This window comes from Brachybacterium sp. SYSU DS0246 (assembly GCF_059391765.1).
Genome location: NZ_JBZXYT010000008.1, coordinates 1 through 56782, shown reverse-complemented (window position 1 = coordinate 56782; position 56782 = coordinate 1). Strand labels below are relative to the sequence as shown.

Annotated in this window: 48 protein-coding genes and 1 tRNA gene (1 of these 49 cut by a window edge); 25 read left to right on the top strand and 24 right to left on the bottom strand. The window is 71.3% G+C overall.

The features are described from left to right. Nucleotides 1-1211 carry the 5' portion of a variant leucine-rich repeat-containing protein gene (locus AC5020_RS05580; protein ID WP_464987527.1) on the bottom strand. 64 nt of this gene lie to the left of the window's left edge, so the window shows 1211 of its 1275 coding nt (coding positions 1-1211); it begins with the start codon at nt 1209-1211; its stop codon lies off the left edge, out of view. Between the two features lie 262 nt (nt 1212-1473). Next, nucleotides 1474-3273 (bottom strand): maltose alpha-D-glucosyltransferase, encoded by a 1800-nt coding sequence (gene treS, locus AC5020_RS05575; protein ID WP_377016125.1) that lies wholly within the window; start codon nt 3271-3273, stop codon nt 1474-1476. Between the two features lie 126 nt (nt 3274-3399). Between treS and AC5020_RS05570 the strand changes: the two genes are divergently transcribed. Next, entirely contained in the window at nt 3400-4086 is a 687-nt protein-coding gene (locus tag AC5020_RS05570; protein WP_464987526.1) for a hypothetical protein, read from the top strand. An 81-nt stretch (nt 4087-4167) separates the two neighbouring features. On the opposite strand, the gene AC5020_RS05565 is transcribed toward AC5020_RS05570, so the two are convergent. Further along, complete coding sequence (locus AC5020_RS05565; RefSeq protein ID WP_464987525.1) at nt 4168-4851, bottom strand: uracil-DNA glycosylase; 684 nt, start codon at nt 4849-4851, stop codon at nt 4168-4170. Nucleotides 4852-4928: 77 nt separating this feature from the next. Between AC5020_RS05565 and AC5020_RS05560 the strand changes: the two genes are divergently transcribed. From AC5020_RS05560 to AC5020_RS05535, 6 genes are all read left to right on the top strand, one after another. Continuing rightward, nucleotides 4929-5258, top strand: coding sequence for a DUF3263 domain-containing protein (locus AC5020_RS05560; RefSeq protein ID WP_464987524.1), 330 nt, complete (start codon nt 4929-4931; stop codon nt 5256-5258). 96 nt (nt 5259-5354) lie between these two features. Further along, entirely contained in the window at nt 5355-5975 is a 621-nt protein-coding gene (locus tag AC5020_RS05555) for a LytR C-terminal domain-containing protein (protein ID WP_377016133.1), read from the top strand. A gap of 382 nt (nt 5976-6357) precedes the next feature. Next, complete coding sequence (gene groL / locus AC5020_RS05550) at nt 6358-8007, top strand: chaperonin GroEL (protein ID WP_377016135.1); 1650 nt, start codon at nt 6358-6360, stop codon at nt 8005-8007. 372 nt (nt 8008-8379) lie between these two features. Further along, complete coding sequence (locus AC5020_RS05545; protein ID WP_464987523.1) at nt 8380-9369, top strand: TRAP transporter substrate-binding protein; 990 nt, start codon at nt 8380-8382, stop codon at nt 9367-9369. Beyond that, the gene (locus AC5020_RS05540) at nt 9369-9950 is read left to right on the top strand and encodes a TRAP transporter small permease (protein ID WP_464987522.1); all 582 of its coding nucleotides are present in this window, start codon (nt 9369-9371) and stop codon (nt 9948-9950) included. The genes AC5020_RS05545 and AC5020_RS05540 overlap by 1 nt, the downstream gene beginning before the upstream one ends. Nucleotides 9951-9952: 2 nt before the next feature. Continuing rightward, nucleotides 9953-11281, top strand: coding sequence for a TRAP transporter large permease (locus AC5020_RS05535; protein WP_464987521.1), 1329 nt, complete (start codon nt 9953-9955; stop codon nt 11279-11281). A gap of 60 nt (nt 11282-11341) precedes the next feature. On the opposite strand, the gene AC5020_RS05530 is transcribed toward AC5020_RS05535, so the two are convergent. The 4 genes from AC5020_RS05530 to AC5020_RS05515 all read right to left on the bottom strand — a co-directional run bounded on the left by AC5020_RS05530 (nt 11342) and on the right by AC5020_RS05515 (nt 15496). Then, nucleotides 11342-12172: an energy-coupling factor transporter transmembrane component T family protein gene (locus AC5020_RS05530; RefSeq protein WP_464987520.1), complete on the bottom strand. Its 831-nt coding sequence runs from the start codon at nt 12170-12172 to the stop codon at nt 11342-11344. Between the two features lie 31 nt (nt 12173-12203). After that, nucleotides 12204-14024 (bottom strand): ABC transporter ATP-binding protein, encoded by a 1821-nt coding sequence (locus AC5020_RS05525; protein WP_464987519.1) that lies wholly within the window; start codon nt 14022-14024, stop codon nt 12204-12206. Then, entirely contained in the window at nt 14021-14575 is a 555-nt protein-coding gene (locus AC5020_RS05520) for an ECF-type riboflavin transporter substrate-binding protein (protein ID WP_464987518.1), read from the bottom strand. Before AC5020_RS05520 ends, AC5020_RS05525 begins: the two co-directional genes overlap by 4 nt. A gap of 81 nt (nt 14576-14656) precedes the next feature. Further along, entirely contained in the window at nt 14657-15496 is an 840-nt protein-coding gene (locus tag AC5020_RS05515; RefSeq protein WP_377016149.1) for an SAM hydrolase/SAM-dependent halogenase family protein, read from the bottom strand. A 93-nt stretch (nt 15497-15589) separates the two neighbouring features. On the opposite strand from AC5020_RS05515, the gene AC5020_RS05510 reads away from it, so the two are divergent. Next, complete coding sequence (locus AC5020_RS05510; RefSeq protein ID WP_377016151.1) at nt 15590-16408, top strand: endonuclease/exonuclease/phosphatase family protein; 819 nt, start codon at nt 15590-15592, stop codon at nt 16406-16408. A 131-nt stretch (nt 16409-16539) separates the two neighbouring features. Here the strand turns inward: AC5020_RS05510 and AC5020_RS05505 are convergent, their stop codons facing one another. Continuing rightward, entirely contained in the window at nt 16540-17565 is a 1026-nt protein-coding gene (locus tag AC5020_RS05505; RefSeq protein ID WP_377016153.1) for an LLM class flavin-dependent oxidoreductase, read from the bottom strand. A 105-nt stretch (nt 17566-17670) separates the two neighbouring features. Between AC5020_RS05505 and AC5020_RS05500 the strand changes: the two genes are divergently transcribed. Further along, nucleotides 17671-18645: an MsnO8 family LLM class oxidoreductase gene (locus AC5020_RS05500; RefSeq protein WP_464987517.1), complete on the top strand. Its 975-nt coding sequence runs from the start codon at nt 17671-17673 to the stop codon at nt 18643-18645. A 4-nt stretch (nt 18646-18649) separates the two neighbouring features. Here the strand turns inward: AC5020_RS05500 and AC5020_RS05495 are convergent, their stop codons facing one another. The 6 genes from AC5020_RS05495 to AC5020_RS05470 all read right to left on the bottom strand — a co-directional run bounded on the left by AC5020_RS05495 (nt 18650) and on the right by AC5020_RS05470 (nt 24910). Continuing rightward, on the bottom strand, nt 18650-20044 hold the full coding sequence (locus tag AC5020_RS05495) for an FAD-binding oxidoreductase (protein ID WP_464987516.1): 1395 nt from the start codon (nt 20042-20044) through the stop codon (nt 18650-18652). Nucleotides 20045-20322: 278 nt separating this feature from the next. Then, entirely contained in the window at nt 20323-21219 is an 897-nt protein-coding gene (gene thpD, locus AC5020_RS05490) for an ectoine hydroxylase (protein WP_464987515.1), read from the bottom strand. Nucleotides 21220-21459: 240 nt separating this feature from the next. Continuing rightward, complete coding sequence (locus AC5020_RS05485) at nt 21460-22476, bottom strand: cation diffusion facilitator family transporter (protein ID WP_494564397.1); 1017 nt, start codon at nt 22474-22476, stop codon at nt 21460-21462. Further along, complete coding sequence (locus tag AC5020_RS05480) at nt 22473-22850, bottom strand: ArsR/SmtB family transcription factor (RefSeq protein WP_377793465.1); 378 nt, start codon at nt 22848-22850, stop codon at nt 22473-22475. The genes AC5020_RS05485 and AC5020_RS05480 overlap by 4 nt, the downstream gene beginning before the upstream one ends. A gap of 141 nt (nt 22851-22991) precedes the next feature. Further along, nucleotides 22992-23435: a rhodanese-like domain-containing protein gene (locus AC5020_RS05475; RefSeq protein ID WP_464987513.1), complete on the bottom strand. Its 444-nt coding sequence runs from the start codon at nt 23433-23435 to the stop codon at nt 22992-22994. After that, nucleotides 23432-24910, bottom strand: a complete 1479-nt coding sequence (locus tag AC5020_RS05470; RefSeq protein ID WP_464987512.1) for a DEAD/DEAH box helicase — start codon at nt 24908-24910, stop codon at nt 23432-23434. Before AC5020_RS05470 ends, AC5020_RS05475 begins: the two co-directional genes overlap by 4 nt. A 271-nt stretch (nt 24911-25181) precedes the next feature. On the opposite strand from AC5020_RS05470, the gene AC5020_RS05465 reads away from it, so the two are divergent. The 4 genes from AC5020_RS05465 (at nt 25182) to AC5020_RS05450 (ending at nt 30292) form a co-directional block, all read left to right on the top strand. After that, on the top strand, nt 25182-26198 hold the full coding sequence (locus tag AC5020_RS05465; RefSeq protein ID WP_464987511.1) for a LacI family DNA-binding transcriptional regulator: 1017 nt from the start codon (nt 25182-25184) through the stop codon (nt 26196-26198). A gap of 116 nt (nt 26199-26314) precedes the next feature. Next, nucleotides 26315-28381, top strand: a complete 2067-nt coding sequence (locus tag AC5020_RS05460; protein ID WP_464987510.1) for a glycoside hydrolase family 2 protein — start codon at nt 26315-26317, stop codon at nt 28379-28381. Nucleotides 28382-28455: 74 nt separating this feature from the next. Continuing rightward, complete coding sequence (locus tag AC5020_RS05455) at nt 28456-29211, top strand: class I SAM-dependent methyltransferase (RefSeq protein ID WP_377793403.1); 756 nt, start codon at nt 28456-28458, stop codon at nt 29209-29211. A 46-nt stretch (nt 29212-29257) separates the two neighbouring features. Further along, the gene (locus AC5020_RS05450; protein WP_464987509.1) at nt 29258-30292 is read left to right on the top strand and encodes a GNAT family N-acetyltransferase; all 1035 of its coding nucleotides are present in this window, start codon (nt 29258-29260) and stop codon (nt 30290-30292) included. 10 nt (nt 30293-30302) lie between these two features. On the opposite strand, the gene AC5020_RS05445 is transcribed toward AC5020_RS05450, so the two are convergent. Further along, complete coding sequence (locus tag AC5020_RS05445) at nt 30303-31313, bottom strand: alpha/beta fold hydrolase (RefSeq protein WP_464987508.1); 1011 nt, start codon at nt 31311-31313, stop codon at nt 30303-30305. A gap of 133 nt (nt 31314-31446) precedes the next feature. Between AC5020_RS05445 and AC5020_RS05440 the strand changes: the two genes are divergently transcribed. The 5 genes from AC5020_RS05440 to AC5020_RS05420 all read left to right on the top strand — a co-directional run bounded on the left by AC5020_RS05440 (nt 31447) and on the right by AC5020_RS05420 (nt 38344). Continuing rightward, nucleotides 31447-32481 carry a zinc-dependent alcohol dehydrogenase family protein gene (locus AC5020_RS05440; RefSeq protein ID WP_464987507.1) on the top strand — a complete coding sequence of 345 codons (1035 nt, stop codon included), beginning with the start codon at nt 31447-31449 and terminating at the stop codon, nt 32479-32481. 77 nt (nt 32482-32558) lie between these two features. Next, nucleotides 32559-33578 carry an RNase H family protein gene (locus AC5020_RS05435; protein ID WP_464987506.1) on the top strand — a complete coding sequence of 340 codons (1020 nt, stop codon included), beginning with the start codon at nt 32559-32561 and terminating at the stop codon, nt 33576-33578. Continuing rightward, nucleotides 33578-34807, top strand: coding sequence for a DUF418 domain-containing protein (locus tag AC5020_RS05430; RefSeq protein ID WP_464987505.1), 1230 nt, complete (start codon nt 33578-33580; stop codon nt 34805-34807). The genes AC5020_RS05435 and AC5020_RS05430 overlap by 1 nt, the downstream gene beginning before the upstream one ends. Next, a complete protein-coding gene (locus AC5020_RS05425; protein ID WP_464987504.1) occupies nt 34804-35385 on the top strand; it encodes a DUF4031 domain-containing protein in 582 nt (193 codons plus the stop codon). The genes AC5020_RS05430 and AC5020_RS05425 overlap by 4 nt, the downstream gene beginning before the upstream one ends. 94 nt (nt 35386-35479) lie before the next feature. Continuing rightward, the gene (locus AC5020_RS05420; RefSeq protein ID WP_464987503.1) at nt 35480-38344 is read left to right on the top strand and encodes a DUF4132 domain-containing protein; all 2865 of its coding nucleotides are present in this window, start codon (nt 35480-35482) and stop codon (nt 38342-38344) included. Nucleotides 38345-38423: 79 nt separating this feature from the next. On the opposite strand, the gene AC5020_RS05415 is transcribed toward AC5020_RS05420, so the two are convergent. The 5 genes from AC5020_RS05415 to AC5020_RS05395 all read right to left on the bottom strand — a co-directional run bounded on the left by AC5020_RS05415 (nt 38424) and on the right by AC5020_RS05395 (nt 44242). Then, a complete protein-coding gene (locus AC5020_RS05415; RefSeq protein WP_464987502.1) occupies nt 38424-40034 on the bottom strand; it encodes a sensor histidine kinase in 1611 nt (536 codons plus the stop codon). Nucleotides 40035-40037: 3 nt separating this feature from the next. Beyond that, nucleotides 40038-40757, bottom strand: coding sequence for a response regulator transcription factor (locus tag AC5020_RS05410; protein ID WP_377016189.1), 720 nt, complete (start codon nt 40755-40757; stop codon nt 40038-40040). Between the two features lie 54 nt (nt 40758-40811). Further along, nucleotides 40812-41363, bottom strand: coding sequence for a LapA family protein (locus tag AC5020_RS05405; RefSeq protein WP_377016191.1), 552 nt, complete (start codon nt 41361-41363; stop codon nt 40812-40814). A 213-nt stretch (nt 41364-41576) separates the two neighbouring features. Then, on the bottom strand, nt 41577-43232 hold the full coding sequence (locus tag AC5020_RS05400) for a DNA repair helicase XPB (protein WP_377803454.1): 1656 nt from the start codon (nt 43230-43232) through the stop codon (nt 41577-41579). A 134-nt stretch (nt 43233-43366) separates the two neighbouring features. After that, a complete protein-coding gene (locus tag AC5020_RS05395) occupies nt 43367-44242 on the bottom strand; it encodes a hypothetical protein (protein WP_377803453.1) in 876 nt (291 codons plus the stop codon). Nucleotides 44243-44547: 305 nt separating this feature from the next. Between AC5020_RS05395 and gnd the strand changes: the two genes are divergently transcribed. Continuing rightward, entirely contained in the window at nt 44548-46011 is a 1464-nt protein-coding gene (gene gnd, locus AC5020_RS05390; RefSeq protein WP_377016197.1) for an NADP-dependent phosphogluconate dehydrogenase, read from the top strand. A gap of 195 nt (nt 46012-46206) precedes the next feature. Here the strand turns inward: gnd and AC5020_RS05385 are convergent, their stop codons facing one another. The 3 genes from AC5020_RS05385 to AC5020_RS05375 form a co-directional block, all read right to left on the bottom strand. Beyond that, entirely contained in the window at nt 46207-46479 is a 273-nt protein-coding gene (locus tag AC5020_RS05385) for a hypothetical protein (protein WP_464987501.1), read from the bottom strand. A gap of 176 nt (nt 46480-46655) precedes the next feature. Then, the gene (locus tag AC5020_RS05380) at nt 46656-46946 is read right to left on the bottom strand and encodes a hypothetical protein (RefSeq protein WP_464987500.1); all 291 of its coding nucleotides are present in this window, start codon (nt 46944-46946) and stop codon (nt 46656-46658) included. Between the two features lie 208 nt (nt 46947-47154). Beyond that, the gene (locus AC5020_RS05375; RefSeq protein ID WP_464987499.1) at nt 47155-49317 is read right to left on the bottom strand and encodes a helicase-associated domain-containing protein; all 2163 of its coding nucleotides are present in this window, start codon (nt 49315-49317) and stop codon (nt 47155-47157) included. 56 nt (nt 49318-49373) lie between these two features. On the opposite strand from AC5020_RS05375, the gene AC5020_RS05370 reads away from it, so the two are divergent. Then, a tRNA-Leu gene (locus tag AC5020_RS05370) sits at nt 49374-49447 on the top strand. 57 nt (nt 49448-49504) lie between these two features. Then, nucleotides 49505-50269 (top strand): YggS family pyridoxal phosphate-dependent enzyme, encoded by a 765-nt coding sequence (locus AC5020_RS05365; RefSeq protein ID WP_464987498.1) that lies wholly within the window; start codon nt 49505-49507, stop codon nt 50267-50269. Nucleotides 50270-50408: 139 nt separating this feature from the next. Here the strand turns inward: AC5020_RS05365 and AC5020_RS05360 are convergent, their stop codons facing one another. After that, nucleotides 50409-51500 (bottom strand): ROK family transcriptional regulator, encoded by a 1092-nt coding sequence (locus AC5020_RS05360; RefSeq protein WP_464987497.1) that lies wholly within the window; start codon nt 51498-51500, stop codon nt 50409-50411. Nucleotides 51501-51656: 156 nt separating this feature from the next. Here AC5020_RS05360 and AC5020_RS05355 point away from each other — a divergent pair, with 156 nt between their 5' ends. The 4 genes from AC5020_RS05355 to AC5020_RS05340 all read left to right on the top strand — a co-directional run. Continuing rightward, nucleotides 51657-52964 carry an MFS transporter gene (locus AC5020_RS05355; RefSeq protein ID WP_377016209.1) on the top strand — a complete coding sequence of 436 codons (1308 nt, stop codon included), beginning with the start codon at nt 51657-51659 and terminating at the stop codon, nt 52962-52964. A gap of 432 nt (nt 52965-53396) precedes the next feature. Then, the gene (locus tag AC5020_RS05350) at nt 53397-54530 is read left to right on the top strand and encodes a trans-sulfuration enzyme family protein (protein ID WP_377016211.1); all 1134 of its coding nucleotides are present in this window, start codon (nt 53397-53399) and stop codon (nt 54528-54530) included. A gap of 203 nt (nt 54531-54733) precedes the next feature. Continuing rightward, nucleotides 54734-55627 (top strand): Bax inhibitor-1/YccA family protein, encoded by an 894-nt coding sequence (locus AC5020_RS05345; RefSeq protein ID WP_377793388.1) that lies wholly within the window; start codon nt 54734-54736, stop codon nt 55625-55627. A 127-nt stretch (nt 55628-55754) separates the two neighbouring features. Next, a partial coding sequence (locus tag AC5020_RS05340; protein WP_464987496.1) for a phospholipase D-like domain-containing protein occupies nt 55755-56782 on the top strand: 1028 nt, incomplete at its 3' end.

The window sequence follows — 56782 nt, the reverse complement described above, 5'->3', positions numbered from 1 at the left end:
GTCATCCCGTCGGATCTGCTGGTGCACGCGACATCGCCGTTCACGGCGCTCTGACCGTATTCGAGGGTCTGGGGCGAGCTGCCGCCGTAGGTCTGCCCGCAGTTGCGGACCGGGGAACCAGCGGCCACCGCTATGGCGAAGGATTCGTCGCCGCAGTCCTCGAGTCCTGCGTCGGAGTAGTGCTCCTCGCCGAGGGAGCAGCCGACGCTGTCCTCGCCGAGCCGGCACGAGATGTTCCCGGTGGGCGAGCTGATCGTCTCCAGCTCCTGGGCATCCTCGGGAGCGGGGGAGACCGGTTCCTCCTCCGTCGTCTCCTCCTCGGTGGGTTCCGCCGTCTCCGAGGGCTCCTCGGAGGTTGTCGGGCTCGCCGTGCTGCGGTCGTAGTCCCCGGAGTCCTCGGTCAGCCAGGCCCGGCCGACGAGGCCTGCCACCACGAGCAGGATGAGAGCCAGCACCAGGCAACCACCGCAGGCGAACCAGGCGCGGCGTCGATCCGGGGGATCCTCGTCGGGCGGGGCGGTGCCGCCGCCGGTGCCGACCTCGAGCGGCCCCGGGCCGTTCGCCGCGCCGCCGGCGACACCAGCTGCGGCGGCAGGCCCCCACGGGTTCTGGGGTTGCGGCTGGCTCTGCGGCGGCGGGGGCTGTGGCCCCGGTTGGGCCTGCTGCGCCGGCACGGGGGCGGGGGTCACCGGGCTGGTCTGGCCCAGCGGTACTGCGGAGCTGCCGGCGGCGAGACGCACGGTGGGGCTCTCGCCGGTGCGGCCGGCCGCCGGGCCGGGCTGTGCCGGCGACGATGCCCCTCCCTCTGGTCCTCTCGCGTCGGCGAAATCGCCCCACACCGAGGTGGCGTAGGGATCGTCCTCGGTGGGACTGGCTGCCGCCGGTGTGGCTGCGGTAGGTGCCGCATCGGCCAGCGGGGGCAGGGCTGCGGTGCTCGCCCCCGTCGCCGCCTCGCGGGTCGCTGCCTCGTCGTCGGACTCCGTGCTGTCGGCGGGCACCGTACGGGTCGGAGCGGTATCGGACTCGGCGTCGAACGAGTCCTTCGCCCAGGGGTTGGTCGCGAGGATCCACTGACGTGCCACCTCGGGGCACGACGGGTTGCGCACGACGAGGCCGTGGAGCTGGGGGTGGCGCTGCGTGATCTCCAGCAGCCGCTCCGGCGACGTGTTCGGATCCTGGGCCTCCTCGGCCCTCGATCGTGGTGTCGTCACCGTCGCCTCCCGTTCACTCGTACCGCGGCCCGGATCGGACCCTTACCGACCGCGCACGATACCGCCGCCGGCTCCGGGACGCTCGAACGGAGCGTTCTCGATGGTCGCGACGTGGGCAGCGGCACGTCGGCGACAGTTCCTGATCCGAGGGCTGCGGGCGTGCACGCCAGCGCGCGAACAGGGTCGGGGCGTGTGGCGTGTGGCGTGCGGCGTGCGCCGTGTGGCCTGTGGCGCGCGCGTACGGAGCGCGTGCCCGCGAGCATCAGATGCTCGAGGAGGCGTCCTCCTCCTCGGGCACGACGGGCAGTGCCGTGGTGACCGTCATCGGCTCCCCGTCGGGATGGAGCGGGCGCACCTTCAGCCAGTAGTAGCCCTGGGAGCCGAGCATGACCATGAGCTTCCCGTCGTCGCTGATCGGCGGGAACTCGTGGCCGCCGAACAGGTCGCGCACCGTGCGTCGTCCCAGCCCGCCCAGCTCGAGCGTGGTGGTCACGGGGTGCGGGGCCAGGTTGAACACGCACAGCAGCGTCTCGGCGTGCTCCTCGGCGTCCTCGCCGTACTCGGCGCCGTCGTAGGTGCGGGTGAAGGCCAGCACCCGGTCCGAGTCGGCGGGGATGTTGCGATAGCTGCCCATGCCGAACGCGTCGTGCTCACGTCGCACCGCCAGCATCCACCGCACGAAGTGCAGCATCGACCCGGAGTGGGCCATCTCCGCCTCCACGTTGGTGGTGGCGTAGTGGTACACCAGCGACTGGATCACCGGGAGGTAGAGCTTGCCGGGGTCGGTGATTTCGCTGAACCCGGCGTTGCGGTCCGGGGTCCACTGCATCGGCGTGCGCACCGCGTCGCGATCATCGAGCCAGATGTTGTCGCCCATGGCGATCTCATCGCCGTAGTAGAGGAACGGTGAACCGGGGAGCGACAGCAGCATCGCGTGGATCAGTTCCAGCTCGGAGCGGGAGTTGTCCAGCAGCGGAGCCAGCCGCCGGCGGATGCCGACGTTCGCGCGCATCCGTGAGTCGGGGGCGTACCAGCCGAGCATCGCCGAGCGCTCCTCACCGGAGACCATCTCCAGCGTCAGCTCGTCGTGGTTGCGCAGGAACGTGCCCCACTGGGCACCCGAGGGGATGTCCGGGGTGTCGGCCATGATCTCCACGATCTGACGGGCGTTGCCCTCGCGCAGGGCGTAGAACAGTCGTGGCATCACGGGGAAGTGGAAGCACATGTGGCACTCGGGCCGCTCCTCGGTCCCGAAGTAGGCGACCACGTCGCGCGGCCACTGGTTCGCCTCGGCGATGATCACCTTGCCGGGCCAGCGGGCATCGACGAAGGCCCGCAGCTCGGCGAGGAACTCATGGGTGGCGGGGAGGTTCTCGCCGTCGGTGCCCTCCTCCTCGTAGAGATAGGGCACGGCGTCGGCCCGGAACCCGTCCACGCCCTTGTCCAGCCAGAACTTCACCACGTCGAACATGGCCTCGCGGACCTTGGGGTTCTCGAAGTTCAGGTCGGGCTGGTGGGAGAAGAAGCGGTGCCAGTAGAACTGGCGGCGCACCGGGTCGAACGCCCAGTTGGACTCCTCGGTGTCCACGAAGATGATGCGGGCCTCGGAGTACTTCTCGTCGGTGTCGGACCACACGTAGAAGTCGCCGTAGGGCCCCTCGGGATCCGACCGGGACTCGAGGAACCATGGATGCTTGTCCGAGGTGTGGTTCATCGGCAGATCGATGATCACGCGGATCCCGCGCTGGTGGGCCTCGGAGACCAGGCGTTCGAAGTCGGTGATCGAGCCGAACTCGGGCAGGACGGCCTCGTAGTCGGAGATGTCGTAGCCGCCGTCGCGCAGCGGGGAGGCGAAGAAGGGCGGCAGCCACAGGCAGTCGATGCCCAGCCACTGCAGATAGTCGAGCCTCTCGATGAGGCCGGTGAAGTCACCGCTGCCGTCACCGTTGCCGTCGGCGAAGCCGCGCACGAGCACCTCGTAGAACACGGCCTTGCGGTACCAGTGGGGGTCGTAGTCGACCCCGGGTCCCTGAGGGGAGAACTGGGCGGCATTGAGGGGCATCGTTCCTCCGCGGCGGTAGGGCGGGCTGTCGCTCGACGTGCCACCACACTAGTGCGCTCCGTACCATGGTCCCGAACCCGCGGGCGGTGCCGTCGGCGGGTGTCGATCTCGGGGGCAGGAGGGACCATGGGGCAGCCACCCCACACAGGGCACGGGGGAGTGCCGACGGGCGGGCAGATGCCGCCGCCGGAGGTCGCGGGGCCGCAGCAGGGCCGGCGGACGGGGATGTGGGTCATGCTCGGCTGCGCCGGGCTGGTGATCGTACTGCTGCTGCTCGCCGTGACCGGCGGAGTCATCTATCTCGCCACGCAGAGACGCGACCACGGATCGGGCGCGGAGACCACTGCGGCCCAGGCCCAGCGCCTCGAGGAGGAGACCTTCAGCCTCGAGTTCCCGGCGGGGTGGGTCGCGGGCGGGGTCACCTCGGAGGAGGCGGAGACCGGGCTGCTCATCCAGCTGCGCGACGAGGAGATCGACGAGGAGGACTACGAGGCCTACGCCGGCAACTCTCTGGACGTCTACCTCTTCTCGAGCGACCTCCACGCCCAGGCGGAGTGCCAGCAGCAGTCCGCGTTCCTCGGTTTCAGCTGGGACGAGACCGGCGACGCCACTGAGATCGATCCCGTCGAGCTCGATGGTCAGGAGCTCGTGGCCTATCGCGCCACCGGGACGCATGAGGACCAGGACGTGGTCTCGGAGACCTACTGCGCCGATGTCGGCGACCAGGTGATGCAGATCGTCGTGGAGACCTACGGCAGCACGGAGATCTCCCCGGAGCTCCGGCAGATCCTGGAGAGCTGGACCTGGGCGTAGGGACACCGTCCGCAGGCCGCCCCGGCCCGGTCCACGTCTCGGGACGCACTGCGCCGACCCCGGGATGCGACAGACCCGGGGTCAGTCCGGCTGCTCCACGCGCCAGTCGATCGGTGCGGCGCCCTGCTGCTCCAGCAGCGCGTTCGCCCGCGAGAACGGCCGGGACCCGAAGAAGCCGCGGGAGGCCGACAGCGGGCTGGGATGGGCGCTGGCGATGTGCGGCACGCCCCCGAGCATCGGGATCAGCGACTGGGCGTCGCGGCCCCAGAGGATCGCCACCAGCGGACCGCCGCGTGCCACCAGGGCGCGGATCGCGAGCTCGGTGACCTCCTCCCACCCGCGCCGACGGTGGGAGGCGGGGTTGCCCGGTGCCACTGTCAGCACCCGGTTCAGCAGGAGCACCCCCTGGTCCTGCCAGGCGGTCAGGTCCCCGTGCACGGCGCGGGGAATCCCCAGGTCGTCCTCGAGCTCGGCGTAGATGTTGGCGAGCGACCGGGGCAGCGGACGCACATCGCGCTCGACGGCGAAGGACAGGCCGATCGGATGTCCCGGCGTCGGATAGGGATCCTGGCCGACGATCAGCACCCGCACGTCGGCCATCGGGCGGGTGAAGGCGCGCAGCACCCGGTCGCCGGAGGGAAGGTATCCCCGGCCGGCGTCCACCTCGGCGCGCAGGAACTCGCCCAGGGCATGGATCCGGTCCTCCACCGGGGACAGTTCGCGGGCCCAATCGGCACTGATGATCTCGGTGAGCGGCTGCGGCATGTGACCAGTCTTCCATCCTCGCCAGGGGTGCGGCGCGCCGCCGATGACCGGCGCCTCGGGAGCCGTACTGTCGGTCCATGCCTTCCGACCACGACGCCTCTGCGGAGCCCGACGAAGCCCGTCAGGGCTCGCAGGACGCCCCGCCGACCGCCTCCTCGGAGCTGTCGGACCTGGATCAGCGCATCCTCGCCCTGGAATCGCGGACCTTCCGTTACGTCGGCTCCAAGGAGCGCGCGATCCGCGAGGAGATCGGGATCTCCAAGGTCGGCTACTACGTGAGGCTGAACACGCTGCTCGACGAGCCGGCGGCGCTGAGGGCGGCCCCGGCACTGGTGAACCGGCTGCGCTCGCAGCGCACCTCCGAGCACGGCGCCGCCCCTGCGCGCGGCGCCGATCGCGTGGCCTGAGCGAGGACCGACCCGGGCCGAGGCGGGTCCGTGCTGACCCGACGTGCGGGGCGTGTGCTCCGACAACCTGCCGCCCGGAGCAGGTTTAATGGGGCCGTGGCTGATTCCCAGTATCCCTACCCGCCGGACCGTTTCGACGAGGAGGCGGACAGCGCCTCCTTCCACGGCGCCCACCGCGCCGAGGAGCCGTTCTGGCGCCAGAACCTGCTCTACATCATCATCATCGGCGCTGCCGTGGTGATGCTGGTCGTGCTGCTCTTCCTCATCGGCGGCATGGGCGGCAACGGGGACGAGCGGGCCGAGGACCCCACCACACCCGCCGCGAGCGAGTCCAGCGAGGAGGCCCCTGCCGACGGCGAGGAGGCGACCACCGAGGAGGAGCCGGCCCCGGAGCCGGATCTGTCCACTCCCGTGCTGGTCGTCAATGCCGGCGGCATCAACGGGCTGGCCGGAACCTGGGAGGAGACCCTCGAGGGCGAGGGATGGACGGAGGTCGGCGTCGCCACCGCGGACAACACGCAGGAGGAGCCCGTCGTGTTCTACCGCGACGAGGCCGACGCCGAGAGCGCGCAGGCGCTCGCCCAGCAGGTCGGTGCCGGGGAGGCCCGTCAGAGCGATGAGTACGACGCACGCATCACCTTCGTGGCTGTCGACGAACCCGGCGCGGACGCCGAGGGCGAGGACGGCGGCGGCGAGGACGGCGGCGGCGAGGGCTGAATCCCGCAGGCCGAAGGCCTCTCACGCATGCAGGGCGCGCGTCGACCCCCGATCCGGGAGGGCGGCGCGCGTTCTGCATCGTCGGGCGAATGGACTCCCCGGAGGTTCCGCTGCCAGAAGAAGCCGCCCAGGGTTAGCACTCTCCGGGTCGGAGTGCTTATGATGATCTGGCACTCGATGATCGAGAGTGACAGCGCCGATCGGCGAGGCCGCCCTCGAGAGTCGTGAGCCTGTCCGGGGAGCAGTCCGCTGCTTCGCCGGCCACCAACATTCCGGCCCCGTGAGGGATCCGGCGCCGTGGGACATGAACACGGCGTGGGGTGCCGTCCGTCGCGGGCACGAGGGTCGGGTGGACACCACACCACACGGGAGAGATTCCACAATGGCCAAGCTCATCTCTTACGACGAGGAGGCCCGGCGCGGCCTCGAGCGGGGTATGAACCAGCTCGCCGACGCCGTCCGAGTCACCCTCGGCCCCAAGGGCCGCAACGTCGTGCTCGAGAAGTCCTGGGGCGCCCCCACCATCACCAACGACGGCGTGTCGATCGCCAAGGAGATCGAACTCGACGATCCCTACGAGAAGATCGGCGCCGAGCTCGTCAAGGAAGTCGCCAAGAAGACCGACGACATCGCCGGTGACGGCACCACGACCGCCACCGTCCTCGCCCAGGCCCTGGTCAAGGAGGGCCTGCGCAACGTCGCCGCCGGCGCCAGCCCGATGGCGCTCAAGCGCGGCATCGAGAAGGCCGTCGCCGCGGTCTCCGAGACCCTCCTGTCCCAGGCCCACGAGGTCGAGACCAAGGAGCAGATCGCCAACACCGCCGCCATCTCGGCGGCCGACCCGGCCATCGGCGAGCTCATCGCCGAAGCCCTCGACAAGGTCGGCAAGGAAGGCGTGATCACGGTCGAGGAGTCCAACACCATGGGCCTCGAGCTGGAGCTCACCGAGGGCATGCGGTTCGACAAGGGCTTCATCTCGCCCTACTTCGTCACCGACTCCGATCGCCAGGAGACGGTCCTGGAGGATCCCTACATCCTGCTGCTCAGCTCGAAGGTCTCCTCGGTCAAGGACCTGCTGCCGCTGCTGGAGAAGGTCATCCAGTCCAACAAGCCGCTGGCGATCATCTCCGAGGATGTCGAGGGCGAGGCCCTCGCGGTGCTCGTGGTCAACAAGCTGCGCGGCTCCTTCAAGTCCGTGGCCGTCAAGGCTCCCGGCTTCGGTGACCGCCGCAAGGCGATGCTCGAGGACATGGCGATCCTCACCGGCGGCACGGTCATCTCCGAGGAGGTCGGCCTCAAGCTGGAGACCGCCGAGCTGGACCTGCTGGGCCAGGCTCGCAAGATCGTCGTGACCAAGGACGAGACCACGATCGTCGAGGGCTCCGGCGACGCCGAGCGCATCGCCGGCCGCGTCTCCCAGATCCGCACCGAGATCGAGAACTCGGATTCGGACTACGACCGCGAGAAGCTCCAGGAGCGCCTGGCGAAGCTGGCCGGCGGCGTGGCCGTCATCCGGGCCGGCGCGGCCACCGAGGTCGAGCTCAAGGAGCGCAAGCACCGCATCGAGGATGCCGTGCGCAACGCGAAGGCCGCTGTCGACGAGGGCATCGTCGCCGGTGGTGGCGTGGCGCTGCTGCAGGCCGGCAAGGACACCTTCGACAAGCTGGAGCTCACCGGCGAGGAGGCGACCGGCGCGAACATCGTCAAGGTCGCCGTCGAGGCCCCGCTCAAGCAGATCGCCGTCAACGGCGGTCTCGAGGGCGGCGTCGTGGCCGAGAAGGTCAAGAACCTGCCCGTCGGCCACGGCCTCAACGCCGCCACCGGCGAGTACGAGGACCTGGTCGCGGCCGGCATCATCGACCCGGTCAAGGTCACCCGCTCCGCGCTGCAGAACGCCGCGTCCATCGCGGGCCTGTTCCTGACCACCGAGGCCGTCGTGGCCGACAAGCCGGAGCCCAAGGCGCCGGCCGGCGGCGGCGGCGACGACATGGGTGGCATGGGCGGTATGGGAGGCATGGGCGGCATGATGTGATCTCCTGATCACCCGCCGCACGGCTCATCCCGTGTCGCTCGTCCCGTGCGAGTGCAGGGCCCCGATCCTCCTGAGGGAGGGTCGGGGCCCTTCGCATGCTCCGGTCCCGGGCATGTCCGCGCCCCTGCCGGCCCCGGCCCCGGCAACGCGTGGCAAGGGTTGATGCCGAATTCTGCGCGCCTGGCACGCTGATCCGGCTTCACGGCCCTCGGGGGTGCGCACATCGCGCCCCGAGCGCCGCGGCATGTCCATTCGAGGAGGAATGCAGTGCGAACAACGATGTCTCGTCGACGAGACGTCCCCCGCGCCACCGCGGGAGAGCGGCCACCCGGGAAAGGCTTCGGGCGTCGTGGATTCCTGACGGCGCTGCCCATGGCCGGTGCCGGAACAGCGCTCCTGGGAGGCTGCGTCTCCCGCGCCGGAGCAGTCACCGACGTCGACCGGATCCTGTCCGTCTCGCTCGGCCAGGCCGAGGACCATCCCAGCTACGGGGCCCTGCTCGACTTCGGGGAGCGCCTGGCCGCCGCGACGGACAACCGGTGGGGCGTGCGCGTCTATGCGAACAACTCGCTCGGCGATCAGCAGGAGACCGTCCAGCTCGTCTCGGACGGCGCGATCGACATGGCGGTCATCTCCGGGACCCAGATCGAGAACTCCTCGCCCCGGTTCCTGCCGATGAACGTCCCCGGCGTCTTCGACGACATGGACCACCAGAACCGGGTGATGCTCGACGACTCGATCGTGGGGGAGCTGTTCACCTCCCTCGAACCCGACATGCGGCTGACGGTGCTCGGAGGCTTCACCCAGGGCAGCCGCCACCTCTACACCGCCCCGGGCCCGATCGAATCCCCCGACGACCTCTCGGGGCTGAAGATCCGGGTGCAGGAGTCGAAGATCTTCCTCGACCTGATCAACGCCATGGGCGGGGTCCCCACCCCGATGGCCTACAGCGAGGTCTACACCGGCCTGCAGGCCGGTGTGCTCGACGGCGCCGAGAACAACGAGATCAGCTACGTCACCCAGCGCCACTACGAGGTCGCCACGCACTACACGCTGACCAATCACCTCATCGGCTTCGACTTCTTCCTGGCCAATACCGACCTGCTCGAGGAGATGGGCCCCGAGGACTCGCGCGCGCTGCGAGAGACGTTCACCGACACCCAGAACGCGTTCGTGGAGATCTGGCGGCAGGAGACGGAGAAGGCCACCGAGCAGATGCGCGAGCGCGGGGTGGAGATCCACGAGCCAGATCCCGCAGCGTTCGCGCCGATCATCGAGGAGACCGGCTACGCGATCCTCCAGGACGAGGCGGACATCGCGATGTACGAGGCGATCCGCGCCGCATCCGAGGAGGCGCCGTGATGGCACGAGCACGATCCGGACTCCTCGCCGCCCTCAAGGTCCTGTGCATCGCGCTGTTCGCGGTGCTCGTGCTCGTGGTGGTCTGGCAGGTCTTCACCCGCCAGGTCCTCCAGAGCCCCAGCGCCTGGACGACGACCACCGCGCAGTACATGTTCGTCTGGCTGGGCCTGTTCGCCATGACGCTGGTCTTCGGCGAACGCGGCCACGTCGCGGTCGACATCATCGCCGAACGAGCACCGCAGCGCCTCCAGCACCTCTTCCGCATCCTGGTCCAGCTGGCCACCATGCTGTTCAGCCTGCTGGCGATGGTCTGGGGCGGGCTGCGCGGCACGGCGATCTCCTGGGAGCAGACCATCCCCGGCTTCCCCTTCTCCGTCGGCCAGATGTACCTGGCGCTGCCCATCGCAGGCCTCATGATCGCGGCCCTGGCAACCGAGGATCTCGTCCGTGTGGTCCGCGGGGAGCGGCTCGCGCCCGCCGCGGAGGCCGGCGACGAGCCGCCTGCGGGGCCGGAGGACGCGGCGCTCCCGACGGGCGCCGCCCGAGCGGCCGACACCGACGACGACACGAAGGGGCGGTGACCATGGATCCGGCACTCCTGGCCAGCATCATCCTCATCATCGGCGTCGTCATCCTGATCGCGGTCGGCGCGCCGATCGCGATCGCGATCGGCCTGCCCTCCGTCATCGCGCTGCTGGCCGTCGTCGGCCCCGAGCCGGCCGTGTTCGTCTCCGCCCAGCGGATGTTCACCGGCGCGAACTCCTTCACCCTGCTCGCGATCCCGTTCTTCGTGCTCGCCGGTCAGCTGATGAACACCGGCGGCGTCGCCGCCCGCCTGATCGACGCCGCCAAAGTCCTGGTGGGACGCATGCCGGGCTCCTTGGCGCAGACCAACGCGGTCGCCAATGCGCTGTTCGGATCGGTCTCCGGCGCCGGCGTCGCCTCCGCGGCCGCAGTGGGAGGGATCCTCGGTCCACGCCAGCGCAAGGACGGGTACGACCCGGCCTTCGCCGCCGCGGTCAACGTGGCCTCCGCACCCTCGGGGATGCTCATCCCGCCCTCGAACACGCTGATCGTGTACTCGCTGGTCTCCTCGACATCGGTGGCCACCCTGTTCGCCGCCGGCTACGGTCCGGGCCTGGTGTGGGTCCTGGCGTGCGTGGCCACGGTGCTGCTGGTGGCGCTGCGGCGGCGGTCCCTGGTGGGCCACGACGGCGGCGGTGCGACCGGCGGCGTGGGCCTGCGGCTCGGCGTGCTGACCCTGCTGCGCGCCATCCCCGCCGTGTTCATGATCGTGATCGTCATCGGCGGTCTTCTCGCCGGTGTCTTCACCGCGACCGAGTCCGCGGTGATCGCCGTGGTGTACTCGCTGATCCTCGGGTTCATCTACCGTCAGCTCACCGTGAGGAAGCTGCCGGAGGTGTTCCTCGCGGCCACCCGGACGACCGCCGTGGTGCTGTTCCTGATCGCGGTCTCCTCGGTGCTCAGCTGGGTCCTCGCCTACGCGACGATCCCGCAGTCCATCGCCGAGGCGCTGCTGGGCGTCTCGACCTCACCGACGGTGATCCTGCTGCTGATGATGCTGGCGCTGCTGCTGGTGGGGATGTTCATGGATCCCACCCCGGCGATCCTGATCTTCACACCGATCTTCCTGCCCGTGGCCCAGGAGCTCGGGATCGACCCGATCCACTTCGGCATGATGATCACCTTCAACCTGTGCCTGGGGACGATCAGCCCGCCGGTCGGCGTGATCCTGTTCGTCGGCGCCCGGGTCGGGCGGGTCAAGGTCGAGCCGGTCATCCGCCGCCTGCTGCCGTTCTACGTGCCCCTGGTGGCCGGGCTGCTGCTGGTCGTGTTCGTTCCGCAGATCTCCCTGTTCCTGCCCGACCTGCTGGGAATGTCCAGCGAGTGAGGGTGCCCGCCGCGGTAGCGGGGCTCGAGGGTCCCGGTACCGCGGCGTCGCCGGTTCGGCTCAGGCGAACGGGTTCCAGAACCGCCCGCCGTTGATCACCAGCAGCACGACCGGGACCACCACCAGCGCCAGCGCGGTGAGCATCACCGCCACGTCGCGGCCGCGCAGCGGGGTGCGCACCGACCAGGTGCGCCCGCGCTCCCGACCGAACCCGCGCAGCTCCATGGCGGCAGAGACCGACTCGATCCGGTCGAAGGTGCCCAGCAGCAGGGGCATCAGCACGGCGCTGAGATTGCGCACCCGCGCACTCAGAGGAGCATTGCGGGAGGTGTCGATGCCTCGCGCCTGCTGCGCCTGGGAGATGGTGCGGAACTCGCGCTGGACGTCGGGGATGTACCGCAGCGCGAGGGAGACGGCGTAGGCGATCCGCGCGGGCACCCCGATGCGCGCGAGCGAGGAGGCGAACTCCGGTGGCCTCGTGGTGGCCACGAACAGCAGCACAGCGGGCAGCACCGCGACGTACTTCAGGGTGACGGCCAGCTGGTAGAACAGCTGCTCGGTCGTCAGATCCCAGCGCCAGGGCCCCTCCAGCAGGACATGGCGGGTGCCGAAGAGATCCGTGCCGTAACCGGGGGCGAACAGGAAGATCCCGATGTTGTTCAGGGTCATGAAGACGAGGATCAGCCACAGCACCACCGCGAAGTCCCGCAGCCGGACCCGGGAGACGGCCCAGAGCACGACGGAGGCCAGAGCCACGACGGCCAGGTAGCGCACATCGAATCCCAGCATCGCACCGATCACGACGCCGAGGACGAGGACGAGCTTGGAGACCCCCGAGAGCCTGTGCAGCGGTCCGGGGCGGTCCACGTAGCCCAGCAGCGGGGCGCTCAAATCGCGGCTCCGTCCGTGAGGGCCCCCAGGATCATGCTGCACTCCGGGTGGCGCGATCGACCTCGACGAAACGGCGCACCAGGGCGTGCGCGTCGGCGAGACCGCTCTGCTGCGCCAGCGCGTGCAGGCCCGTGGTCACGAGGTCGGCCCGCCGGGTCAGCTCGGGGTCGGTCAGCACGGCGGCCGGATCGTCATCGGCGAGCAGGACGCCGTCGGACATCACCAGCACGCGGTCGGTGTACTCCAACGCCAGGTGCATGTCGTGGGTGATCAGCACGACGGTGGTGCCGGTCGTATTCACCTGCCGCAGGAACTCCATGAACTCGGTGTAGTGGGCGAAGTCCTGCCCGGCGGTGGGCTCGTCGAGGATCAGCACCTCGGGCTCGAGCGCCAGCACGGAGGCGATGGTGACGCGCTTCTTCTGACCATGGCTGAGGGCGGAGACGGGCCAGGAGCGGAACGGGCGCAGCCCGCACACCTCGAGCACGGCGGCGGTGCGGCGGGTGATCTCGTCCTCCGCCATGCCGCGGGCGCGCATGCCCAGGGCGATCTCCTCGGCCACCAGCGGCTTGGAGATCATCTGGCCCGGTTCCTGCAGCACGAAGCCGACGTGCTCCCCGCGCTGGGCGAGGGTCCAGCCCGTGGCGTCGAGCGCCCCGATGCGCACGGTGCCGCCGGTGGCGCGCTCGAATCCGCAGATGACGCGTGCCAGGGTGGACTTGCCGGCTCCGTTCGAGCCCAGCACGCCCAGCATCTCCCCGCGGCGCACCCGGGCGGTCACGCCCTCGAGCACGGCGGTGGTGCTCTCGGGGCCAAGGGGTATCTCGCAGCGCACATCCTCGAGGGCCAGGGCCGTCGTACCGGAGCGGGGGAGATCCGTCCCCGTGCTCGTCCCTCGGCTCCCAGTGGGGATCGTGCCCGACGGGCCGGGACCCGATCCCATCGCGCTGTCGTCGCCGCTGCGGCCGACCCAGTTGCGCACCGCGCCGATCTGCTCCTCGCTGAGCGCGATCGTCTCCACTCGAGCGGGTCGCTGCTGAGCCGTGACCGGCGTCCCGGCGTAGCGCAGCGCGGCCACGTGCAGCGGCGACCGGATGCCGTGCTCCTCGAGCAGCCCGGAGGCGACGACCTCGTCGGGCGAGGCATCGAGCACGATCCGACCGCCGGCCATCAGCACGATCCGGTCGACCTCCCGGTGCAGGACATCCTCGAGACGATGCTCGACGAGGACGATCGTGCGGCCGTGATCGCGGTGGAGCGTATCGATCAGCTCCACCGCGGAGCGGCCGGTGGCGGGGTCCAGGTTCGCCAGGGGCTCGTCGAATAGCAGCACCTCGACGTCGTCGACCAGCACGCCCGCGATCGCGACCCTCTGCTTCTGGCCGCCGGAGAGGTTCTGCGGGGCATCCTCCAGGCGATCACCGATGCCGGCCAGGGCCGCGGCGCGGGCCACGCGGGCAGGCATCTCGGCGTGGGGCACCTGCTGGTTCTCGAGGCTGAAGGCGATGTCCTCGCCGACGGTGAGGCCGACGAACTGGCTGTTGCTGTCCTGGAGCACGGTGCCGACCCCGGCCGCGGTCTCCACCAGCGGCACCGCGGCCGGATCCTTGCCGAGCACCCGGATGCTCCCACCGGCCTCGCCGCGGTGGCGGTGCGGGATCAGGCCATTGATCGCGCCGATCAGCGTGGACTTCCCCGAACCGGAGGCACCGACCACGGCGATCTTTTCCCCGCGCCGGATCCGCAGGTCGATGTCGTGCAGCGTCGGCTCGGACTGCGCGCGGTACTGGAAGGAGTACCCGCGCAGCTCGATGAGCACGTCGCCGGCGCTGGATGGGGACGGCGCCGTCACTGGTCGTGGCTCAGCGACCCGGTCCTGGTGCGGGTGCGGGCGTAGATCGAGAGGATGATCGTGCCGATGATGCAGGCGGTCAGTGAGTTCGAGACGAAGGCCAGGGCGCCCTGCGCCCACACCTTGCCGGCTGGCTCGGCGTAGATCAGTACGTCGCCCAGCGGTGCGATGAGGAGCCAGGAGAGGGCGTTGGCGAGGATGATCGCGAGGTTCGCGCGGATCGCGGTGCTCCTGCCGAATTCGCCGTCCCCGATCGCATGGCGCAGCACGAGCAGGCCGACCACCAGGCCGAACACGCCCGAGGCCAGCTCCCAGCTGATCCAGATGCCGAACCCGGTGGCATCGATCAAGAGGTGACCGAGGAATCCGGCGAGCGCCCCCACCAGCGGCCCGTAGAGCACGGCGAAGACGGCGAGGATCGCGTACTGGATGCTGATGGAGGTGTTCGGGACGAACGAGGGGATCGCGACGAAGCGACCGAGCACGAAGAACAGGGCGGCACCGATGCCGATCGCGACCACCTGGGTCACCGGCGAGTACGTACGGTTCATGAGGGTTCCTTCGGGAGTGGCGGGCAGGAGGATGAGGCGAGTCGGGGTGCCGGGGATGCACGTCGGATGAGCATCGCTATGTCAGCGCACCGGCACCAGGGTCACGCGCCAGGAGGCGCCGGTGCCGAGCGCGAAGGCGCGCGCGTAGTGGCCGCGATTGATGGCGATCGCCATCCGGTCCAGGGAGTTCACGTACAGCAGCGACTCTCCCACCTCGACCGCCGCGAAGGATCGGGCGTAGGTGACCTGGGCGGCGTGGACGACGGTGTCGTGATGGTGGACGCGGACGGTGACCCGATCGCCGGGCTCGACACCGAGCTCGCGGAACAGCGGCCGCGGGATCGAGGTCCACAGCGAGCCGTAGCGCACGTCCAGGGTGTCGATGGTGCCGACGACGGCCCCCTCGGTGAGCTCCGGCTCGATCACCGGCAGACGGACCAGGGTCGAGAGATCCAGGCTCGGGCCCACCTCCTCGTAGGTGGTGGTGCCGGAGGCCAGCCGTGCCCCCGTGAACGCATAGATGTCGCGGCCGTGGAAGGTGTAGGACTCCTCGGAGCCCGGCCGCCGGTTCCTGGTCTCGTCGATCTCCCTCAGCTCGGTGATCCCGAAGAGCTGGTCGAGGTGGGTGAGCGTGCCGTTGTCGGGCGTGACCACGTAGTGGCCCGTCGCGGTCCGCGCGACCACGGACAGCCGGTCCGAACCGACACCCGGGTCCACCACCGAGACGAACACCGTGCCCGCCGGCCAGTAGGTGAGCACCTGGGCGAGACGGTAGGAGCCCTCCCAGATGTCGTACGGCGGGATGTTGTGGGTGACGTCGTGGATCCGCAGCGTGGGATCGACGCCCACGGCGACGCCGTACATGGCGCTGACCGCGCCGTCGTCGAGTCCGAAATCCGATTGCAGCACCAGAGCGTTCATAGGCGAATTATGCGGGTTCGCCGCTTCGGCGTGCGGGGCGTCCCACGGACGGCCCCTCGTCACGAGCGTGTGGCGTGAGACATGATGGGGAGCATGATCCTCCCGTCCGCGCAGCCGCCCGCCCTGAGCGTCCTGACCCAGAACATCCGCCTGCACCGCCCCGGCACCGTGGCCGGCCAGGCGGATCACTGGGATGACCGCGCCCCGGTGCTGGTCGATCTGCTGCGCTCGGCCGACGCCGACGTGGTCGGCACCCAGGAGGTGCTGGCCTCGCAGATCCCGGTTCTCGACGAGGCCCTCGCGGCGAGCCACCTGCGGCTGGGGTACGGCCGTGAGGGCGGTGGCCGCGGCGAGCACAACCTGCTGTTCGTCCGTCGTGAGCGGTTCGAGCTGTTGGACTGGGATCAGTTCTGGGTCTCCGAGGAGCCGGAGCTGATCGGCTCGGTGGGCTGGGATGCGCACTGCCCGCGGATCGCCGTGTGGGCGCGCGTGCGCGACCGCGCCGGCGGTGGTGACCTGGTGCTGGCGGTGACGCACCTCGACCACGCCGGGCACGTGGCCCGCGAGAAGGGCGCCGGGGTGATCGCCCAGCGGCTGCGCGAGGTGGCCGACGGGATCCCCGCCGTGCTGATGGGCGATTTCAACGCCGCCGCCGGGGAGAGCACCCCCTGGCGCGTGCTGCGCGATGCCGGCTTCGAGGACGCCCACGACGAGACGGGCGCTCTCGAGGGCGAGGACATCGGCACGTTCCCGGACTACCGGCGACCCGAGGCGGGGGCCGCGCGCATCGACTGGATCATGACCCGCGGGCTGACGGTCGAGGCCTACGCCGCCCACGTCCACGACATCCAGGGCGTGGCCGCGAGCGACCACGCCGCCGTCACCGCCGTGGTCCGTCCCGACCAGGCCTGAGCACCGCTCTCCCCGCCTCCGCCGCGGGGTCGTCGATCGCTCCGGATCGGGTGTCCCGTCGGCGCCTGCACGTCCTGCGGGGCGCGACCATTGCCGTCAGGCGTCAGGCGTCAGCCGTCAGCCGTCAGCCGTCAGCCGTTGGCCTCCGTGCCGAGCCCCCAGGCCTCGGCCAGCAGCTCAAGTCCCTTGAGCCGGTCGGCGGGGTCGTAATAGTAGGCGGTGAGGATCAGCTCGTCGGCCCCGGTCGTCGCCACGATCTCCTCCAGCTGGCGCACGACGGTGGCGGGGGAGCCGACGGCCCGGATCGAGAGTGTCTGGTCGACCTGCTGGAGGAGATGATCGGCGGCGACCTCCTCGATCGGCCGCGGCGGCTGGATCTTCTGCCGCTGGCCGGTGACCACGCCGAGGAACATCTGCTGCAGCGTGGAGAAGTGCCGCTGCGCCTCCTCGTCGGTCTCGGCGACGACCAGGTTGACCCCGACCATGGTGTGCGGGCGCTCGATCTGAGCGGACTTCGCGGACGGATCGAACTCCGAGCGGTAGGTCTCCAGCGCCTGCAGGTACTGGAACGGCGCGAAGTGCGAGGCCACCGAGAAGGGCATGCCCAGCTGTCCGGCCAGGCGCGCCCCGTTGGCTGTCGAGCCCAGGATCCACATGGGCACCTCGGTGCCCTGGGCGACCGACGCACTGATCGGCAGGCCCCCGGCCGAGGGCTCCTCCCGTGACCAGTCGCGCATCTGCTCGACCGCCGCGATGAAGGCCTGCGGTTCGGCCGACGTGCGGGCCAGCAGCTGCGCGGTGAGCTGGTCGGTGCCGGGTGCCCGCCCGAGCCCGAGATCGATGCGGTCGCCGTGGAACTGGGCGAGGGTGCCGAACTGCTCGATCACCGCCAGCGGGGAGTGGTTGGGCAGCATGATCCCGCCGGAGCCCACTCGGATCCGCTGTGTCATCGAGGCGGCGCGATCGATCAGCAGCGATGTCGCCGAGGAGGCGAGGGACTCGGTGTTGTGGTGCTCGGCGAACCAGTAGCGCTCGTAGCCGAGCCGGTCGGCGGTCCGGGCGCCCTCCATGGACGCGGAGATCGCCTCCCGCACCGTCATGCCTTCCGAGATGGAGACGAGGTCGAGGATCGAGAGCGGAACGTGAGGCGCAGTCATACCTCGAGCGTATCGACGTGCATCGGGCCGGACCCCGCTGATAGTTGAGATTTTTCAGACCTCCGGATCGGGAAGCTCAGCGGCGTGGCCCGCGTTGATCACGGCATGAGGCTCTCCCTGCTCGACCGCTCCCGCACGCGCAGCGACGAGGAGGAGGGCACCGCTCTCGTCCACACGGTGGAGCGGGCGCAGCAGGTCGAGGCGGCCGGCTACCACCGCTTCTGGGTCGCCGAGCACCATGCGGTGCCGGGCATCGCGAGCGGCTCCCCGGCAGTGCTGCTGGGCGCTGTCGGCGCTCAGACCTCCACGATCCGTCTCGGCTCCGGCGGTGTCATGCTGCCCAACCACCGCCCGCTCGTGGTCGCCGAGCAGTTCCAGATGCTCGAGGGTCTCTATCCCGGTCGTGTCGACCTGGGCCTGGGTCGTTCGCTCGGCTTCACCGAACCGGTGCGCCGCGCGCTGGGGCGCCTGGAGTCCGACACGGAGAGCTTCGCCGCGGAGATCGCGGAGGTGCGCGCCCACCTCGCCGGGGAGGCCGACGTCACCGCGCATCCTCGCCCCACTGCGGAGATCCCCCTGTTCGTCCTGGCGACCGGCGCGGGCCTGGAAGTCGCCGCGCAGCTCGGCCTGCCCGTCGTGATCGGCGGGCCCATCCTGGATGCACCGGAGCTGCCCGAGCGCCTGGCCGCCTACCGCCGCGCGTTCCGGTCCCATCACGGCAGCTCGCCGATGGTGATCGCCTCGGCCGACGCCCTGATCGCCGACACCGACGCTGAGGCCCGCGAGCTGGCCCTGCCCGAGGTGTGGGCCATGGCCCGCTCGCGCACCACGGGGATGTTCGAGGCGCTCGAGCCGGTCGCGCAGATCCGTCGGACCACCTGGAGCAGCAAGGAGCGCCAGCGCGTGGAGAAGGGCCTGGACGCGACCATCGCCGGCACGGCGGAGACCGTGAGCCGCCGCCTCCAGCAGATCATCGAACGCACCGGGGCTCAGGAGATCCTCTCGAGCGCCTCGACCTATGACCGCGCAGCGCTCGCTGACTCCGACGTGCGCCTCGCCGAGCTGTTGCGGGGCTGGTGACCGGTCACAGCCCCTTGCCGGGATTGAGGATCCCGGTGGGATCGAAGACGTCCTTGAGGCGGCGCTGGAGATCGCGGGAGACGTCGGAGAGCTCGAGGTCGAGCCAGCCCTGTTTGGCGGTGCCGATGCCGTGCTCGCCGCTGATCGTCCCGCCCAGGGCGAGGGCGGCCCGCACCATGTCGTCCGCCGCAGCGAGGATCGGGGCCGGCAGCTCCGCGGCCGCGTCATGCTCCCCGCGCGGCAGCGACAGCGCCGGATGCAGGTTCCCGTCGCCCGCGTGGGCGACGGCAGAGGCGCGGATCCCGTGGGCGCGACCGATCGCCTCGAGCTCGGCGTAGGCCTCGGCGAGGCGGGACTTCGGCACCGCCACGTCCTCCCCGAGGCGGAACCGGCCCGCCCCGGAGCCGCGGGCGGAGCGGCGCAGCTCCCAGAGCCGCTCCGCCTCGGTCCCGTCCTCGATCACCGTCATCTCGGCTCCGGCGGCGGTGAGGGCGGCCACCAGATCCCGGGTCTGGTCCTCGATCCCGTAGCCGTCGAGCTCGATCAGCAGCACGGCCGTGGCGCCCTGGCTGATCCCGGCGCCGGTGCGCTCGTCGATGTCCTGCAGCGTCCCGGCGTCCATCAGCTCGGTCGCGGCCGGTCGCACCGGGCTCCGCGAGATCGCCCCGACCGCGGCGGCGGCCGCCGTGGTGGAGGGGAACCGTGCGAGCACGGTCCGGCGTGCGACCGGCACCGGATGGATGCGCAGGGTCGCGGCGACCACCACGGCCAAGGTCCCTTCCGAGCCGATCAGCAGCTGCGTGAGGTCCAACCCCGTCACGCCCTTGATCGAGCGGTGGCCGGTGCGCAGGAAGGTGCCGTCGGCCAGCACCACGTCCAGTGCCAGCACGGATTCCCGGGTCACGCCGTACTTGGCGCAGTGCAGACCGCCGGCATTGGTGGCGATGTTGCCGCCGATGCTGGAGAGCGTGGCACTGGCGGGATCGGGAGCGTAGAAGAAGCCGTGGGGCGCCAGCGCTGCCGAGAGGTCCGCGGTGATCACGCCCGGGTCGACCACGGCGACCTCGTCGATCGGATCGATCTCGCGGATCGCGGTCAGTCGTTCCAGGCCCAGGACGATGCAGCCCTCACCCGCGCTCGCTCCGCCGGAGAGTCCCGAGCCCGCTCCGCGGGGCACGACGGCGGTGCCGGTGGCGTGGGCCAGCCGCAAGGTCGCCTGCACGCCCTCGACGTCGTGGGGGAGGGCCAGGATGAAGCCGAGGCCCGGCACGCCGGGGACCGCATAGTCACCGCCGTACTTGGTCTCGGGGTCCTCGAACACGGCGTCCGCGCCCAGGTCGGTGCGCAGGCGTGCGGCGAGATCGTCGAGATCGGTGCCGGATGCCGGGGGACCGGTCATTCGAAGCTCCTCGTCAGGGCTGGAAGGTCGTCGCCCATGGTGGGCTCTTCCTGCCACGGTGGTGTGTGCTCCCCATGGTGGGACACCGAGCGCGGAGGCGCGAACGGTGCTCATCCCACGCCCGGATCCAGGTCGGTGCCCGGGAAGCCGGGCCCTACCTCGTGCGCACCGCGAGCACGGTCTCCATCGCCTGAGCAGGGCGGGCGCATCCCGTGGACGGCAGGAGCGGGGCACCCGGTCGTCGCCGGGTGCCCCGCTCCTGCCCTTCGCCGGTGTGGTCAGCGCAGCGGCTGAGCGTCCCGGTGGGCGATGTGGTCCGGGCGCGGCGCGGAGGCCGCGAACGGTTCCTGGAGCTCGTTCTCGACGCTGTTGAACACCATGAAGATGTTCGAGCGCGGGAACGGGGTGATGTTGTTGCCGGAGCCGTGCATGATGTTCGAGTCGAACCACAGCGCGGAGCCGGCGGGGCCGGTGAACTGGTCGATCCCGTGCCGGTGGGCCATGTCGGTGATGACCTCCTGGGAGGGCACGCCGACCGTCTGCTCCTTCAGCGAGGACTTGTGGTTGTTCTCCGGGGTCTCACCCAGGCTCGGCACGAAGGTGCGGTGGGAGCCGGGCATCACCATCAGCCCGCCGTTGTAGGGGAAGTTCGGCGTCAGCGCGATCGAGCAGCTGACGGCGCGGGGCAGCGGCATGCCGTCCTCGGCGTGCCAGGTCTCGAAATCCGAGTGCCAGTAGAACCCGCTGCCCTTGAACCCGGGCATGTAGTTGATCCGGGTCTGGTGCAGGTACACCTCGGAGCCCAGCAGCTGACGCGCGCGATCCAGCACCCGCGGGTCGCGGGCGAGCTGGTCGATCAGGTCGCTGAGCTGCTGGACCGCGAAGATCGAGCGGACCTCGCCGGAGGCGCGCTCGGTGATCACCCGCTCGTCCTCGCGCAGCGACTCATCGCCGGTCAGCCGGTTCAGCTCCTGCCGATAGGTCATCACCTCATCGGGGGCGATGAAGTCCTGCAGGATGGTGAAACCCCGCTGCTCGTGCGCCGTCAGCTCCTCGGCGTCGAAGGGGCCGTCGTCCGGGGTTCCCCAGACGGTGGGGTGCTCACGGGCGTAGGGCTCCATCACCTCCGTGAGTCGGGTGCGGTAGTGATCGTCGGTCATGGTCGCCGTGGACATGGTTTCCTTTCCTCGATCGTGCTCGCATCGGCGGCATGCCCCACGCCGATGGCACGACCCGGGACATGCCGATGCCGGGCGAGAAGCCCGGCAGTGTCGGGAGGCTACATTGCAAGGCGCGAGTGTTCTACCTGGTCGTCGCTTCGCCGGCTCAGTTGATGGGGTGGAGATGCCGGCTCGCAGCGGGGGTGGGGACCCTGCGGCGGCATCTGCTGCGCCTGGTGCCGGACGGATGGACGCCTATGCAGTCCCGTGGCCGGTGCCGTTGCTGCCGTGCTGCGGCGGGCGGGTCGGATCGTGCTCGTCGTCGTGGATCTGGACGTGGGCCGTGGGGATGTCCTCGTAGGAGGCCGGATCGGAGATCGGCTCGAGGTGGGTGAGCACGGTGAGGTCGGGCAAGCTCTCGCGCAGCTCGTCCTCGAGGCCCTCGATGTAGTCGTGCCCCACTTTGACGGTCCACTCGTCGGGCACCAGCACGTGGACGTTCATGTACTTCTGCTGGCCGGCCTCGCGGGTCTGGAGCCCGTGGAAGGTGACGTTCCCGTCGGTGCGGCGACGCAGGACGTCGGTGATGACGTCGTGGTCCTCCTCGGGCAGGGCCTTGTCCAGCAGCCCGGAGACCGATTCGTTGATCAGGCCGATGCCGGTGACGATGATGTTCACGCCCACGGCGAAGGCGATGATCGGATCCAGACGCTCCCAGCCGGTCAGCGCCACCAGACCGACCCCGATCAGCACGCCGGCGCTGGTGACCACGTCGGTCATGAGGTGCTTGCCGTCGGCCCGCAGGGTGATCGAGCGGTGCGCCTTCCCGGCGCGCAGCAGGACCAGGGCGACGCCGCCGTTGATCAGGGAGGCGAGCACCACGATGATCAGGCCGATGCCGAGGTTCTCCAGCGGGCGCGGGTTCACGAAGCGCTCGACGGCGGTGACCAGGATGACCGCAGCCGCCACGAAGATCATCACGCCCTCGACCGCGGCGGAGAAGTACTCGGCCTTCGCCCGGCCGTAGAGATAGCGCTCGGTGGCGGGGCGCGCCGCGACCGTCAGCGCGATCAGGGCCACCACGGCCGCGACCAGGTTCACCGTGGATTCGGCGGCGTCGGAGAGCAGGCCGACGGAGTCCGTCAGCGCCCACGCCCCCGTCTTCAGCGCGATCGTGAGGATCGCGGCGATGATCGAGAGCCACGCGTACCGGCGCAGGTCGACCTTCGTGGGCTCGGCCGCAGCAGGGCTCTGCGGGGGTGGGGCCGTCATGCGGGGGAGTCCTTCGGCGGGGGGTCGGGGGCGAGCGTCCCGTCGGGCGCGATGTGCTCGAAGATCTGCTCGACCAGGGAGAGCACGTGCGGATCGTCGACGGTGTAGTAGCTGTGGCGGCCCTCGCGGCGGGCAGAGACGATGCCGGCCAGGCGCAGCTTGCTCAGATGCTGACTGGTGGTGGGCAGGCTCAGCCCGACCCGCGCAGCCAGGGTGCCGACGTCCAGGTGGCCCGAGCTCATGAGCTGGACGAGGTGGAGACGGGCCGGGCTGGCGAGCATCGCGAAGGTGTCGGCAGCCGCGGCGAGCTGCGGCTCGGTGGGTTCCGCGTGCTGGCGGTGGCCGGCCGCCTCGGCGGCCGGACCGGACGTCATCGGGGTGTGCACGTCGGCGAGTCTGCCGTGGATTGCATGGTTGCGCAAGGAACGAAGTGTCGGCTGTGATCCCGGTGATAGTTCCGGACATGCAGGAGGGGCGGCGCCGTCTCGGCACCGCCCCTCCTGGGTGGTCGATCCTCAGTCCACGTAGCGCGCGGGCTCACCCGCGACGGGCAGCCCCGCCGCCCGGTAGGCGCGGAAGCCGCCGGCCAGGTCCGTGGCGCGGTGGAATCCGAGATCACGCAGGTCGCGGGCGGCGAGCGAGGAGTAGTAGCCCTCGTTGCAGACCACGACGATCTGGTCGTCGTAGCCGGGCCCCTCGTCCATGCGGTCGGCGCTCTGGGGGTCCAGTCGCCACTCGAGGACGAGTCGCTCGATCACCGTGGCACCGGGGATGTGCCCCTCAGGCTCGCGCGTGACCGCGGAGCGGATGTCGATCACGTGGACGCCCTGATCCAGCAGCGTCGACAGCTCGACCGGCTCGACCTGCTCGTGGCCCTGGCGGGCGGCGGCGAGGATCTCGTCGATGCTGTGCCTGGTGGGGGCCTCGGCCCTGCGCCGTCCGGCGCTCGCCTCGGTCATCGGTTCCGACCGGAGGAGTAGGCCGCGAGGCCGGAGCCGCTCGAGCCGCCCTGGCGTCGTGCGCCCGAGCCCGCGGGAGCCGCCTGGCCGCCGCGGCGTCCGCCGCCCTCGCCGCCGCTGCGGCCCTGGCCGCCGGAACGACCACGTCCGCCGCCCTGACCGCGGCCGCCCTGGCCACCGCGTCCGCCGCCGCGGCCGCCCTGGCCGCCACGTCCGCCGCCCTGGCCACGGCCCTGACCGCCACGTCCGCCACCGGAGCGCTGGGATTCAGCGGCCGGGGCGGGGTCACGGGGCTCGTGCATCTCCGTGCGCTCGCCGGGGGCGAGCACGGTCAGCACGGGGCTGGTGGGGACCACGCTCGCGTGGAAGGTGGGCTTGATGCCCGCCTTGCGCATGAGGTCGTGGACATCGCGCTTCTGGTCCGGGGTCTGCACGGTGATCACGGTACCGCTCTCGCCGGCGCGGGCGGTGCGGCCCGAACGGTGCAGGTAGGCCTTGTGCTCGACGGGCGGGTCGGCGTGGACCACGACGGCCACCTCGTCGACGTGGATACCGCGGGCGGCGATGTCGGTGCACACCAGCGTGGTGTTCGTCCCGGAGCCGAAGGCCTCGAGGTTCCGGGTGCGGGCGTTCTGCGAGAGGTTGCCGTGGAGGTCGACGGCGTCCACTCCGCGCGCGGCGAGCTTGCGGGCGAGGTTCTTCGCCCCGTACTTGGTGCGCGTGAACATGATCGTGCGGCCCGGCGCCGCGGCGAGATCGCGCAGCACGTCGAACCGGGTGGCGGCGTCGACCTCGAGCACGTGGTGCTCCATGGTGCCGACGGGGCTCGTGGCCGGGTCCGCCGAGTGCGTCACGGGGGAGGACAGGAACTGCTTGACCAGCTTGTTCACACCGGCGTCGAGGGTGGCGGAGAACAGCATGCGCTGGCCCTGCTTCGGCGTCGCATCCAGGATGCGGCGCACCATGGGCAGGAAGCCCATGTCGGCCATGTGATCGGCCTCGTCGATCACGGTGATCTCGACGGCGCTGAGGTCCACGTGGCCCTGTCCCATCAGGTCCAGCAGCCGGCCCGGGCAGGCGACGACCACGTCGACGCCGGCGGCGAGCGCCTTGACCTGGGGATTCTGGCCGACGCCGCCGAACACGACGGCGCTGCGCAGCCCGGCGGCCGCTTCCAGCGGCCGCAGCGACTCGGAGATCTGGGAGGCGAGCTCACGCGTGGGGGCGAGGATGAGCGAGCGGGGCCGGCGCGCGGCGCGGCGGCGGGGCTCGGCGATCAGGCGTGCGACCAGGGGCAGGCCGAAGGCGTAGGTCTTGCCCGAGCCCGTGCGGCCACGGCCGAGGATGTCGCGCCCGGACAGGGAGTCCGGCAGCGTCGCGGCCTGGATGGGGGTGGGCTGGGTGATGCCCTGGGGCGCGAGCGCGTCGACCAGGACGGAGGGCACGCCGAGGCGTGCGAAGTCAGGGGAGGTCACGGGAATCCGTTCTGAAGGTGCAGATCCCGCCCGGTGCGTTGCGCCAGGCGCTGCCATGGCAGCGACTCGAAGCCTGCGCTGTCACCACCATACGAGGTGGGACCTGTGCCGCGGCGGGATGACGGCACGCTCCGACAACACTAGACCCGCCGCTGTCCAGGGAGGACGATCACCGCACCGGATGTGACATACACCTGTTCCGGCATCGGCTGCGAACACGCCGGTATTGTCGCCAGAACAGTTCACGACGGGGAGACGGAGGAGTCCGCGAATGGCGCGCAGGGTGAGCATCAAGGACGTCGCCCAGCGCGCCGGGGTGTCGTGGAAGACGGTCTCCAACGTCGTCAACGACCGCCCCGTGGTCCGGACCGAGACCCGCGCGAAGGTCCTGGAGGCGATCGACGAGCTCGGCTACGTGCCCAACCACGTGGGCCGGGAGCTGCGCGGAGGCCCCACCCGGTCGATCGCGCTGGTCGTCCCCGAGCTGCAGAACCCCTACTTCGCCCGCCTGGCGGAGCGGGCCCAGGCCGCCGCCCGCGAGCGCGGCTATACCGTCAGCGTCGAGGTCTCCCTGCACAGCGCCGAGACCGAGCGCGCCCACGTGCACGGCCGCACCGCCCGCCCCGTCGACGCCGTCATCATCTCGCCCTCCGCCCTGGATCCGGCGGACCTGGCCGGGCGTGAGTCCGGGCCTCCTGTGGTGCTGCTGGGGGAGTCCTTGCCGGCCGCCCCGAACGTGGTGCACGTGGCGATCGACAACGCCGCCTCCGCGGCCGAGGTGGTGCGGCACCTCGCCCGCGGCGGACACCGGCGACTGCTGTTCCTCGGCGCCGAAGGCGCCGAGCGCTCCACCGGCGCGGACCGGCTCGCGGGGTTCCGGGCCGCCAGGGACAGTGCCGGGCTGCCCCGGGACCCCGAGCTCGTCCGCGCTGTCAGCTCATGGACCCGCGAGGCCGGGTACCGCGCGGTGCAGGAGGTCCTGGCCGAGACGATCGACGTCGATGCGGTCGTGGCCGGCAACGACCTGCTGGCCCTCGGCGCCCTGAGCGCCCTGGCTGATCGCGGCGTGGCAGTGCCGGCAGAGGTGGCGGTCGTGGGCTGGGACGACGTGCCCGAGGCCGCGTGGTCGCGGCCGTCGCTGACCACGGTGGCCCCGGACCTCGATGCCCTGATCGCGGCCGCGTTGGACGCAGCCCTGGCGGGCACGGCGCACGAGGACGGGGCCGAGACCGTGATCCCGCACCGCCTGATCGAGCGCGATTCGACGCGGCCGCCGGGCCACTACTGATTCCCACGTTGCAAGCGCGTCGCGGGTGCGCTTGACTGGGACCTGAACGATCCGTGCCGGTGCCTCGAGAGCGCCGGTGACTCAGCGCCGAGCCCCGCCGATCCCAGGAGCTGTCCGTGAACGCCCAGAACCCCGACCTGCCGGAGCACCTCAGCTCCCTGTTCTCCCGCGCCGATCAACTCGCCGCGCAGCTCGATGCACCGCTGTCCGCCGCCACCGACGTCCCGAAGCCCGAGCACCCCCGGCCTCAGCTGCAACGCCCCGCCTGGCTGAACCTCAACGGCACCTGGCAGTTCGAGATCGACCAGGGCGACACCGGGCGCGAGCGCGGCCTCGTCGAGCGGGAGCTCGCGGGCACGATCACCGTGCCCTTCGCGCCGGAGACCGCGGCCTCCGGCGTCGGCAACCGAGATTTCCTCGAGGCCGTCTGGTACCGCCGTACCGTCACCATTCCCGCCGATTGGCAGGGTCTGCGCCCGATCGTGCGCTTCGAGGCCGTCGACCACGACGCCACCGTGTGGGCGAACGGCGTCGAGGTGGCCCGCCACCGCGGCGGCTTCACCCCCTTCGCCGCCGACCTCTCCGGCGTCCCGGGTGCCGAACCCGGCGCGGAGGTCGAGATCGTGGTGCGCGCCCGCGACCCGCACACGGGCCCCCAGGCGCGCGGCAAGCAGGACAGCAAGTTCCGTCCCACCCACGCCAATTACCACCGCACCACCGGCATCTGGCAGACGGTGTGGCTCGAGGGCGTCCCGGCCGACGAGATCCGTTCGCTGCGGATCCTGCCCTCGCTCGCAGGTCGCTGCTTCGCGATCGACGTGCCGCTGTCGCGCACCACGCCCGGCACGCGCCTCGAGGTCGTCGCCTCGGTGCCCGGCGGCGAGGAGGTCGCCCGGGCGGAGGTGCGCGCCGACCTCGATCTCGCCCCGCACCTGGAGCTGACGATCCCCGAGGACGCTGTGCGGATCTGGGGCCCCGGCGCTCCGGAGCTCTACGCCCTCACCGTGCGACTGCTGGATGCGGACGGCGGCGCACTGGACGAGGTCCGCTCCTACGCGGGCCTTCGCTCGACCTCGCTGCGCGGCCATGAGTTCCGCATCAACGGCACGAAGGTCTTCCAGCGCCTGATCCTGGACCAGGGGTACTGGGAGGAATCCTTCATGACGGCGCCGGCGGACGAGGCGCTGACCACGGACATCCGCCTCTCCCTCGAGGCCGGCTTCAACGGAGCGCGCCTGCACCAGAAGGTCTTCGAGCAGCGGATGCTGTTCTGGTCCGATCTGCACGGCTACCTCACCTGGGGCGAGTTCGGCGACTGGGGTGTCTCCGGCTACGGCCCGCTCGGCGACAATCAGCAGCCGCCCGCCAATTTCGTCGGGCAGTGGATCGAGGCCGTCCAGCGCGACCTGAACCATCCCTCGATCATCGGCTGGTGCCCGTTGAACGAGACCCACCAGGTCCTGCACGACCGCTTCACCCAGCTCGACGACGTCACCCAGGCGATGTACGACGCGACCAAGCTCGCCGACCCCACGCGGCCGGTGCTGGACGCCTCGGGCTATTCCCACCGCGTGCGCGGCGCCGACATCTACGACTCCCACTCCTACGAGCAGGACCCGGAACGGTTCCGCGTGGAACAGGCCGGCCTGGCCGACGGCAGGCCTCACGTCAACCGGCACGATCTCGGCCCCGACGAGATGCCCTTCGCCGACGGGGCCTTCTCGCTGCCGTACGCCGGCCAGCCCTACTTCGTCTCCGAGTACGGCGGCATCTGGTGGAACGAGCAGGAGGCCCGAGAGGCGGCCGAGGCCGAGAAGGCCGGGAACAATGCGGCCCAGTCCTGGGGCTACGGCGAGCGCATCCGCAGCGAGGAGGAGCTCTACGAGCGCTTCGAGGGACTGACCCGCGTGCTGCTCGAGGATCCGCTGATGTTCGCCTACTGCTACACGCAGATGACCGACGTGTTCCAGGAGAAGAACGGCATCGTCGACTTCGCCCGCGGTCGCAAGCTCGACCTGGCCCGGCTCCGCGCCATCCAGGAGGAGGTCGCAGCGTACGAGGCCACGGAGAACGGGCCGACGCAGGACGAGCCGGACACGTCGGCCGCGGCTCCGGACGGGGCGCGATCCCGCCGCGAGAAGCCCGGCCGGAGGTGGCGGGCCCCGGGCTCCCGGCAGCGATGAGCGCGTGCCGGCGCGAGGGCCGCTGAGGGGAAATGCCCGCGACAGGAGGCCTCGCACCGGCGCACGATGAGTCCATGGTCGATCAATCACGTCTGTGGGACGAGCATGCCGCCGCCGGGTACGACACCCCCGGCGAGGGCATGTTCGCCCCGGACGTGCTCGGGCCGACGGTCGAGATGCTGAGAGACCTCGCCGCGGGCGGGCGCGCCGTCGAGTTCGCCGTCGGCACCGGGCGGGTCGCGATCCCGCTGCGCGAGTCGGGCGTCGAGGTCGTCGGGCTCGAGCTCTCGGAGGCGATGATCGCGCGGCTGCGCGAGAAGGCCGACGAGCAGACGATCCCCGTCGTCGCCGGCGACATGACGACAGCGAGCGCGGGGGAGGGCTTCTCTCTCGCCTATCTCGTGTTCAACACGATCTCGAATCTGCTCACCCAGGAGCAGCAGGTCCAGTGCTTCCGCAACGCCGCCCGGCACCTCGCGCCCGGCGGCTGCTTCGTGATCGAGCTCGGCGTGCCGGATCTGCGCTCACTGGCGCCGGGCAAGGACGGCACCCTCGAGGTCTCCGAGGCCGGGTACCTGCTGGTCGACACCATCGACCCCCTGACCCAGCAGCTCGTCTCCCACCACGTCCGCTTCGATCCTGCGGTCGACGGCTCCCGCGAGGCCAGTATCGACCGCACCCCGCAGCGCTACATCTGGCCCAGCGAGCTGGATCTGATGGCGCAGCTGGCGGGCTTCTCCCTCGAGTCCCGGTGGGCCGGCTGGGACCGCTCCGAGTTCACCGGTGGCTCCCGTTCGCACGTCTCGGTGTACCGGCTGCCGGCGCGATGACGCCCTGCGGGACCGCTTGCGCGCCCAGCACTCGTAGACTGCGCCGGTGACCTCCCTCGATACTCTCGCCGCTCTGTCCTGGACGCCGCTCACCCTCGATGACGCCCCCGCCCTGACCGCATTGCTGAACCGGATCGACGCGGCCGAGCAGCGTCAGGAGCCGGCGGAGGAGCCGACCATCCGCGACTGGCTCTCCATGCCCGGGCACGACCTCGGCGCGGACAGCTTCGCCGTGCGCGACGGGGAGCGACTGGTCGCCTTCGGACTGCTCGATGTCGCCTCCGGTCTCGATCGCGACGGCCGGGCCCGGTGCGAGCTCAGCGGTGGTGTCGACCCCGAATACCGGCGCCGTGGGCTCGGCACGGCACTGCTCGAGCGCGGCGAGGAGCGTGCGGCCCAGGTGGCCGCCGACCGGCATTCGGGAGCCGACGCGATCGTCCGCGTCTCCGGAGGCCGCGACCCCGAACCGTCGGCCGGTGACGGTGACGGTGACGGTGACGGTGACGGTGCCGGCGCCGCGGTCGCGGGTGGCGCCGATGTCCGGCCCGTGCTGGACCGCCGCGGGTACCACCGTGCGCGCAGCTGGTTCTCGATGGGGCGCGGCCTGCCCGCCGCCGACATCGAGTCCCGTCAGCTCCCCGGCCTGAAGCTGCTCGCGCCGGCGGAGGACCATCTCGAGCTCACCCGCCTCGCCCACGTGGCCGCCTTCGCCGATCACTGGGGCTCGGCCCCGGTCACCCCGGAGCGGTGGCGGGCGCTGTGCACCTCGCACACCGCCCGGCCGGCGCTGTCCACCATCGCGGTCGATGCCGAGGGGGCCGTGCTCGGCTATGCCCTCGCCACGGAGGACCGCGCCGGAGTCCTGCACATCGCCCTGGTCGGCACCCGACCGGAGGCCCGCGGCCGGGGCATCGCGCGCGCCGTCATCGCCCGCAGCCTCGACGCCGCATCCCGCGCCGGCTGCACCACCGCCGAGCTCGAGGTCGACACGGAGAGCCTGACGGGCGCGACCCGTCTGTACGAGGCGCTCGGATTCACCCGCCGCCACGTCGAGACCACCTACGAGAAGCCGCTGCGCTGAGCCGTGCTGCTCAGCGGTGCCACTCGGTCAGGCGCTCGGCCAGCCGTTCCTCGCTGTCCTGCTCGGCCTGCTCATTCGCCTCCACGGTGCCGCCGTTGCGCAGCCCGCCCACGACCTCGCCGGCGGAGAACACGTGACCGGCGTCGGGGTAGACGTGCACCTCCGCCTCGGGCACCAGCTCACCGATCTCGTGCGCGGCGGTGTCCGCAGGCCACATGCGGTCGTCCCCGCCGGCGAACACCAGCAGACCCCCGTCGACGGCTGAAGGGTCGAGGCGCGCGGCGTCCTCGTCCGCCGCAGGGGAGTTCTCGATGATGCTCTCGTCGGTGGAGCGATAGGTCACCGGGTAGTTGAACGCGGCGGCGGACAGCTGGTGGACCAGGTCACCGGCGCTCGCGGAGCGGAACGAGAGGAAGGGGACCTCCTCGCCGGCCAGCGTCCACGAGGAATGGGACTCGCGCCCGACCACGAGGCTCTGATTCACGTGCATGGTGGGAGCGAACAGGACCACGTTGTCGATCTGTTCGTAGTGCTCGGCGAGCAGCAGGGCGAGCTCGGCCCCCTTCGAGGTGCCGCTCACGGTCAGCGGCCCGGCGGAGCGGGCAGTCTGCTCGATGCGATCCGTGGCCTCCTCGAAGAACTCGAGCGGCACGCGATCCAGTGCGGGCTGCTGGTTCTCCTGGCCGAAGAAGAACAGCGAGTACACCTCATAGCCCTGCTGGGCTATCCGCACCGCCTGCGCGTACGCCGGGCCGCCGTCCGAGCCGCCGAAGGTCACCACGACGCCCGCAGCCGCGGGACCGTCGGTCGGGAGCAGATGGAATCCGGCCAGGTAGTCGCCGGTGACGTGCTCGATGTCGAGCCCGTCCTGCTCGAGGTCATAGGTGGCGAGGTCCGTCGGATCCGGAGCGTCCCCGTCGTCGAACCTCCAGCCGTTGACGGCCCGCACCGCAAGGACCAGCAGGGCCAGGACGACCAGCGAGGCCACCGCGCGCACGAGGAATCGGCCGAGGCGCTTCATGCGCGGAACCGTCGTCCCGAGGGCACTGGAGGCATGCGACCAGCCTAGAGGTGATCCACGTCTCATGACAGCGGAAACGATCCGAACCTGCGGACGGCGAGGGCGGGCCCGGCGAGCGCGGGAGAATGTCCCCATGAGAGCAGTGCGCTACGACGCCTTCCAGCAGCAGCCACGACTTCTCGAGGTGCCCGATCCCGAGTGCCCGCCGCACGGGGCTGTCGTCACCGTGCACGCGACCGGCGTGTGCCGCAGCGACTGGCACGCCTGGCAGGGGCACGACGACTCCGTCGGCCTCCCGCACATCCCGGGTCACGAGTTCGCCGGAGTCATCGAGCGGGTCGGTGTCGAGGTGACCGGATTCGCTCCCGGGGACCGGGTGACGGCACCGTTCATCCTCTCGTGCGGACGGTGCGAGCAGTGCCTCGCCGGGGCGCCGCAGGTGTGCCCGCACCAGCGTCAGCCCGGGTTCGACCTGCCCGGCTCGTGGGCGGAGCAGGCGGTGGTGATCGAGGCCGACCACAACCTGGTGGCCCTGCCCGCGGAGATCGACATGGTGCTCGCCGCGGGGCTGGGATGCCGGGTGGGGACCGCGTACCACGCCGTCCGCGTCCAGGCTGCCGTGGCACCCGGGGAGACGGTCGCCGTGTACGGCTGCGGCGGCCTGGGACTGGCGTGCGTGATGGTCGCCCGCGCCGCCGGGGCCGACGTGGTCGCCATCGACGTCTCCGAGGGCGCCCTCGCCCGCGCCGCCGAGCTCGGTGCCACCGCGATCCCTGCCGGGGACGACGTCGCCGACCGCGTCCGGGACGCCACCGGCGGAGGGGCCCACGTCTCGCTGGATGCGCTCGGCTCCGCCGGCACGGCGCGTTCGGCCATCGCCTCGCTGCGGCCGCGGGGCCGTCATGTCCAGGTCGGGCTCCTGCTCGGGGTCGATGCTGATCCGTCCTTGCCGATGGGCCGGGTCATCGGCCAGGAGCTGGCGATCCTCGGCAGCCACGGACTCGCGGTCAGCGAGTACCGCGACCTGCTGGCCGACATCGCGGCGGGACGGCTCGACCTCGAGGGGACCGTCGGCCGGGTGCTGGCGATGGAGGATCTGCCCGAGGCGATGACGGCCATGGATGCCCCGCCGGTCACCTCCGGCATGACCGTCGCCCGGATGGTGTGAGCGGACCGGCGAGGCACGGCGCACGTCACCGCCGCCGGCGCCCGGACCCGTCCCTGCGCTGTGGAACCATGGCGACCATGACGATCACCGCTGCTGCCGACGGCTCCGCCCTCGGGAATCCAGGCCCCGCCGGGTGGGCCTGGTACATCGACGAGAACACCTGGCGCGCCGGGGGCTGGCCCCACGGCACCAACAACATGGGTGAGCTCAAGGCTGTCCTGGACCTGCTGGAGTCGACCGCGGTGGATGCCGACCAGCACCTGCTGATCCTGTGCGACAGCCAGTACGTCATCAACTCGGTGACCAAGTGGATGCCGGGCTGGAAGCGCAAGGGCTGGCGCAAGAAGGACGGCAAGCCCGTGCTGAACGTCGAGCTGCTCCAGGACATCGACCGCGCCCTGGCCGGTCGCAGCGTGGAGTTCGAATGGGTCAAGGGCCACGCCGGTCACGCCCTGAACGAGGCCGCGGACCAGCGTGCCAACGCCGCCGCGACCGCCTTCTCCAAGCGCCAGGACCCGGTCATCGGCCCCGGTTACCGGGGGGAGGCCGTCTCCCCGGCGGCCGCCGCCCCGACGGAGCCCACGCTGCCCGCCGAGGCCGCCGCGGCCGACGACCTCTTCAGCCTGTTCGACGAGCACGGCGCAGGGCCGGCTCCTGCCGCTCCCGCGAATGCCGGAACCGGCGCCCCCGGGGCGACCGGTGCACCCGCGTCTGCCGGGGCCGAGCCCACCGGATTCGCCGCCGACGCGCCCGGCGCCACCGACTTCGAGCAGGTCACCGCGCGCGAGCAGGCCCTGCTCAGCGACACCCTGCGTGCCGCGACAGACGAGGCCGCCGAGTTGCTGCACCCCTCGTTCACCGAGATCGGCGCCAGCGGGCGGCGCTATGACCGCGACGCGATCCTCGCCCAGCTCGAGCCTCTGGACAGGGTGGAGGCCGACGCATTCGTCGCCGACGAGATCGCCCCTGGCGTGGTGCTGCTGCAGTACACGACCTCGTCGCCGGAGGGCGCGGTCGCGCGCAGCTCGCTGTGGGTCCGACAGCAGGACCGCTGGCTGCTGCGCCACCATCAGGGCACGCCCCTCGAGCGACCCTGATGACGCTGATCGCGGGCAGCGGCTCGGTCCCTCTGACCCGCCGCGCCGGCGGGCCCGACCTCGCCCGCGGCCTCGCCCTGCTCGGGATCGGCCTGGCCAACACCATCGGCTGGCTGCACGGCTCGCAGTGGACGGTGCTGCTGAAACAGGTCGATGCCACCGTGATCGACCGGATCGCCGACGTGCTGATCGGGCTGCTAGCCGACAACCGCGGCTTCCCCCTGTTCGCGATGCTGTTCGGCTACGGCATCGGGGTCCTGTACCGCCGCTCCCGCGAGCACGGTGAACCGTCCCGGCGCTTCCTGATGCGCATGCTGCGCCGCCACGTGGTGCTGCTGGCGATCGGCATGGCCCACGCTCTGCTGCTGTTCAGCGGCGACATCCTCGTCGCCTACGCGATGGTCGGCATGTTCTGCGTGCTGCTGGTGACCCGGCACCGCATCGCCCTGCCGATCGCGGCCGTCCTCGCGCTGCCGGCGCTCGGGGTGTGGGGATGGACGGACGGCACCATCGGCCTCTCCTCGGCCGACGGGTACGCCGCCGCCTCGGCGCCCGACTATCTCACCGGCCTGCGCCTGCGCGCTGACGCGGCGGTCTACGACATGATCACCGCTGTGCTGTCGGACATCGGACTGCTCTCCCCGATGGCCATCGGGGCCATCGCAGCGCGGATCCGCCTGCTCGAGCTGGTGACGCCGAACCGGGACCTGCTGGTCCCGATCGCCCGGTGGGGCCTGGGGATCGGACTGATCGGTGCCGTGCCGCTGGTGACCGTGCTGGTCGTCGATCCGGCGCACCGACTGCTCGAGGCGGAGCTCCCGCTCGGGATCCTCGGCGTCCTCCACCAGTACACGGGCGTGGTCGGGGCGGCCGGTGCGGCGGCCGCAGCGGCACTGGTCGCCGACCGCGTCACCCGCTCCGAGGGGATCGGCATGGGGCAGGCGCGGCAGCTGGGCCATCTCGCGGTGCGCGGGATCGAATCGCTGGGGGCCGTGTCCCTGAGCGCCTACGTCGCCCAGTCAGTGGTGTTCATCGCCCTGTTCCCGCCGTACACGCTGGACCTGGGGGCCCGGCTCGGGACCGCGGGCGCCGCGGTGATCGTGGTGGCGGGCTGGCTGGGGATGATCGTGCTCGCCGTCGCTCTGCGGCGCCGGGGCCGACGGGGCCCGCTGGAGTGGGTGCTGCGCCGTCTGGCGGGCTCGACCACGCATCAAGGATCTCGCGCATGACCGTCTTCGCCGATACCCCCAGGTGGCCCCGCCACGGCACACTGTGGGGCCACCTGATCTCCGACACGTCCCTCGAGGAGCTGCACGCGGTCGCCGCGCGGGCCGAGCTGCCCCCGCGCTCCTTCGACCTCGACCACTACGACTGGCCCGAAGCCGCCCGGCCGCGCCTGGAACGGGTGGGCATCAGCTTCGTCGACAACCGGCAGCTGACGCGGATCCTGCTGGCCTCCGGCCTGCGCATCCCCCTCGTGGACCGGCCCGCCGCCCGTGCTCGACGCAGCGCCGAGCACGCCGCCGCGCTGGGGCTGGAGCCGGTCCCGCGGGATCTCATCGTGGGGCCGATCGGTCATGTCGACCCGTTGCCGCCGGTCGAGGACGCAGGCGCCGGAGCCTACCGTCTGACGCGGGATGCCCCGTCGGCCCCGCCGCGCATCGAGGCGCACGACGCGACGGGTCACGCGGCCGCGCGCGAGATGCTCGAGCAGCTCGACGTGCTCGCGCGCCGGCGGGGGGACGCGGGGTTCGTCGGGCAGGTCCTGGCCGACGGTGCGCGCCCCCGGGGCGTCACCAGCGCCTGAAGGGCACTGAGGAAGACCTGATCCATGGCCTGCGCAGGGCATCCTCCGCAGGCCGGCTCAGCGCCCGGGTGAACTCTCACCTAGGATCGACGGTGTGGCGAACTGGTTCGGACGGCTCCGCGGCAAGCAATCCTCTGTCCCCGCCTGGCACCAGGCGATCCGGGAACTCGTGGCGGAGCACCCCCGGCGCGCCGACGTGGAGGCCTACCTCCTGACGGGCCAGTGGCGGTTCTCCAGCCCCCTGCGCCACGGTCGCGGTGGCCTCCATCTGCTCGAGCACGCTGAGGGACGGGTCGAGGCCGGCCGGGCCGTCACCGCCCACCTCGGGCAGATGCCCGACCAGGTCGCGCTCCGACTCGCCGAGGTGCTCAGCGCCGAACGCCCGGTGCTCGACAGCAAGTGGGGTCCGTACCCGGATCGCTCGCTGGACGGGCTGGAGTGGCTCGACGGGCTGCTCTCCTTCCACGGGCGCAGCGACCACCATCCCCGGCGTGAGGCGAGCGGGAACCCTCCCGACCATGTCACGATCGAGCGGCTTCTGACCGCCGACGGCAGACCCGCCTCGACGCTGGTGGAGCAGATCCTGCAGCCGGGGCCGAGATCCCGGCACCGGGCATGGACGGCGCTGGACTGGCCGGGGATCGACGACGCTGTCGCCCGGCACCGCGAGGCGGCTCTGGCCGCCGACGGCCGGAAGCGTTCCGTCCCGCGGCGCGGCGAGACCCTGCAGGCCCTCGGCCGGTTGAGCGACGAGACGCTCGCGCTGTTCCGCGGCCACCTCGAGTCCGAGGCCGCCGCGGACGAGAGCTCGCTGCGCTTCGCCGCGGGCGCGCTGCTGGCCCGACTGGACCCGGCCCATCGGCTGCCGCCGCCGACGGATCTCCCGCGCCTGCCCGAGGTCACCTGGACAGCGCCGCTGGATCCCCAGGTCCGCGAGCAGATCCTCGCGATCGCTGATCGGCACGGCATCCCGCATGAGGACCTCGAGATCGCGTTCTTCCGCCTCGAGCTCGGCACCCCGCCCGACCCGCACGGCGAGCCGCCGAAGCCGCGCGGCCGCCGGGCCTTCGTCGCGGAGCTCGGGGAGCTCGATCTGGATCCCGCGGCCCTGATGAGCGTCCTGGACGCGATCGGGTGCCTGCTGTTCTCCGACGGGGAGATCGTCAGCGGCACGGGCATCCGGGCCCTGCGACGTCTCGCGGAACGGACCGGGCACCCCACCGCGACGGAGTTCGCAGCCCTCGCCGAGGATGCCGGGATCGACGCCCGGGCGATCGCCGGCGCCATCGTGGACCATCAGGGCGACGCCGCTCGGGAGGGCCTCGGGCATGACGCCCCGGCAGGCGAGAGGGGCGACCTCGCCGTGCGCTATCTCGACGCCCTGCTCGAGATCGCCGAGACCGCCGCCGCCGGCCTGTCCCGCGATGTCCTCGCCTTCCTCCACGTCCTGGCCGAGCACGACCGCCTCCCCGAGGCCGCCGAGCAGCGCGTGCGGGCGCTGGCGCTCGACGGCGCGCCCACGCACCGCGACGCGGCACGACGCCTTCTCGCCGCGATCCCGGACGCCGCCGCGCGAGCGGCCGCGGCCCTGGACGATCCCGTCCCGGGCCGCCGGGCCGCGGCCGCACAGTGGGTGGTCACGGTCGCCACGAGCACCGGCACTGCGCAGGACGCCGTGCCCACGCTGCAGCGAGCTCTGGCCACCGAGACCGACGAGGAGACCCGCGGGACCCTGGTGGAGTGCCTGGCCGATCTGGGCTCACCCCCTACCCGCAACCTCGACAAGAGCGCGGTGATCGCCGCCGCACAGAAGGCCGCGGCACGGAAGCCGCCCGCCGCGCTGGCATGGTTCCCTGTCGACGATCTGCCGGAGCTCACCTGGGCCGACGACGGAGGGCCCATCGATGCGAGCCTCGCCCGTCACCTGGTCCTCGAGGCGCACCGGGGCACGTCCCCGCAGCCGGGCGCCCACCTGCGCGCACACGTCGCCCTCATCGCTCCGGCGGATCGCGCCGCGCTCGGGGGCTTCGTCCTGGAGCACTGGCTGTCCGAGGACCTCGGCGCCGAGCGCGGCAGCGGGGCCGCCAAGAGCCCCGGCCTGCTGGCCCTGGTGGCCGCCTGCGGCGCCGGCCATTCCTACCCCAGGCTCGTCGACTACATCGAGAACCACACCAGGGGCAGCAGCGCCGGCGCCGGCGGTCGGGCCGCGCAGCGGCAGGCGCTGTTCGACATGCTCGCCGCCGCCGGCGACGACGACGTGGCCGCGATCCGCGCTCTGCTGACCATCCACGGCGGCGTCGGTGTCGAGGCGACCACCGACGGGGCGTTCCGCGCGGTCCTCCGCGCCGCCGAGCACCGCGGGCTCGACATCGGCGTGCTGGAGGACCTGGCGATGCCCGACTTCGGATTCGACGACGCCGGGCAGCAGACCCTCTCCTACGGAGCGCGGACCTTCACGGCGGTCCTGGAACCCGACCTCACCGTCACGCTCCGGGATGCCGACGGCACGACGCTCCCGAGACCGCCGAAGTCCGCCGCCACCGATGACAAGGAACTCGCCGCGCAGGCGCGACGCCGGTACGCGAGGTGGGAGGAGGCGTTCGAGGGCGTGTCCGGACGCCGCACGGCCCGACTCGCCGACGCTGCCGGGCGCGGGGAGGCCTGGTCGCCGCCGGAGTGGCGTGAGCGCTTCCTGGACGGGCCGGTCCGGGCCCGGATCGCCCACCGCGTGCTCTGGCGCCACGGAGAGGTGATCTTCCGGCCCACGCTCGAGGGGGACCTCGCCGGCGTCGACGGGGACCCCGTGGACGTTCCGGTGGGCGGCGTGGTCTCGATCGTCGCGACCGACGAGCTGCACGGGGCCGAACGGCGCGCGTGGGCGGACCACTTCCGCCGAAGCGGTCTGACGCCCTGGGAGCACTTCGACCAGGTCTCCGCGGAGGCAGAGCCCGCCCGGTAGCGCGAGGCGACGTCCGTCTCGGCGGCGGCCTCTGCCGCCCGTCCTCTGGTGCTCCGGCGCCGCCGAGCGCTGGTCCGTCTTAGCGCTGGTCCGTCGGTTCGTCGTCCTCCCCGTCGGCCCCGCCGACGCTGCTCTCGCCGTCCTCGGGCTCGGTCAGGGCCCGGACCTGATCGGGCTGGGAGCGGTGCTCCGCGTCGATCTCGGCGGCCGGCAGCTCGACCCAGAAGGTGGAGCCGCCGCCCGGGGTCTCGTGCACGCCGATGGTGCCGCCGTGCTGCTGGACGATGGTCGCGGCGATCGACAGGCCCAGGCCCGCACCGCCGCCCTCCGTGGCCGAGCGGACGCGTGAGGGGTCCGTGCGGTAGAAGCGCTCGAAGACCCGCTCGCGGTGGTCGGCGTCGATGCCGTGCCCGTGGTCGCGCACCTCGATCATCACCGTCCCGCGCTCGGTGTAGCCCACCGCGATCTCGACCGGGGTGCCCTTGGGCGTGTGCCGGTTCGCGTTGGCCACGAGGTTGAGGATGACCTGGCGCAGTGAGGCCTCGTCGCCGAGGACCCCGATGGACAGGTGCGGCTGGACGGAGACCGGCGTGCCGGACAGCGAGGTCACCATGACCTGCCGTGAGGGGTCCAGGGCGCGCAGATCCTGGGCGGCGTCGAACAGGGCGTCGGTCAGGTCGACGGGCTCCATCGGCAGGTCCGGGTTCTCGTCGAGGCGGGCCAGCCGCAGCAGGTTCTCCACCAGCGACCCCATCCGCCGGGCCTCGTCCTCGATGCGGCGCATCGCCGAGGCGACATCCTCGTCGCTGCGCAGGGCACCCATCCGGTACAGCTCGCCGAATCCGCGGATCGCAGCCAGCGGGGTGCGCAGCTCATGGGAGGCGTCCCCGACGAACCGGCGCATCTTGGCCTCGGAACGGGTGGCGTGCTCCTCGGAGGCCTTCTGTGCGGCGAAGGACTGCTCGATCCGCACCAGCATCTCGTTCAGCGAGACCGCCAGCGCGTGCACCTCCAGGCTGGTGCTCGTGACCGGGACGCGCCGGGAGAGATCGCCGCCGGCGATCTGAGAAGCGGTGGATTCCACGTCCTGGAGCGGTTCCAGCGAACGATGGGTCATGTAGCCGCCGAGCCCCATGCCGACCAGCACCACCAGCGTGCCCACCAGCACGATGATCAGCGCCATCTCGTGCATGGTGCGGTCCACGCCGTCCAGCGGCAGGGCGACGTACACGCTGCCCTTGTCCGGGCCGGTATTGAGCATCGCCACCGCGCGCCACCGGTTCTCGGCGGAGTCGACCACCGTGAACGGCCGGCCGCCGCGCTGGACGATCTGCTCATCGGTCAGGTCCGGGAACGGGATGTCGACGTCACGGTCCTCGTAGTCGATCACGACCTTCTTGACCTGGGTCCCGTTCTCGTCGCGGACCTCCACGGCGTACTGGACCGGGGTGTAGGGGCTGTTCTGGACGGAGACGTCGTTGCCGGCCAGCTCGTGCTCGGCCAGCTCGAGCATCTCGCCCATGCCGTTGTGGAGGTTGTTGTCGACCGACTGGATCAGGGTGCGGTTGAGCAGGAACAGCGAGAGGCTGCCGGTGAGCACGGTGCCGAGGACCAGCAGCAGGGAGATGAGCGCGACGATCCGCGTCCACAGGGACACGGGCCGGTCGGGGCGCGGACTCGGCAGGGCCAACCGTCAGGAACCTTCGGCGGCTCGCAGCACGTAGCCAATCCCGCGCTTGGTGTGGATCATCGGCTCGCCGATCACGTCGATCTTGCGACGCAGATACGAGATGTAGGACTCGACGATGCCCACCTCGCCGGACCAGTCGTAGTCCCACACGTGATCGAGGATCTGCGTCTTGGACACCACGCGGCCGGCGTTGAGCATCAGGTAGCGCAGGAGCTTGAACTCGGTGGGGGAGAGCTCGATGGTGACGTCACCGCGATAGACCTCGTGGGAGTCCTCGTCCAGGCGGAGGTCGCCGACGACCAGCGAGCTGTCGACCGTGGGGTCGGCCCCGCCGTGGGTGCGTCGCAGCACCGCGCGGATGCGCGCGACGACCTCCTCCAGGCTGAACGGCTTGGTGACGTAGTCGTCGCCGCCGACCGTGAGGCCCGCCACCTTGTCCTGGGTCTCGTCCTTGGCGGTGAGGAAGAGGATCGGGTACTGCTCTCCGCGGTCGCGCAGTCGGCGGGTGACGGTGAACCCGTCCATGTCCGGGAGCATCACGTCGAGGACGACGAGATCGGGCTGGTTGTCGGTCGCCTCGCGGATCGCCTCGTTGCCGGTCGCGGCGGTGAACACCTCGAAGCCGGCGAAGCGCAGCGACGTCGCGAGCAGGTCGCGGATATTGGGCTCGTCGTCGACGACGAGCAGTCGTGCCTCGAAATCCTGGTCTGCAGTCGTGGTCATGGCGATACGGTCCTCCCCGGAGTTGGGAGGTGGCTGGACGTCGGCTGGGCGACGTCAGCGGGTCGCACGATGGATCTTCTCCTGTGCCTTGCGCAGGCGGCGGATCGTCCAGCTCATCTGGATCATGCGCACCGATCCGACCAGTGCCATCACCAGCGCGCCGGCGATCGCCGCGAGCAGCATCGCGACGCCGAGCGGCAGGTCGAACTGGGCGTTGAAGTACTCGAAGGCCGCGGTCTCGCTGTTCTGGATGACGAAGATCAGCAGCAGCACCAGCACGATGGCGCCGAGGATCAGCGCGATCCACAGCCCGGCCGTCGTGCCACCACCGGAGGGCACCGTCTCGGCGGGCTCCTGGGACGGCTCCTCCGCGGCGCGCTTGCCGGTGCCGGTCTGCTGGGGAGCGGTGACCCCGGGCCGCGAGCCGGTGCCGTCGTCGCCGACGGGCTCGCCGGCTCGACGCACTGACGAGGGGGTGCCGGCCGGCTGGGACGCGCCGGGGCCGGTGGCAGGCACGTTCTCGCCCGCGGCGGGCCGCACCGGCTCGGAGCCGGCCTCAGGTGCACGGCTGACGGGACGATCCGGGTCCTGGGGTCCTGTGCTCATGGTCGCTCCTCGATATCGGGGCCGGGGGAAGTGCCCTCGGCGGCCTCGTCCTCAAGGCCGCCGCACACCCCACTCTATCGATCCTGGGAACTTCCGGAACATACGTCCTCCGTGTGCGCCGACGGGCCGGTCGGTCGGCCTGCCCTGCGCGAGCAGCCTGCCGCGCTCCGGCCTGCCCTGCGTGAGCAGCCCGCCGAGTTCCGGCCTGCTCGCTCAGCTGGCGTCGGCCGCCCGCTCCAGCTCGTCGGCGTCCACGATCGTGTACGCGTAGCCCTGCTCGGCCAGGAACCGCTGGCGGTGGGCGGCGTAGTCCTGATCCTGGGTGTCGCGCATGACCACGGTGTAGAAGTGCGCGGTGCGCCCGTCGGCCTTGGGGCGCAGCAGGCGTCCCAGGCGCTGAGCCTCCTCCTGGCGGGACCCGAAGGCGCCGCTGACCTGGACCGCGACGGAGGCCTCCGGCAGGTCGATGGAGAAGTTCGCGACCTTGGAGACCACCAGGCGCGTGACCTCCCCGGCGCGGAAGGCATCGAACAGCTCCTGGCGGCGCCTGACCGGCGTCTGCCCCGTGATGAGATCGGCGCCCAGCTGCTCCGCGAGCTCCTCGAGCTGGTCGATGTACTGGCCGATCACCAGCATCGGCTCACCCTCGTGGCGCTGCGCGATCTGCTGGACGACCGGGATCTTCGCCGGATGGGCGGCCCCCAGGCGGGGCCGGTCCTCGGCCTCGGCCATGGCGTAGGCCATCCGATCCTCCGAGGGCATCGCGACGCGCACCTCGGTGCAGTCGGCCGGGGCGATGTACCCCTGGGTCTCGATGTCCTTCCACGGGGCGTCGTACCGCTTGGGGCCGATCAGGGAGAACACCTCGCCCTCACGACCGTCCTCGCGCACCAGCGTCGCCGTCAGCCCGAGCCGCCGGCGAGCCTGCAGATCGGCGGTCATGCGGAAGACGGGAGCGGGCAGCAGATGGACCTCGTCGTAGACGATCAGTCCCCAGTCGCGGGCGCTCATGAGCTCGAGGTGGGGGTGGATGCCCTTCCGCTTCATCGTGAGCACCTGGTACGTCGCGATCGTCACCGGGCGGATCTCCTTCGAGGCACCGGAGTACTCTCCGATCTCGTCCTCGGTCAACGTGGTGCGCCGCAGCAGTTCGGACTTCCACTGCCGGGCGGAGACCGTGGAGGTCACCAGGATCAGCGTGGTGCGCTGCATCGCGGCCATGGCGCCGGCGCCCACCAGGGTCTTCCCGGCACCGCAGGGCAGGACGACCACACCGCTGCCGCCGTGGCGGAACCCGTCGACGGCCTCGGCCTGATACGGGCGCAGCTGCCAGTCGTCCTCGCGCAGCGCGATGGCGTGGGCCTCACCGTCGATGTAGCCGGCCTGGTCCTCCGCGGGCCAGCCGAGCTTGAGCAGCGCCTGCTTGAGGGCGCCGCGCTCCGAGGGGTGGACGATGACTGTGGCCTCGTCCAGGCGGGCACCGAGCATGCCCTGGACCCGCTTCGTCCGCGAGACCTCCTCGAGCACGGTCCGGTCGACCGCGTGCAGCACGAGGCCGTGCGTGGGATGGGACTGCAGCTGCAGCCGGCCGTAGCGGTCCATCGTGTCCGCCACGTCGATCAGCAGGGAGTGGGGGACCGGGTACCGGGAGTTGTCCACCAGCGCGGCGACGACCGATTCGGCGTCGTACCCGGCGGCGCGGGCGTTCCACAGGCCGAGGTCGGTGATGCGGTAGGTGTGGACGTGCTCCGGGGCCCGCTCGAGCTCGGCGAAGGCGGCGATCGAGGCCCGCGCGGCCGGCGCTTGCGGATGGGCGACCTCGAGCAGGAGTGACTTGTCGCTCTGGACGATCAGGGGGCCATCGCTCATCCCCTCAGGCTACGCCGCGACCGGCGACAGCTGGCCGGCCGGGTGAGGCGGGACTCGTCCGCCGCCCGGCCGCGGTGGGAGCGGTACGAGGCGTGCCCCGGTCTCAGGCCGCGGCCCGGACCGGCTCGCGCAGCTCATGCCCCTCGCGCGGGGTCCGGCAGCTCCCGGCCCTTGAGCCGTTCGTACATGCCCAGCTCGAACAGCAGCGAGAAGGGAAGCACGACGAGCAGGGGGATGATCAGGGAACCGGCGACGGAGGCGATCACGCTGAGGATCAGGTAGGTCACGATAGTGGTGGCGAGGTTGCTCCTGGCCAGCTGGAAGCTCTCCTTGACGGCCTCGACCGGGGAGGCGCCGCGAGCTGCGGCGGGCACGGCGAAGACGAGCACGACGGCCGCGACCAGGCCCGGGATGTAGAGCAGCAGGGTCCCGACGAGGGTGATCGCACCGACCAGCAGGGCGGTCAGGAGCACTCGACCGGAGCCGATGAGGGCCTGCCGGATCGTCGGCCGACCGCCTTCGAGGATCACCTCCGCGGCCCGGGCGGAGCCCGACTGCCACAGCAGGGCGAACGGGACGGCCAGCAGCGCGACGGCGAAGAAGCCTGCGTAGAACAGCAGGATCTCGCCCATCGGGACGGTCCCGGCCGGCTCCGTGACCTGCCATTGATGCATCCGCGAGATCATCACCGTTATCCCCGCGGCGATCCCGCCGAAGATCAGGACACCGATGATCACGGAGTAGATGAGTCCGACGACCAGATAGGAGACCGGGTTGCGCAGCAGCGCATTGCCGGCGAACTTCATCGCCGCCCCGAGGTCGGAGGCCAGGTCGGTGCCCGGCAGCGGCCCGCGCACTGCAGCCGGATGCCCGGCCTGGGCCGGCGTGCCGTGAGGCGCCGGCTGTCCGTACCGCCCCGGGGTGCCCTGCGGCGCGGCGCCTGAGCGCGACGACGGATCGGAGCCGGGATGCGGATCGGCCGGCTCGTGCGGCGAGGAGGGAACGGTCATCACGGGGTTCTCTTTCGCAGGGCTCTGGTGCCGCGCCGGACGGCCGGCAGTGACGCGCACGGTGGACGCGCAGCGCTCGGGGACGGCTCTACCGTACGGGGACCAGCGGGCGGCGGACCATCCACGACGGTCCCGGATCCGTGGGGTTATCCGTGGGGTTGACAGCGGCAAGGATCGGCACGCACCGGAGCAACCTGCCCCGCATCCCTAGAATGGACGACGATGGACCGGGACCCGCCCTCGGCCGACGTCGTCGGCCCAGCGGTCCGGCCCGGCTCGACTATCACTCGACATGAGGAGATCCCATGGCAAGCTTCGATCCGTCCCCCGCCGATGTCGCGGACATCGGCGTCACCGGAATGGCGGTGATGGGCTCGAACCTGGCCCGCAACTTCGCCCGCAACGGCTTCAAGGTCGCCATCCACAACCGCAGCGTGGGCAAGACCGAAGCGGTCATCGCCGAGCACGGCGGCGACGGCGAGTTCTACCCCTCCGAGTCCATGGAGGACTTCGTGGCCTCGCTGCAGAAGCCGCGCGTCGCGATCATCATGGTCAAGGCCGGCGGTCCCACCGACGCCGTGATCGATGAGCTCGCCTCCCTGATGGACGAGGGCGACATCATCGTCGACGCCGGCAACGCCCTGTTCACCGACACCCGCCGCCGCGAGGCCGCCCTGCGCGAGCGCGGCCTGCACTTCGTCGGCTCCGGCGTCTCCGGAGGCGAGGAGGGCGCTCTGAACGGCCCCTCGATCATGCCCGGCGGCACGAAGGAGTCCTACGACCGCCTCGGCCCGATGTTCGAGAAGATCTCCGCGCACGTCGACGGCGAGCCCTGCTGCACCTACATCGGGGCCGACGGCGCCGGCCATTTCGTGAAGATGGTGCACAACGGCATCGAGTACGCCGACATGCAGGTCATCTCGGAGGCCTACGACCTCATGTCCAAGGCCCTGGGCATGGGCGCCTCCGAGATCGGCGACCAGTTCGACGAGTGGAACAAGGGGGACCTCGAGTCCTTCCTCATCGAGATCACCGCCGAGGTGCTCCGCCACACCGACGCCACCACCGGCAAGCCGTTCGTCGACATCGTCCGTGACCAGGCCGCTCAGAAGGGCACCGGCGCCTGGACCGTCCAGACCGCACTGGACCTGGGCGTGCCGGTCACCGGCATCGCCGAGGCCACCTTCGCCCGCTCCGTCTCCGGCTCCGTCCCCCAGCGCGAGGCCGCCCGCGGTGTCCTGGCCGGCGAGACCCAGCAGCTCGAGATCGAGGACCGCGCCCAGTTCATCGACGACCTGCAGAAGGCCCTGTACGCCGCGAAGCTCGTCTCCTACTCGCAGGGCTTCGACGAGATCGCCAAGGGCGCCGACGAGTACGGCTGGGACATCACCCTCGGTGACATGGCCAAGATCTGGCGCGGCGGCTGCATCATCCGCGCCCGCTTCCTCAACCGCATCACCGAGGCGTACGAGCGCGATCCGAAGCTGGCTCTGCTGCTGGCCGACGACTACTTCGCCACCGAGATCGCCAAGTGCGTCCCGGCCTGGCGGCGGGTCGTGGCCTTCGCGGCCGCCAGCGGCTACCCGGTCCCGGTGTTCGCCTCCACCCTGTCCTACTACGACGCGGTGCGCGCCGATCGCCTGCCCGCAGCGCTGGTCCAGGCTCAGCGCGACTACTTCGGGGCGCACACCTACCAGCGTGACGACGGCGAGGGCACCTTCCACGTCGAGTGGTCCGAGGACCGTCGGGAGACGCGCCAGGACGGCTGAGACCCCCAGGAGGGCCGGGACGGCCGAGAGCGGTCGACGGGATCCACCGCTGCGAGCGCCGGTCGTCGGCCTCGGCACTGTGCTGCTCCCATCACGATGAAGAAGGCCCGGACCGCGAGGTCCGGGCCTTCTTCATGGAACGGCGCCACCGCCCGGCGGGCGGCGGCGCGCCCGCGGGCATGGGTCGGCGTCGCCTCACATGGTCGCGAACATCCCGCCGAGCATGATCACGAAGATGACGATGTACAGGAGGAACAGGAGGACGAGAAGGCCCCAGGAGATCGCGAAGGCGATCCACGCCCACTTGGTGAACTGCTTCGCTGTCTCGGGCTCGTCATCGGCCTTCAGGTAGCCCAGCAGGCCGAGGATGCCGGCCACGCCGCCGCCGCAGACGAAACCGACGATGGTCACGATGAGGGCGTTCTTCTTGATCTGCTCGACGTCGAAACCCGAGGCGGGTGCGGTCATGGGGAAACTCCTTCATCCGGATTATGGTGCGCCGGGGGCGGCTCGCGCACGGTCCCCGCGTCGAGTGTTCTCGAGGTTCGTTCTTGGCGTGCGGAATCGTATCGGAACGGCAACGGGCCCACCCATGGGGAGGACTCCCCATGGGTGGGCCCGTCGCGGGCAGCGCTCGAGCGCTGTCAGTACGTGGTGGGAGTGTTCGCGATCATCGCGCCGATGAAGACGAAGTAGGCGATGATGCCCAGGATCCACAGGACGACGCCGATCGCATAGGCGATCCAGCCCCACTTGTAGTACTTGTTCGCGGCCGCGAGGTCTTTGTCGGCGTTGACCAGGCCGAGGATGGCGAGGATCAGGGTGACGACGTTGCCGAGGCAGACGACGGAGAGCACCAGCTGCACGATCCACTTGGTCTTGCTCACAGGAGCCTGGCCGCCGCCTGCGGCGTAGGTGAAGTTCTGGTCGGTCATGAGGTGGTCCCTTCGTCATTCCTGCGGGGTGGGTTCTGTGCGCGCGGCACTGCATTCGCCACGGGCTCGCTCCGCTCGGAGGCCGAGAGGAATCATAACCAGAGTCAGCGCCATCTCCGCCAGCAGAGAACGCCCCACGACAGGACGGGCGTAAACAATTTTTCAATGACTTGTCGGTATCCTCCGGGCCGGGGGATCACCGGGAGGATCAGCCCAGGGTCACTCGATGCACGAGCACGGTGAATTCCTCTCCGCGCCCGGTCTCCCGCGCGCGAAGACGCCCTCCCTCGAGCGAGACCGGACGAGCCTGCTTGACCACGACGCCGCCGCGCCCGTCGACGATGCCCAGCGGGATCTCGCTGCCCTGGGCGATCGCATCCAGCAGGCGGTCGGTGACGGTCAGATCCGTTGCCCCGTCCTCCGCGGCGCGGATCCGGGCCACCGCCTCGGCGGGCGGCAGGCGGAGCTCGGGGCCGTCGACGGTCACCAGGTCGGGGTCGGGCGGCCCGCCGGCGAGCGAGTGGGCCAGCTCCGATCCGGCAGTGCGGCCGTCCGGTCCGACGGCCTGCGGGGAGAGCCCGGCCTGGCGGGCGACCTGGAGCGCGAATCCCGGATCGGAGAGCGTCACGGCGACGGTGGGTGCGAGCCGGCGCAGAGTCAGGGCGGATGCCTCGGGGGCGACCTGCAGCAGATCCAGCACGTCGGCCTCCGCGGTCAGCACGGTGCTCGCCCGGGCGACCTGGACCCTGCCGTGGCGACGCTGTTCGTCGCGCAGCAGGTAGTCCAGCCCCTGGGGGATGGGGGATCGCGAGGTCTCCTCGAGCAGCGACCGCAGTGCCTCCGCGTCCCGTCCCGCGGCCAGGGCGCGGCGGACGGACGTGGCGGAGAACCGCAGGGTGAGTGCGCCGCCCCGGGAGACGACGTCGGTCCAGTCCAGCAGCGGCAGCAGGCGTTCGGAGGGGCGGCCGGGCACGACGACGGTCAGATCGGCGTCCAGCAGCACCTCGTCGACCGGCGGCGGAGCGGCGTCGCGCAGGGCCCCGGCGAGCCGGGCGTCGGCCTCGGTGACGTCCTCGTCGAGCGCGGGGACGAGCGCCTGGCCGAGAACGCTCAGGGCGCCGCTGTCCAGGACTCCGAGCGCCTCGCCCTCGCTCAGCAGCGCGGCCGTCTCCTCCTCGATCACGTCGGCCGGGACCAGGGGGAATGCCCAGGACAGGGAGCCGACCAGTGAGTCCTTCGTCGCTGCGATCGTGGGGGAGGTGCGCAGGGTGCGCAACAGGCTGCCGCGGCGGGTGCGCACGCCGTCGCGTCGCGTGTGCTCCGACAGCAGCGGGCGCCCGGTCCCCGAGGCGTCCGGGGTGCCGACCACGGCCGCCAGGTGGTGGCCACGCGCCCATGCCAGCACCAGTTCGGCCCAGCGCTGCTCGGCGCTCTGGACGCGGTGGGTGTCCCAGTCGCGGGTGGGGTGCCACTCCTGGCCGTCGTGACCGATCAGTCCAGCCTGCCAGGCGGACTGCAGCACGGTGGCGTAGACGACCACGGGCACCCCTGCCCGGTCGGCGAGCCGGCGCAGATCGCGCTGGGGGATGCCGCCGCGCCGCAGCACCCCCGGGGGGTCGTCGTCGAAGCTGCGCACCGTGCCCAGCAGGCGCAGGGCCTCGAATGCTCTCTCGACGGCCTGCGCCGCCCGGGAGCCGGGGATGCGTTCGGTGACCACGGGGCCGTCCGGGGCCGGCCGGTGGGCGACGTAGGTGCGTCGCACCCTGCCCTCGCGCAGAGCCAGGTGGACCGAGCGGGGAATGTACCGGGAGCCGGACTCGTCGGCGACCACGATGCCCGCCTCCTGCAGAGCCGAGGCGAGGCGTCCCTCGCCCTGCACCTCGGCAGGACCCCAGGCCAGGGTCTCGAGGACCTCCGGCATGGTCGTCCGGGCGGCGGCCACCAGGCCGGCGGCCTCGTCGGCGGTGGGGTCCGACGGACGCCCCGGAGCGAGGCCGGCCGGTGTGCGCAGCCCGTCCCGCAGCGGCCGGATCAGATGCAGCTCGTCCTCGCCCCAGATCAGGGCGAGGGTGGTCAGTCTTTCGAGCCCGGGGGAGACGGTCGCCGGATCCGAGGAGACCGCATCGGCCACAGCCTGCGGGGAGGCTCCGTCCTCGAGCACCGCCAGCGCCTCGACCAGATGCAGCTCGGGGAGGGTGAGCGACTCCAGTGCGCGGCGCGCGGAGGTGGCCCCGGCGGCGCGGGCGGCGAGCGGGCCGATGCCGCCCGGCAAGGGCGAGGCGAGGTCCGGTCGGGCGACGAGCAGGGCCTCCAGGCGGTCGTCACCGAACCGGCGCAGGGAGTCCGCGAGGGACCGGATCACAGCGGTCATGATGGGCTCCAGCATAGGGTGAAGCCGTGACGCGGGCCGCCAGGGCGCCGCGGCACGCCCCCATAGCCCAATCGGCAGAGGCGGCCGACTTAAAATCGGCACAGTACGGGTTCGAGTCCCGTTGGGGGTACTGCTCGGGTCGCCTCGAGGAATGCTCCGTCAGAGATGACGCGTCACAATGGAGCACATGACCTCGCCCGCTTCCGCCTCCGACGACGAGTCCTCCTCCGCACCCACAGCTCGGGTCGCCGCCCGACTCGACGGGGTGCTCTCGCGCATCGACGGTGCGGCGGCGCGGGCCGGCCGCGACGGTCGGGAGATCACGCTGCTGCTGGCCACCAAGACGCGAACGCCCGAGGAGATCGCCGCCGCGATCGATCTCCTGCGTGCTCACGATCGGCGGATCGCCGTGGGGGAGAACCGCGCCCAGGAGATCGCCAAGCACGCCGACCCGCTGCTCGCGGACAACGGCGTGCCGCGCCACTTCATCGGCCGCCTGCAGACGAACAAGGCGCGCGACGTGGTCGCCTTCGCCGAGCTCATCCACAGCGTCGACCGGGTGGAGATCGCCGACGCCCTCGAACGCCGGGCCGCGATGGCCGGCCTCGCCCGGGACGTGCTGATCCAGGTCAACACCTCCGGCGAGGAATCCAAGGGTGGCTTCGCGCCCACCACCGAGGCCCTCGGCCCGATCATCCAGCGGCTCCGGGCGAGCGAGACCCTGCGGCCCGTCGGCCTCATGACCATCGGCGCCAACACCACTGATGAGCGCGCGGTGCGGGCTTCGCTCCGCGGTTTGCGGGAACTGCGCGATGACATCCGCCGGCAGCACGACCTCCCGGAGTTCGAGCAGCTCTCGATGGGGATGAGCGGCGACCTCGAGATCGCGGTGGACGAAGGCGCGACCATCGTCCGGGTCGGCTCCGCCGTGTTCGGCCCCCGCGCGCAATGACGTCGGTCGCCGAGCGCGATGTCTTCCACGCTCTCGCGACCGTGCCGTGTTCCGAGAGGTACCGGGGTCGTGGCACTTCTCGGAACGCGGCGGTGACTCGCCGGCACCGGCTCGGAGAGGCTTCCCCGTTCGCCGGGGCTCAGTCGGGGAGGACCAGGGCCTGCGGCAGCCCGTACTCGTGCTCGAGCACCTCGCAGGCCGCCCCGACCGCGATCAGGTCCGTGCCGCGCGTGGAGAGCATCACCTCGACGTGCAGCCACGGCTCAGCCTCGAGGCTCTCGGCCAGTGCGCGCCGGATCGCGTCCATCGACGTCGCGTGGTGCGCGTAGACGGTGCGCCCTCCCAGGACCACGCGATCCACGTCGGCCAGGCGCACCAGGTTCAGCACGACGGTGGCCAGCACGTCGGCGGCGCGGTCCAAGTCGTCCTCGGCGAGGGCGGCCTGGTACTCCGCCTGCGCGCACCCGCGGCGACCGCACGAGCAGAGCACCCCGCCCATCCGGACCACGGTGTGCCCGGCCTCGCCGGCGTGGGAATGGGCGCCGCGCACGATGGCGCCGTCCAGGCACAGGCTCGCCCCCAGCCCGTCCTCGACCAGCACCAGCGCGGCATGATCCAGCAGGCCCGGCTGCGACCACTTCTCGCCGACGAGCGCCGCGAGGGAGTCGTGATCCAGCAGCACCGGCATCCCGAGCTCCTCGAGCAGCAGCTGCCTGATCGGGGCGCCGCTCCACGCGTCGGGCTCGGAGGTCCCGCGGTAGACGCCCTCGGCCCAGTCCACCGGTCCGGGCATCCCGATGCCCACGCCCAGCAGGTCGCCGGGGCCGGTGTCGGCCAGCGCGCGGGTCTCGGCGGCGAGCGTCTCGATGAGCTCCGGCACGGGCTGCAGGCGGCCCGTCTCCAGCTCGCGCCGCTCCAGGATCTCGCCGGCGAGATCCACCACCACGCCATGGACCCGTGAGCGCGTCAGGTGCAGCCCGATCGCCCGTCGGGAGGAGGGGACGATGCTGTACAGGGTGGTCGGCTTGCCCGGCCCCGGGGTGATCGTGCCGACCTCGCTCATCAGCCCGCGGTCCGTCAGGCGGGACAGGATCTTCGAGACGGCCTGGGGAGTGACCTGCATGGCCTCGGCCAGCTCGCCCCGGGAGACGGGCTCGCCCCGTCGGGCGAGGGCGAGCACGGCGGCGTCGTGCGCGCCGGCGACGCGGTCCAAGGGGCTGGTCGGTCTCATTCCGCCCATCTTTGCACGCACGGTGTGACACGAGTCGTCGTCGGGCGGGTCGGTGCCGCCCCACCCTTGACGTAACGCAACAGCGTTGCCTTATTGTGGGTCTCGGGTCGATGGAGCCCTCACCGCACGCACGCTCTCGAAGACCGAGGACCACTCATGACCACCATCGACATCACCCGTTCCGCACCCCCGGGCATCACCCCCGCCCGTCGCCGCCTGGCGCTGTTCGCTCTCGCCCTGGGCGGGTTCGGCATCGGCTCCTCGGAGTTCGTGACCATGGGCCTGCTCCCGGGTATCGCCCACGGCCTGCTGCCCGAACAGATGGCAGGCGATCCCGAGTCGGGGATCGCCCAGGCCGGACTGGCCATCTCCGCCTACGCGCTCGGCGTCGTCGTCGGCGCTCCGGTGCTCGCCCTGCTCTCGGTGCGCTGGAGCCGTTCAGGCATGATCGTCGCCCTCGCCGGCGCCCTGGCAGTGGGCACCGTGCTCTCGGCGATCATGCCCACCTTCGAGCTGACCGTGTTCGCCCGGTTCCTCGCCGGCATCCCGCACGGCGCCTACTTCGGCGTCGCCTCCCTGCTCGCCGCCTCGCTGATGGGGCCGGGGAACCAGGGCAAGGGCGTGGCCCTGGCGCTGTCCGGTCTCACCGTCGCCAACCTCGCCGGCGTGCCCGTGCTGACCGCCGTGGGCCAGGTCGCCGGCTGGCGTGCCGTGTACCTGCTGATCACCCTGATCTTCGTGGCCACCGTCACCGCGCTGCGCCTGACGGTCCCGCGGGAGGAGAAGGTGGCGGGCCGGCGCATGGTCGACGAGGTCATGGCGCTGCGCCGCCTGCAGCTGTGGGTCATCATGGGCATCGCCGCCGTCGGGTTCGCCGGCGCCTTCGCGGTCTTCAGCTACGTCGCCGACATCACCACCAACGTCACCGGTGCCCCCGCGGCCGCCGTCCCCTGGGTGCTGGCAGCGGCCGGTCTGGGCATGACCGTCGGCAACCTCATCGGCGGTGCCACCACGGACCGTTCGCTGAACGGCACCCTGATGATCGGCTTCCCGCTGTACATCGCTTCGCTGGTCGGCCTGTTCCTGGTCGCCCACACGTCGCTGGCCGCGCTGCTGGTCGGGTTCTTCGTGGTCAACGTGACCAACGCGTCGCTGAACCCCGCGATGCAGACCTGGCTGATCCGGGTCGCCCGCCGCTCCGAGGTGCTCGGCGCGTCCCTGAACCACGCCGCGTTCAACGTCGCCAACGCTCTCGGTGCCTCCCTCGGTGGCGCCGTGATCGCAGCCGGGTTCGGCTACGAGGCCCCGATGGTGGTCTCGATCATCCTGTCGGTGCTCGGCTTCTCGCTGGTCGCCGCGACGCTGGTGGCCCTGCGGGTGCGTGCCCGCCGGACCCTGGAGATGCTGCGCCGCCACGAGCCGGCCACCACCGACTCGATCCCCGCGGTGCCGGTGCACGCCTGAGCGGTCCTGCCGGTCACCGCAGGCCGGCGCTGACCGTCGACGGGAGCTCAGTCGAGGTCGCCCTGCACAGAGTAGGGCGACCTCGACTCACGTCCCGGGTGTGGTCACGGGCTGGGCGGTGACATCCCGAACGTGATCACGGGCCGGGTGCTCTAGTCCCGTGTGTGGTCACCGGTATCCGTGCGGCGCGGTCGGTCACGACGAGGCCCGGGTTGTGACTCGGACGGGCGACGGCGGCGTCACACTCGGACATCTGGCTCCCGGAGCGGGGGTTGCCGGTGCCTAGAGTGGCCGGGTCCTTCGGGCGCTCTCCCGAGGGCCTGACCGTCCGCCCCGACATCGTCCGGCCGGATCGACGCTCCGCCCAGACCTCGTCGGGTCGGATCGATGCTCCGAGCCGACGTTCCCCGCCCCGACCTACGTGGAGGCCCCGTGCACATCCAGACCGCCGCCGTGCAGACCCTCAGGGACCATGAGCACGGAGCCGTCGTCCCTCCGGTGCACTACGCCTCCACCTTCGAGCTCGACCCCGGGGTCGAGGACGGTGCGTACGCCTACCAGCGCGGCTCCAACCCCACGCGGGCGCAGCTCGAGACGGTTCTGGCCACGCTCGAGGGGGCCGAGCACGGCTTCGCCTTCGCCTCCGGCATGGCTGCCACCGCCGCGTCCCTGTCCACCCTCGAGGTGGGCGACGAGGTGATCCTGCCGGCCAGCGTGTACGGCGGCACCTACCGCTTCGTCGACCTGGTGCTGCCCGGCCGGGGCGTCACCAGCCGCTTCGTGGACGACCTCGGAGAGCTCACCGACGCGGACTTCACCCCCGCCACCAAGGCGATCTTCATGGAGACCCCGGCCAACCCCACGCTGCGGATCACCGACCTGCGTCGCCTGGTCGACCTCGCCCATCGCCACGGCGCACTGGTGATCGTCGACAACACGTTCATGACCCCGGTCCTGCAGCGTCCCCTCGACCTGGGGGCCGACGTCGTGGTCCAGTCCGCCACCAAGTACCTCGCCGGCCACTCGGATCTGCTGGCCGGCACCATCACCACGAACGACGACAATCTCGCCGAGGCCTACGCGCTCGCGCAGAAGGCTCAGGGCGGGGTGCTGTCCCCGGGGGAGTCCTTCCGCCTGATCCAGGACCTCAAGACCCTGCCGCTGCGCCTTCAGCGGCAGCAGGACAACGCTCTCGCGATCGTCGAGGCCCTGCGCGCCCGGGATGACATCGCCCGGGTTCTCTACCCCGGCTCCCACAGCGAGGAAGAGGCCCGCATCCATGCCTCCCAGGCCAGCGGAACCGGGGCGGTCCTCTCCTTCGAGCTCGCCCCGGAGCTGGACCGGGTGGCCTTCCTGCGCGCGCTGCGCTATCCGGCGTACGCGGTGAGCCTCGGCGGCGTGGAGTCGCTCATCTGCCGCCCCGCGGTGATGACCCACGAAGCCATGACGCCGCAGGCACGCGCCAACGCCGGGATCTCCGACGAGCTGCTGCGGCTCTCCGTCGGCATCGAGGACGTCGCCGACCTGATCGAGGATCTGGACCAGGCGCTCGCCGCCGCCCGCTGAGCTCCGGCCCGCTGGGGTTGGGGCTGGGGCTGGGTTCAGGTCTCGCGGAGACCCGCTGGGGCTGGGTTCAGGTCTCGCGGAGAGCGGAGCGCGTGCACAGCGCAGTCACGGGAATCACGGATATCATGGTGGGGTCGGCACGCCAGGGCTCGTCCCTCGTGCTCCCCGACGTCGGCCCACCAGACCCATCCGTGAGGAGCCCCATGGCACGCCACAACATCGTGCTCGGCCGCGACCAGGCCGTGCACCAGGGACAGAACTACAGCGCCCCGCAGTTCGGTCAGCGCGCGCAGGGCGGCCCCGCCCAGGGGACCCAGTGGTCCTCCGGCTTCGATCAGCAGCAGGGCGCCGAGCCGCTCGAGGCGATGTACGCCCGCCCGTCGGCGACCGGTCACGACACCGGCCGCATGACCATGCGCGACGCGCTGAACGCGATCACGGCCACCCTCGGCACGATCGTCGTGATCGGCTTCGTCATCGCGATCACCCCGAAGTCGCTGCAGATCCTCGCGGGCGACGCCGGCCTCCAGCTCGGCCTGCTGATCGCCGGCGCGGCGACCATCATCGGTCTCATCGGCGGCCTGGTCACCGCGATGATCAACATCTTCAAGAAGCAGCCCTCCGTGCTCGCCGTGCTCGCCTACGCCGGCTTCGAGGGTCTGCTCCTCGGCGGCATCAGCGGCACCATGGAGGTGTCCTACCCGGGCATCGCCCTGCAGGCCGTCGTCGGCACGCTGGCCGTGGCCGGGACCGTGCTGGTGATGTTCCGGATGGGCATCCTGCGCACCTCGCCGGTGCTGAACAAGATCTTCATGGTCGCGATGGTCGCGTACCTGATCTTCGGCCTGGTCAACATCGGCTACCTGCTGATGACCGGCCAGAGCCTGCGCGACGGCGTGATGGGGCTGGTCATCGGCGGTCTCGCGGTGGTCATGGCCTCCTACTCGCTGGTGATGGACTTCGAGGACGTCCAGCGCGCCACGCAGGCCGGCGCCCCGCGCAAGTACGCCTGGCGCTGCGCCTTCGGTCTCGCCGTCACCCTGGTCTGGCTGTACATCGAGATCCTGCGCATCATCGCGATCCTCCGCAGCAACTGACCCGACCGCCCGGCCCGTCTCGGCCGGGTGATGACTCCGGGCGGCGACCGGTCGTCGCCCTATCCGCAGCGGCGGGCTCCCGTATCCTCGGGGCCCGCCGCTTCGCACGTCGGGGAGGAGCCCGTTCATGGCCCTGTGGCAGTGGCTGCTCGCCCACTGGCTGGTCGTCGCCACCTACCTGTTCATCGCGGCCGACGTCGCTCTGCGAGTGCTCGGGCTCATCCTGGTCCCGCGCAACCGCCGGCCGGGGTCCGCCCTGGCGTGGCTGCTGGCGATCATGGTGTTCCCGCTGGTCGGGTTCCCGCTCTATCTGCTGCTGGGCAAGGCGCAGCTGCCGCGGAAGCGCCGCGAGAAGCAGAAGGCCGTCAACCGCCTGATGCGCGTGCGCTCGCTGAACATCCCCGACACGGCCCTGGACGACGACGTCCCCAGCTGGCTGCGCTCCGCCGTCCGGCTCAACCGTGAGCTCGGGGCGTTCCCGCTGACCGGCAACAACTCCGCCGACCTGGAGATCGACTACGACACCTCGATAGCGCGCATGGCGGCCGACGTGCGCAGCGCCGAGCGCGAGGTGCACGTGCTCTTCTACACGATGGGTCTCGACCCGGCCACCGAGGACTTCTTCGCGGCCCTCGCCGAGGCCGCCGGTCGCGGCGTGACGGTGCGCGTGCTCTACGACCACTGGGGCTCGCTCAGCCACGGGCCGGTCTATCGGGCGATGCGCCGCCACCTCGACGCGCACGGCATCGAGCACTATCCGATGATGCCGATCAAGCCGTTCCGCGACGGTGCGTTCCAACGGCCGGACCTGCGCAACCACCGCAAGCTGCTGATCGTCGACGGGCAGGTCGGCTGGATGGGCAGCCAGAACCTCATCGCCGCCCACTACGACAAGCGCGCCAACATCCGCCGGGGCCTGCACTGGCAGGAGACCATGGTCCGGTTCCGGGGGCCGATCGTCTCGGGGATGAACCTGCTGTTCGCCACCGACTGGTACTACGAGTCCAGCGAGCAGCTGCCCGAGGCCGCCCTGGTCGCGGCTCCGGAGGACACCTCGGGCACCTGCGAGTGCCAGCTGGTGCCCAGCGGCCCGGGATTCGTGCTCGAGAACAACCTGCTGCTGCTGAACCAGCTGTTCTACTCGGCGACCCATCG

What these genes read in the sequence shown, in the direction of transcription:
- treS (WP_377016125.1), bottom strand. Translation starts at nt 3,273, where the DNA reads ATGCCCCTCAATGCCGCCCAGTTCTCCCCTCAGGGACCCGGGGTCGAC.
- AC5020_RS05570 (WP_464987526.1), top strand. Translation starts at nt 3,400, where the DNA reads ATGGGGCAGCCACCCCACACAGGGCACGGGGGAGTGCCGACGGGCGGG.
- AC5020_RS05565 (WP_464987525.1), bottom strand. Translation starts at nt 4,851, where the DNA reads ATGCCGCAGCCGCTCACCGAGATCATCAGTGCCGATTGGGCCCGCGAA.
- AC5020_RS05560 (WP_464987524.1), top strand. Translation starts at nt 4,929, where the DNA reads ATGCCTTCCGACCACGACGCCTCTGCGGAGCCCGACGAAGCCCGTCAG.
- groL (WP_377016135.1), top strand. Translation starts at nt 6,358, where the DNA reads ATGGCCAAGCTCATCTCTTACGACGAGGAGGCCCGGCGCGGCCTCGAG.
- AC5020_RS05545 (WP_464987523.1), top strand. Translation starts at nt 8,380, where the DNA reads ATGGCCGGTGCCGGAACAGCGCTCCTGGGAGGCTGCGTCTCCCGCGCC.
- AC5020_RS05540 (WP_464987522.1), top strand. Translation starts at nt 9,369, where the DNA reads ATGGCACGAGCACGATCCGGACTCCTCGCCGCCCTCAAGGTCCTGTGC.
- AC5020_RS05535 (WP_464987521.1), top strand. Translation starts at nt 9,953, where the DNA reads ATGGATCCGGCACTCCTGGCCAGCATCATCCTCATCATCGGCGTCGTC.
- AC5020_RS05520 (WP_464987518.1), bottom strand. Translation starts at nt 14,575, where the DNA reads ATGAACCGTACGTACTCGCCGGTGACCCAGGTGGTCGCGATCGGCATC.
- AC5020_RS05515 (WP_377016149.1), bottom strand. Translation starts at nt 15,496, where the DNA reads ATGAACGCTCTGGTGCTGCAATCGGATTTCGGACTCGACGACGGCGCG.
- AC5020_RS05510 (WP_377016151.1), top strand. Translation starts at nt 15,590, where the DNA reads ATGATCCTCCCGTCCGCGCAGCCGCCCGCCCTGAGCGTCCTGACCCAG.
- AC5020_RS05505 (WP_377016153.1), bottom strand. Translation starts at nt 17,565, where the DNA reads ATGACTGCGCCTCACGTTCCGCTCTCGATCCTCGACCTCGTCTCCATC.
- AC5020_RS05500 (WP_464987517.1), top strand. Translation starts at nt 17,671, where the DNA reads ATGAGGCTCTCCCTGCTCGACCGCTCCCGCACGCGCAGCGACGAGGAG.
- AC5020_RS05495 (WP_464987516.1), bottom strand. Translation starts at nt 20,044, where the DNA reads ATGACCGGTCCCCCGGCATCCGGCACCGATCTCGACGATCTCGCCGCA.
- thpD (WP_464987515.1), bottom strand. Translation starts at nt 21,219, where the DNA reads ATGTCCACGGCGACCATGACCGACGATCACTACCGCACCCGACTCACG.
- AC5020_RS05485 (WP_494564397.1), bottom strand. Translation starts at nt 22,476, where the DNA reads ATGACGGCCCCACCCCCGCAGAGCCCTGCTGCGGCCGAGCCCACGAAG.
- AC5020_RS05480 (WP_377793465.1), bottom strand. Translation starts at nt 22,850, where the DNA reads ATGACGTCCGGTCCGGCCGCCGAGGCGGCCGGCCACCGCCAGCACGCG.
- AC5020_RS05475 (WP_464987513.1), bottom strand. Translation starts at nt 23,435, where the DNA reads ATGACCGAGGCGAGCGCCGGACGGCGCAGGGCCGAGGCCCCCACCAGG.
- AC5020_RS05465 (WP_464987511.1), top strand. Translation starts at nt 25,182, where the DNA reads ATGGCGCGCAGGGTGAGCATCAAGGACGTCGCCCAGCGCGCCGGGGTG.
- AC5020_RS05455 (WP_377793403.1), top strand. Translation starts at nt 28,456, where the DNA reads ATGGTCGATCAATCACGTCTGTGGGACGAGCATGCCGCCGCCGGGTAC.
- AC5020_RS05445 (WP_464987508.1), bottom strand. Translation starts at nt 31,313, where the DNA reads ATGAAGCGCCTCGGCCGATTCCTCGTGCGCGCGGTGGCCTCGCTGGTC.
- AC5020_RS05440 (WP_464987507.1), top strand. Translation starts at nt 31,447, where the DNA reads ATGAGAGCAGTGCGCTACGACGCCTTCCAGCAGCAGCCACGACTTCTC.
- AC5020_RS05435 (WP_464987506.1), top strand. Translation starts at nt 32,559, where the DNA reads ATGACGATCACCGCTGCTGCCGACGGCTCCGCCCTCGGGAATCCAGGC.
- AC5020_RS05430 (WP_464987505.1), top strand. Translation starts at nt 33,578, where the DNA reads ATGACGCTGATCGCGGGCAGCGGCTCGGTCCCTCTGACCCGCCGCGCC.
- AC5020_RS05425 (WP_464987504.1), top strand. Translation starts at nt 34,804, where the DNA reads ATGACCGTCTTCGCCGATACCCCCAGGTGGCCCCGCCACGGCACACTG.
- AC5020_RS05410 (WP_377016189.1), bottom strand. Translation starts at nt 40,757, where the DNA reads ATGACCACGACTGCAGACCAGGATTTCGAGGCACGACTGCTCGTCGTC.
- AC5020_RS05405 (WP_377016191.1), bottom strand. Translation starts at nt 41,363, where the DNA reads ATGAGCACAGGACCCCAGGACCCGGATCGTCCCGTCAGCCGTGCACCT.
- AC5020_RS05400 (WP_377803454.1), bottom strand. Translation starts at nt 43,232, where the DNA reads ATGAGCGATGGCCCCCTGATCGTCCAGAGCGACAAGTCACTCCTGCTC.
- AC5020_RS05395 (WP_377803453.1), bottom strand. Translation starts at nt 44,242, where the DNA reads ATGACCGTTCCCTCCTCGCCGCACGAGCCGGCCGATCCGCATCCCGGC.
- gnd (WP_377016197.1), top strand. Translation starts at nt 44,548, where the DNA reads ATGGCAAGCTTCGATCCGTCCCCCGCCGATGTCGCGGACATCGGCGTC.
- AC5020_RS05385 (WP_464987501.1), bottom strand. Translation starts at nt 46,479, where the DNA reads ATGACCGCACCCGCCTCGGGTTTCGACGTCGAGCAGATCAAGAAGAAC.
- AC5020_RS05380 (WP_464987500.1), bottom strand. Translation starts at nt 46,946, where the DNA reads ATGACCGACCAGAACTTCACCTACGCCGCAGGCGGCGGCCAGGCTCCT.
- AC5020_RS05375 (WP_464987499.1), bottom strand. Translation starts at nt 49,317, where the DNA reads ATGACCGCTGTGATCCGGTCCCTCGCGGACTCCCTGCGCCGGTTCGGT.
- AC5020_RS05365 (WP_464987498.1), top strand. Translation starts at nt 49,505, where the DNA reads ATGACCTCGCCCGCTTCCGCCTCCGACGACGAGTCCTCCTCCGCACCC.
- AC5020_RS05360 (WP_464987497.1), bottom strand. Translation starts at nt 51,500, where the DNA reads ATGAGACCGACCAGCCCCTTGGACCGCGTCGCCGGCGCGCACGACGCC.
- AC5020_RS05355 (WP_377016209.1), top strand. Translation starts at nt 51,657, where the DNA reads ATGACCACCATCGACATCACCCGTTCCGCACCCCCGGGCATCACCCCC.
- AC5020_RS05345 (WP_377793388.1), top strand. Translation starts at nt 54,734, where the DNA reads ATGGCACGCCACAACATCGTGCTCGGCCGCGACCAGGCCGTGCACCAG.